Origin of the sequence: Streptomyces sp. NPDC056987 (assembly GCF_042673865.1) — a bacterium.
GTDB lineage: Bacteria > Actinomycetota > Actinomycetes > Streptomycetales > Streptomycetaceae > Streptomyces.
Genome location: NZ_JBHURV010000046.1, coordinates 1 through 56,155 on the forward strand (window position 1 = coordinate 1; position 56,155 = coordinate 56,155).

Sequence of the window (56,155 nt, forward strand, 5' to 3'; positions counted from 1 at the left end):
TTTCCCTTTCCGGCGGTTCCGACTCTATCAGATCCTTTCGGGCCTGATTCCCAGTCAGTGGGGCTTGTCCTCCCGGCCCTGCGGCCGTTCCGACGTTCCGACGTTCCAAACCTTAGCGGATTCCGCAGGCGACTCATAATCGAGCCCTCGAAATGAATTTCGGCATGCCGAAATTCGTCCCGGCCAGGGGATCGTGCTGTGTTTGGGTGCCGCTGCTGCGGCGTGAGTGGTTGCTACCGGGCCGTACCGACCCCGTGACAACTCGGAGCACTTTACGGACCGGCCCGGGGCGTGTCAAACCGGTTGTCGCTCGCCCCGCTCGGCCCTCATCGGCCGTCATCGGCCCCCGTCAGTCCAGGTCGGTCAGGCGTCCGCCGGCGTCCGGCTGGGCGTCCTCCACGCGGCGCAGGAGGCGGATCAACAGCTCTCCGAGTACTCCGCGTTCGTCGCCCGTGAGGTCCTGGAGCAGTTCCTCCTCGAAGTCCGAGGCCATCCGCATCGCCGCCAGCCACTTCGTGCGGCCCTCGTCCGTCAGCTCGACGATCACGCGGACCCGGTTCGTCTCGTCGCGGTCGCGGGTCACCAGGCCCTCGCCCGCCATGCGGTCGATGCGGTGCGTCATCGCCGCCGGGGTGAGGCCGAGGCGCTTCGCGAGTTCGCCGGGGCCCAGGCGGTAGGGGGCTCCCGCGACCACCAGGGTCTTGAGGACCTCCCACTCGGCGTTGCTGATGCCGAGGTCGGCGACGTGTCTGCCGTACGCGACGTTCATCCGGCGGTTCAGCCGGCCGAGGGCCGAAACGATCTGCTCCACCTGAGGGTCGAGGTCGCGGAACTCTCGCTGGTAGGCGGCGATCTGCTCGTCGAGGCTCGGCTCCTGGAGATCCGGCGGGCCGGCTTTCGCGGGGGTGTCGGACATCGGGGCAGTATGCCACGCATCTCTGTTGGCGTTGAAGTCCTTCTCTGTGTACTGTTTAGCTTCTAAGTTTACTTTTGAAGTCTTCAGACTTCGACCCTTGATCTTTGAGGTAGGTGAGTGTGACCAGGGCGATGGGCGCATCCTCGGCGATGCGCCGGATCCAGGCGGGGAACGCGCTGAGCGCGTTCGGGCTGGGATTCACGGTTCCGTATCTCTATGTGTACGTGGCTCAGGTGCGGGAGCTGGGTGCGAGTACGGCCGGTGCCGTGCTGGCGGTCTTCGCGCTGGCCGCGCTCGTCGTGCTGCCCTTCACCGGGCGGGTGATCGACCGGCGCGGGCCGCTGCCCGTCCTGGTGGGCGGCGCGCTCGTCGCCTCCGTCGGGGCGCTCGCCATGGGGCTCGCCGGCACCGTGCCGGCCGCCGTGGCCGCCGCCGCGCTGCTGGGGGCCGGGACCGCCGTCATGCAGCCCGCGCTGGCCACGATGATCGTGCGGTCGTCGACGCCCTCGACCCGTACGCGCGCCTTCGCCACCCAGTTCTTCCTGGCGAACCTCGGGCTCGGCGTCGGCGGGCTGATCGGCGGCCAGCTCGTCGACGAGGACCGGCCCGGCAGCTTCCTCCTGCTCTTCTCCGTCGAGGCCGTGATGTTCCTCGTGCTCGCGGCGATCGCCCTCACCGTCCGGCTGCCCCGGCCCGCCGCCCTCCCCGTCCCTGAACCACCCGGGCGGTCCGCCGCTCCGGAGCGGGGGATGCGGGATCTGCTGAGCCACCGGGCCATGGTGCACCTGTGCCTGCTGGGGTTCGTGCTCTTCTTCGCCTGTTACGGGCAGTTCGAGTCGGGGCTCGCCGCGTACGGCACCGAGGCCGCCGGGATCGGTCCGTCGACCCTCGGGATCGCGCTGGCCGCCAACACCGCGGTGATCGTGGTCGCGCAGTTCGTCGTCCTGCGGCTGGTCGAGCGGCGCAGGCGCAGCCGGGTGATCGCCGCGGTCGGGCTGATCTGGGCGTTCGCCTGGGTCGTGGCAGGGTTCGCGGGGCTGGGGCACGGCGGCCAGGCGGTGGCGACGGCCGCGTTCGTCTCGACGTACGCGCTCTTCGGGCTCGGCGAGGCGATGCTGTCCCCGACCGTCGCGCCGCTGGTGGCAGATCTCGCGCCCGCCGAGTCGGTCGGCCGGTACAACTCCGCCTTCGCGCTGGTCAAGCAGGTCGCCCTGGCGGTGGGGCCGGCGGTGGGCGGGCCGATGGGCGCGGCCCTGCACGGCCCGTACATCGTGACGTTCGTCCTGTTCTCGCTCGGCATCACGGTCCTGGCCCTGCGGCTGGGGCGGCGGCTCACGCCCGTACAGGACCAGCCGTCGCTCGTGACGGCCTCGCGGGTCGTGGCTCAGGGGCTGCCCGAGCCGACCGCCGCCGCCCCTGCTCCTGTCACCGCTCCCGTCGCCGCGTCCGCGCCGGTGACCGGGGCCGTCGGCTGAGCGGACGCCCCGCACGAGGGCCCGTGGTCAGTGCGGCAGGGCGAACTCGCACCAGACGGCCTTGCCGCCCCCGGGGGTGCGGCGTGAGCCCCAGGACGAGGCGATCGTCGCGATGATCGAGATGCCGCGGCCCGCCTCGTCCGCCGGTTCGGCGCGGCGGCGGCGGGGGAGGTGGTCGTCCCCGTCCGTGACCTCGATGATCAGCCGGCGGTCGGTGCGGCGGAGTCTGAGGCGCATGGGCGGGGTGCCGTGCTGGAGGGAGTTCGCGACCAGTTCGCTCGTGGCGAGCACCCCCAGATCGCACAGCTCGACCGGGAAGCGCCAGGAGGCGAGCACGCCCGTCGCGAAGGCCCGGGCGCGCGGGGCGGCCTCGACCCCGCCGAGCAGGTCGAGTGCCGCGTTGTGGAACAGCTCCGCGTCCGCGCCCGTACGGGCAGGGTGCTGGAGGACGAGGACCGCGACGTCGTCGTCGTGGTCGTCGGTCACGCCGAGGGAGCGGATCAGCCGGTCGCAGACGACCTGGGGCGAACCCTGCGCGCCGGACAGGGCGCGCTCCAGGGAGGCGACGCCCTCGTCGATGTCCTCGCCGCGCCGCTCGACCAGTCCGTCGGTGTAGAGGACGGCGGTGGAGCCGGGCGGGAGGGCGATCGAGCCGGAGGTGTGGAGCCAGCCGCCGGTGCCGAGCGGCGGGCCCGTCGGGTCCTCGGCGCGCTCGACCGAGCCGTCCTCGGCGCGGACCAGGATGGGCAGATGGCCGGCCGAGGCGTAGACGAGGCGGCCCTCGTTGGGGTCGTGGACGGCGTAGACGCAGGTGGCGATCTGGCTGGCGTCGATCTCGGCGGCGAGTCCGTCGAGGAGTTGGAGCACCTCGTGCGGCGGCAGATCGAGGCGGGCGTAGGCGCGGACGGCGGTGCGCAACTGCCCCATGACGGCGGCGGCGCGCACCCCGCGGCCCATCACATCGCCGATGACCAGGGCCGTACGGCCGGCGCCGAGCGTGATCACGTCGTACCAGTCGCCGCCGACCGCCGCGTCCTCGCCGCCGGGCCGGTACGTGGCGGCGACGCGCAGGTCGTCGGGCTGCTCCAGCTCCTGCGGGAGCAGCGAGCGCTGGAGGGTGACGACGGTACGGCGGTGGCGGCGCTCGCTGGTGCGCAGCCGCTCGGCCGCCTCGGCGTGGTCGGTGACGTCGGCGGCGTAGATGAGGATGCCCGCCGTGCCCTGGCAGGCGATGGGAGTGCAGGTGACCGTGTAGGAGCCCTCCGCGCCGTCCTGGTGGCGGCGCGCCTTGCGGGACTTGACGGTGCGTGACGTGCCGCTGCGCAGGACCTGGTCGAGCAGGGGGAACAGGCCCAGCTCGGCGAGCTCCGGGCAGCTCTCGGCCGCGGTGGCGCCGAGGGGCCGCGGGCCGAATGTCGTGGCGTACGCGCCGTTCACGTACGCCACGCGGTGGTCGGGGCCGTACACCAGGGCGACCAGGGCGGGCAGTTCGCCGAGGACCTCCCGTACGGACAGCTCCTCGACGGAGGGGAGGGAGGGGACGTCTGCCGGGGGCTCGGGCTTCTGTTCGTACTCACCACGGGCCGCCGGTACCGTGCCGCGGTCCGTCCGCGCGGCGGAGCGGCGCTGTGTACCGGGGAGACGGGCGCTCCAACGCGTGAAGTTCACGGATTCTCTGGCCTCATGGTGTTGTGTGTCGTGCCGTGCGTCTGGGTCGGGTGGCTGGGGCGGGGGCCCGGGGTCCGTGCCGCCGGGTGGCGGCGCGGCGGAGCGGTCGGTCCGGATCACTCTGTGCAGATGTGAGCCCACCTATGGTCACACGTCCAGTGTGACCGATCGCACTGACAGGGGCACCGGGGTCACGGAGGAACCGGGGGCGCGGGGTCGCCGCGTCCCGCGTTCGCCGAGGTCACGGGGGTTTCCGGGGTCAGGAGGGGGCTGCCGGGGTCTGCCGGGGTCAATCGGTCGCAGGGATGGGACGGTCTCAGAGGTCATGCGGTCATGCGGTCGCGGGGTCGCGGGGAGCGATCGGACGGTCTCAGGGATCACGCGGTCGCCGGGGTCGCCGGCCTCACGCCTCCTCGGTCCCCTCGGAACGCTCACCATCCTTGGAACGCCCGGTCCCCCGGGATCGTTCGCCTCCCGCGGCGAGTTCGAACTCGGCGCGCGGGTGCTCCAGCGAGCCGAGGGAGACGATCTCCCGTTTGAAGAGCCCGGACAGGGTCCATTCCGCGAGAACGCGGGCCTTCCTGTTGAAGGTGGGAACACGGCTGAGGTGGTACACGCGGTGCATCAGCCAGGCCGGGTAGCCCTTGATCTTCCGGCCGTAGACGTGCCCCACGCCCTTGTGAAGACCGAGCGACGCGACCGAGCCCGCATAGGCGTGACGGTAGTCCCGGAGGGGTGCGCCGCGCAGGGAAGCGAGGATGTTCTCCGCGAGAACTCTGGCCTGCCGTACGGCGTGCTGCGCGTTGGGCGCGCACTCCTTTCCCGGTTCGTCCGAGGTCAGATCGGGTACGGCGGCGGCGTCACCGGCCGCCCAGGCGTGCTCGGTGTCGGCGACCGCGAGGTGCGCGGTGCAGCGCAGCCGGCCGTGGTCGTTCCGCGGCAGGTCGGTGGCGGCGAGGACGGGGTGCGGTTTGACGCCCGCGGTCCACACGAGCGTACGGGTGGGGAAGCGGGCGCCGTCGCTGAGGACGGCGACGCGGTCCTCGCAGGAGTCCAGGCGGGTGTCGAGCCGTACGTCGATGTTGCGGGCGCGCAGTTCCCGTACGGCGTACTTGCCCATGACGTCGCCGACCTCGGGGAGGATCCGGCCGGTGGCCTCGACGAGGATCCACTTCATGTCCTCGGCCTTGATGTTGTGGTAGTACCGCGAGGCGTAGCGGGCCATGTCCTCCAGTTCGGCGAGCGCCTCGACGCCCGCGTATCCGCCGCCGACAAAGACGAAGGTGAGGGCGGCGTCGCGGATCGCGGGGTCGCGGGTGGAGGAGGCGATGTCCATCTGTTCGATGACGTGGTTGCGCAGCCCGATGGCCTCCTCGACGGTCTTGAAACCGATGCCGTGTTCGGCGAGACCGGGGACGGGGAGCGTACGGGAGATGGAGCCCGGGGCGAGGACGAGTTCGTCGTACGCGAGGTCGACGGTGCCGGTGCCCTCCTCCTCGGAGGCGAGGGTGCGCAGGGTGGCGGTGCGTTTGGCGTGGTCGATGGCGGTGGCCTCGCCGATGAGGATCTGGCACCGGTCGAGTACGCGGCGGAGGGGGACGACGACATGGCGGGGGGAGATGTTGCCCGCGGCGGCCTCGGGGAGGAACGGCTGGTAGGTCATGTACGGGTCGGGTGACACCACGACGATCTCGGCCTCACCGCTCTTCAGCTGCTGCTTCAGTCTGCGCTGGAGCAGGAGCGCGGTGTACATGCCGACGTAGCCGCCGCCGACCACCAGGACACGGACCCTGGGCGGGCGCGCCTCGGGCAGGTCTGCCCCGGGCGGCGTTGCCTCGGGCTCGGATGCGGGGCTCGTTCCCCGGGAGATCTCAGCCGTCACCTTCCCATGACGCACCCGGCTTCGTTGTTTGTCCACAGGCGCGACGCATTGTATGACCGGAGAACGTCCGCGGGTACGGACGGCCGCAGGGCCGGCGGGCGTACGGCGCCGGGGGAGGCGCGCAGGTCAGCGGGGGCGGGGTGGGTGCGGGACGGGGGGTGAATCAGGCACGTTCCGGTCCTTGCTCCGATCGGGGGGCGCTCCGTGCGGAACTACCCTCTTCTGAATTGCCCCGGGCTCAACTATGTTCGTAGTTCGTCGGGGTGTCCGGCCGGTTACCGGACCGGGAACCCGGCAGCCAGGCGGGGAGTCTCCGGGGGGAGACATCATTACCGGGGGAACGCTTATGCACATTCAGGATTCTCATTGGCAGGCCGCCGTCGTCACGGAGGGTGACGGACGTGTGGCCGACGAGGGACGTCTGGGTACGGTGGGGGCCGGCGGGTCAGGCCGTGCCGCGCCCCTCCGTGTGGACGCACAGCGCAATCTGGAGCACGTACTGCGCGCGGCTCGCGAGGTCTTCGGCGAGCTGGGGTACGGGGCTCCGATGGAGGACGTGGCGCGGCGCGCCCGGGTCGGGGTCGGCACGGTGTACCGGCGCTTCCCGAGCAAGGACGTACTGGTCAGGCGAATAGCCGAGGAGGAGACCTCCCGGCTGACGGACCAGGCGCGTTCGGCGCTGGGCCAGGAGGAGGAGCCGTGGTCGGCACTCTCCCGCTTCCTGCGCACGTCGGTGGCGTCGGGCGCGGGACGGCTGCTGCCTCCGCAGGTGCTGCGGGTCGGGGTCGATTCCGACGACGTGGTGGTCGGGCGGAACGGGACGGCGGACGAGGCGCGGGTGCCGCAGCAGCGGCAGGCGGGCCAGCCGGACCTGCGGGTGGTCGGATCGCGGATATCGGCCTCGGCCGACGATCTGGACGACCCGGGCGCGGTCGAACTGCTCGACGTCGTAGGGCAGTTGGTGGACCGGGCGCGGGCGGCGGGTGAGCTGCGCGGTGATGTGACCGTGGCGGACGTCCTGCTGGTGATCGCGACGGCGGCGCCCACGCTGCCGGACGCGGTGCAGCAGGCGGCGGCTTCGGCGCGGCTGCTGGACATCCTGCTGGAGGGGCTGCGGTCCCGGCCGGTGTAGCCGGTGCGGCCTGCGTAGTTCGAGGCGTGTAGTTCGACGGCTGTAGTTCGACGGCTGTAGTTCGACGGCTGTAGTTCGACGCGTGTACTTCGGCATGTGGAGTGCGATGTCCGTACTTCCGTGCCTGTGGTTCCGTGTCTGTGGTTCAGCCTGGAGTTGGGCACCGTGAGGTTCTCGCGGGTGGGGCCGGTGCGTGGATGCGTACCGGCCCTTTCCGGGTGCGAGTCCGGGTCCGGGTGGGGCCGCGCCTCGGGGCGGGCTGCTTTCCCACCGAACTGCTTCCGAACTCACCTGATTTCGAACTGGTTTGCTCATGAACGGCGTTGATCTTTCCCCGAACGGGTGAAGGTTAAAGCCCACTGCGGGGAAAGCCCCCCGGACGAGTGGTGCGGGGCGCCAAGCCCTGGGTCGGCGCGTCGCGCTGTGGCACGCTGGCCCGGTGTTTGGGACAGAAGGGGCGCGCACGGGGCACGTAACAGAGCGCCTGCGGGGACTTCCGCGATGAACGGCAACGGGCGGGACGAGCCGCTGGACGAGCCGCTGGACGGCCGTGACGCCGACCCCGCCGACCGTACCGACGGTACCGCCGGTGGTACTGGCGGCGGTACGGGATCCGGCGATGTGGCGTCCTCTCGCCAACTGCCGCATCAGGTACCGGGGCAGGTGCCGGAACACGGGCCGGAACAGGGGCCGCATCACGGGCCGGGCCAGGTCCCGAACCAGGGCGGGCCCCGGGAGCCCTCCGGCACCCCCGGTGTTCCCGGCCAGGGCGGCCCGGTGGGGCCGATCGGGCCGGTCGGGCCCGTGGTGTCCGTCGGGCCGGTCGTACCGCATCCCGCGTCGGGTACGGGCGGGCCGGACGGCAGCGTCCCGCCGCAGCGCGAACGCGCCGAACGCACCGCAGGGGCCGAACGGGCCGAACGGGAGCCGGCCGCACCGGTCCCGGGAGAGCCGCCTCCCTCGGACGCCGACCTGATCCAGCGGATGCGGGACGGCGACGACAGCGCGTACGAGGAGCTGTTCCGCCGCCACTCGGAGCCGGTGCGCCGGTACGCCCGTAGCTGCTGCCGCGACGCGCACACCGCGGACGACCTGACGGCCGAGGTGTTCGCCCGTACGCTCCAGGCGGTGCGGGGCGGCGCCGGGCCCGAACAGGCGGTGCGCGCCTATCTGCTGACGACCGTACGGCGGGTGGCCGCGTCCTGGACGAAGTCCGCGAAGCGCGAGCAACTGGTCGACGACTTCGCGGTGTTCGCCGCGCAGGCGACCCGTACCTCCGAGGTCTCGGCCGAAGACACCCTCGACCTGGGCGCGGACGTCCTGGCGATGCACGAGGCCGACCGGTCCATGGCCATGCAGGCGTTCCGGAGCCTGCCGGAACGCTGGCAGGCCGTCCTGTGGCACACCACGGTCGAGGAGGAGTCGCCGAGCGAGGTCGCGCCGCTCTTCGGGCTGACCGCCAACGCCACCGCCGTACTGGCCAGCCGGGCGCGCGAGGGACTCAAGCAGGCGTATCTCCAGGCACATGTCAACTCGGCGCTCACCTCGGAGGGCGACTGCTCGCGGTACGCGGACCGGCTCGGCGCCTACGCCCGCGGCGGGCTGCGCATGCGTGCCGAGCGCGGGCTGCGCAAGCATCTGGCGGAGTGCGCGAAGTGCCGCCTCGCGGCAGGTGAGCTGGCGCAGGTCAACGCGGCGATCCCGGCGGTGCTGCCGATCGCGGTGATCGGCTGGTTCGCGGCGGGGTACTCGCTCAAGGCGGCCGGGGTCGTGGCGGGCGGCGCCGTGGGAGCGGCCGGCGCGGGCGCCGCGGCGGCGGCGACGGGCGGGGCAGCGGGGGGCGCCACAGGCGGGGCCGGTGGCGCTTCCGGCGGGTCGGCCGGCGCGGGGGCCGGTGGCGCGGGCGCCGCGTCCGAGGGGCTCGGCGCCCCGGCGAAGGCGGGGATCGCGGGGCTGCTGGTGGTCGCCGCCGCCGGTCTGGTGTACGCGCTGTCGGGCAACAGCCCGGAGCCCGACGCCAAGCCCCGGGAGAAACCGCCGGTCGCACAGCCGCTCGTACCGCGGGTACCGGTCCCGTCGTCCGCGCCGGCCGACCTTCCGGAGCCTCCCCCGGCGCCGTCCGCTCCGGCCCCGACGCCGGCTCCTTCGAAGAAGCCCGTACCGGCGCCGCCCACCCCCACGAAGCCCACGCCGGAACCCGAGCCGAGCCCGAGCCGTACCACCCCCAGCCCCAGCCCCACCCCGTCGCCGACCCCCGAGCCGTCGCCGCCGCCCCTGCCGGAGCCGACCTCCCGCCCGAAACCGCCACCGCCACCCGTCCCGGCCGACTACCAGGTCAACGAGTTGGCGTACGGCGTCCTCGGGGACGGCTCCGAGCCCGAGGTGCGGCTCGTCGGGAGCGGCTGGCTCTGGCAGCGGTCGAACGTGTCGATCGGCGGCACCCGGCACGGCCACGGCGTCACCATGCGCGCCTCGTCCTCGGTGACCATCGACCTCAACCGGAGCTGTTCGTCGTACGCGGCGCTGGTCGGTGTGGACGACCTGACGCTCGGCCAGGGCTCCGTGCGCTTCTCCCTCTACGGCGACGGCACCCGCCTCTGGCACTCCCCCGTACTGCACGGCGGCGACGCGGCCGTGCCCGTCCAGGTGGGCATCTCCGGCCGCGACTCCATCCGCCTGGTCGTGGAACCGCACACCCCGAACGATGTCGTCGCGCTCGCGGACTGGGCGCGGTCCCGCATCAGTTGCCCCTGAGCCCCGGGGCGAGGAGCGCGCGTACACCGGCCCGTACGGCGTCCCAGTCGGTACCCGGTTCGCGGTCCCGCGCCCGTGGCAGCCAGGTCGCCCGGTCCCGGTGCTCACGGCGCAACTGCTCCGTGTCCACCTCGGCGCCGGGTGGCGGACCCGACGCCTCCAGCGCGCCGATGCGCCGGTCCATCGCGGCCAGCAGCTCCCGGTCGAATGCGGTCACCGCCGCGAGGAACTCGCTCGTGGGCATGGTCACCCGTCCCGTCGGCGGGCCGGCGAACTCGATCACCCCCTCCGGGTCCGGCCGGTGCTCCCAGGCCACGGTCACGGTGTCGCCCGCGTCGGTGACATTGTCGGTGACGGTGCGCCAGCAGCGGATGTGCGGGGCGACGCGCAGATAGTCGGTGTACAGGAAACCGGCGCTGTGCCAGTTCAACGCGGCCTCGGCCTCCGGTGTGTCACGCCAGGTCCACTCCGGCGAGAACTCGGCCGCCACGTCCAGCAGGTCCGGCGGCACCGGTTCCATCGCCCCCGACACGAGCGCGATCATGTCCTCCCACAGGCGGACGACGTAGTAGTCCACGTACGGGTGCTGTGGCCTGCCCTCCTCTCCGTTCCGCAGCCGCCGGACGCTGCGCTCGGAGTAGCGCAGCACCTCGTGGCCGCCGAGGTCGACGCAGTACCAGCCGTCGGTCAGGCCGAACCAGTGCAGTACGGGACGCTCGCCGCCCCACGGTCCGACCTGCTCCAACGGGGTCAGACCGAAGCGGATGCGCATCGCGGGGTCGGTGGTCGTCACGGATTCAGTTTCGGATACGGCCGGGCCCTGTTGCACTCTCCGGGGTCACGGACACGTAGGGGCAGACGCCAGGAGAGGAAGTCATGCCCATCCAAACCGAAGCCCAGTTCACCGAGGTGTACCGGGCCCACTACGAGGACCTGCTGCGCTTCGTACGCCGTCGGGCCCACCCGATGAACGTCGACGACATCGTCGGGGAGACGTTCCTCGCCGCGTGGCGCCGCCGGAGCGAGCTGCCCGAGGATCCACGGCCCTGGCTGTTCCGCACGGCACGCAACGCCATGCTGAACGCGAACCGCGGGATGCGCCGCCGGTCGGCGCTGGTGGTGCACATCCAGCAGTCCTCCGAGCCCGGCGCCCGGCACGCCACGCCCGACATGACGGACCAGGTGGAGAACCGGCTGGAACTCGGCGCCGCCTGGCAGCAACTCGCCCCGGCGGACCAGGAAGTCCTCGCCCTGCATGTCTGGGAAGAACTCTCCGCCCGGGACGCCGCACGGGTCCTCGGCTGCACCCGCGCCGCCTATGCCATGCGGCTCACACGGGCGAAGCGCCGCCTGGCGGCACGGCTCACCGCGGGCACCGCCGTATCGCCCGCCCTCGCCATGACGCGCTGACGCTCTGCCCGCAGCCCCTTACCTCTGCTCCCTGACTGGAGACACCATGACCCACGACCTTCTCTCCCGCCTGGCCAAGCTGGACGCCGCCCCCCGCACCGAGCCGACCGCCGCCGAGATCGACCGCGAGGAGACCCTCCTGCGCACCGTGCTGAGCGACACCGAGCGCCCCGCCCGGTCGGTCGGCACCACCTTCCGCCGCCCCCTCGTCCGACGTACGGCGTTCACGCTGGCCGGCGGCCTCGCCGCGGGCCTGGCCTTCGTCGCGGTGACGGGCGGCCTGCCCGGCCTCGGCGGCGGCGGACCGCTGCCGTCGTCCGAACTGGCGAGCTGGACACCCACCCCGAACGCCCTCGACATCTCCGCAGGCAAGGGCTCCGCCGCCGAGAAGGCGTGCCTGGAGGTGGCGGGGCACAGCCCCGACAAGCCGTCCCCCACGATCGCCAACGCCGACGTGCGCGGCAAGGTCGCCTCCATGGTCGTCATCTGGGGGAAGGACGAGGCGTCGTACTGCCTGGCGGCCTCGGACGGCACCGGCCTCATGATGGCCATCGACCCGACGGTCGAGGTCGACGCCGACGCCCTCACCCTGGACACGCTGGGCGCCCGCGGCAGCGACGACGGAGAGTTCAACTACGCGCTCGGCTCGGTGGGCTCCGACGTCAAGGACGTCACCGTGCGCGACTCCGGGAAGACCATCCACGCCACGGTGCAGGACGGCCGGTGGACGGCGTGGTGGCCGGACGGCGACCCGAACGGCCTGATCACCGGCACCGTCACGGTCACCCTCAAGGACGGTACGACCCGGAGCGTCACGGGCGACGAGCTGATGGCCCAGCGCCCCGAGTGATCCGGGCGGTCGGCTCCGGCGTCGACGCACCGCGTGATCGCGTCCGGCGACATGCCGGGCGACCGTGTCGACGCCGGGGCGGTCCGCCCGCTCCGGGGCCGACCATGACCCGGTCGCCGGAGAGGTCGTCCAGACCCGTCGGCACCCGGAGAATCCGCTTGCCCAGGGCATCGACCCCGCCCATGAACAACTGGCCGACGGCCAGGGCGGGTTCCCGGACGCGACGGAGCCTTGCCGAACCGGGTCAGCCGCCCGCTTCGACGTACGACGCCAGGTTGGCCAGCGAGGAGGCGATCCCGGCCTCGTGGGCCGCCTGGTCGATGCCGGGCGGCACGTCCGTGGCGATGACGGTCACCTCGGTCCCCTCACCGGCGGCCGTGAAGTGCCAGGTCATCGTCATGGTGCCCGCGAAGGACGGATCGTCCGCCTCAAATACCCCCCGCTGCACCACGCGCTCCGGTGGCACCAGCTCGGCGAACTCAACCTCGACGACATCCGTCGCGTCCGTCGTCTTGCCGGGGCTGTCGGCGGGATCGAGGTAGGTGAGCGTCATCCGGTACCCGCCACCCGGCCGGGGGTCCCACCCCTCGACGCGCCCACGCATGCCGTCCGGCGGCATCCATGCCTCCAGCGCAGCCCGGTCGAGGAGGGCGCCGTAGACGGCCGCCGGGGGTGCCGCGATCATCCGGGCGGCGCGGTCGGTTCTTCCCATGGCCCGATCCTAGAACCGGGGCTCCGCCGTGCCCGAACCGTCGTCGGTCTTGAGCGCCGCGACGAACGACACCCAGGCACTGGCGCCGAAGGCGAGGCGGGGGCCGCCGGGGGTCTTGCTGTCGCGTACGGGGACGGTGCCGGGCCAAGTATCGGAAACTTCGACGCAGTTACTGTCGGCTCCGCTGTGGCTGGACTTGCGCCACACGGCATCCAACCCGGCGTCTCCGAAGACGTACGACCTCATTGGAGTGCATCCTTCTTGGCGGCAATCAGTGACAGTGACGTGTCGAACGGCAGAGCAGAGGCGGTGAGCCGCTCATACGCTTCGACATACCGCTCCACCCCTGCGAACTGTTCGATATAGAGACTACTTTCAAGGTGCTCCAGCAGCACCACATCAAGCCCTGGCTGACCGAAGCCGAGCACGGTGAAGCCTCCCGCCGTTCCGGGGTGCAATTCGGCGTCGAGTGGCAGCACCTGAATCCTGACGTGCGGATAGACAGCCAGATCCAGGAGCCTCTGCAACTGATCCCGCATGACACCCACGTCCGGGGTGCGCGCCGACAGCGCGGCTTCGTGGATGATCGCCCTGAGCTTCAGAGGTTCGGGGCGGCTGAGTACGGATTGCCGTGCCATACGCACCTCGACCCGTGGCGTGACCTCCTCTGGAGTCGCGTTCATCATGATCGCCCCGACAACAGCCCGCGCGTAGGCGGCGGTTTGCAGCAGACCGGGAATGAGCAACGGCTCGAAGGTGCTCACCGAAGCCGCGTCAGCCTCCAGGCTGATCAAGTCGGCGTACACGGGCGAAAGATCGTACGTCTGCCACCAGCCGCGCTTTCCTCCGTCCTTCGCCAGTATCAGCAGGAACGCGACGACGTCGGAGTCTGCCACCTCATAGATGCCGAGGAGTCGTTCCACATCCGCCGGCCGGGCGCCTCGTGTGGCGCTCTCGATGCGAGAGATCTTCGACGAGCTGAAGCCGGAGCGGGCCACCACATCGTCGAGCGTCAACTTGGCGTTCTCACGCAGGCGCTTCAGTTCCAGACCTAGCCTTCGGCGTCGCACGGTGGGTGCCGTCATGCCCCTGCGCCCCTTCATTGTCCTGGTCAACTGCGGTTTCTCTGCGTCCGCCACGGATCCCTCCATGCTCGCACAGAGGCACTCCCAACCCACCCTCAGTAACTGGCAATATTGCCAATTCACTATCACCTCTTGCCGAGCAACAGGCAATGGCGCATCCTGGGCGTGACGGAGTGCACGCGATCAAGCGCTGTGCGTGATGTCGAGTTGCTGGCTTGCGCATCCGTGCGCGCAGAGCAGCAAGAACCCTCGCGACCGAAGCACCGGTCCGAGGGCATGGTCAACGCTTTGAAGGAGCGTCAACGCATGGACTCTATCGTCCGTTTCGTCGAGCCGCTGCTGCGGCTTTTACTTCCCGGTGCGGGGCGCCATCGCGTGGCCTTGGTGCCGCCGTCGGCGTCCTCGGGACCGTGTCGGCCCTCGGGGCATCGCTCGGCCGTGGTCTTCGTCCACGCCTGCCGCTCGGAGCCGAGTGCCGGGTGCAGCGCGCTGCTACAGCCCCATCCCCGCGTCGAGTTCGAGCGGTGGAGGCGTGCCGAGCGGCGGTTGCGGTACCGGGAGCTGCGGCTCGCCGTTTCCGGTGGGGAGGTGGCCTGATGGGGTGTGCACAGGATCCTGGCGGCGGGGCTGTGGTGCTGCGGTGGAACCGGCATCCCTCGTCGGTGGGGATGGCCCGGCTGGAGTTGCGTAAGGCTCTGGCGGGTTGGGGGTTGAGCGGGCTGGAGGACTCGGCGGTGCTGATCCTCTCGGAGCTGCTGACCAACGCGGCGCGGCATGCCCGTGTCTCGCCGGGGCGGGAGATCGAGACCCGGTATCTCGCCGGGCCGCACGGGCTGCGGATCGAGGTGCACGACGCCTCCCGCGAGCAGCCGCAGCCGAGAACGCCGGACCTGGACGCGTGCGACGGGCGCGGACTCGCCATCGTCGAGGCCCTCGCCGACCAGTGGGGCGTCCACGAACGCGAGCGCGGCGGCGTCGGAAAAGTCGTCTGGGCCACCTTGTCGGAGTAGGGACCGGAGCCGGGCCGCCCGGGCGATGGTTCGGGCGGCCCATCAGCCCACCGGGACGCCGTTCTCCAGGCAGACCGTCACCCCGAGGTGGCGCGCCTCGACACAGGCCCGCACCCGGCGGGCCAGCACCGGGGTCAGGCGCTCGGGCACCCGATCCGGGGCCACGAACGCGAACGCCCGGAGTTCCGCAGCCTGGAGGCGGATCGCCGTGACCTCCTCGGCCGGCAGGACGCCGCCGTCGAAGATGACCGCCATCGCCTCGCTGCGGCCGGGGCGCGGTGGCGTCCAGTCGATGCCGAGCAGCCGGCCCGGCTCCAGGGTGAGCCCGAGTTCCTCCTCGACCTCGCGTGCCGCGCCTCGGCGGGGGGACTCGTCCCGCTCCACCGCGCCGCCGGGGATCTCCCACGGTTCCTTGTACACCGGGTCCACCAACAGCACCCGGCCTTCGAGGTCGAAGAACAGCACCCCGGCCGAGACGCGTTTACGTGCCAGCGAGCGGTCGTAGGCGGTCAGATCGTCGGCAACGGTGTCCATACGCCGAGCCTAGGCGCTTCCACGGACCCCGCGTCCAGACGCCACCACCGGTACCGGTGACGTGAGTTCTGCCGTTGTGAGGGGCGCGCCTCGGCGGCCCCGGCCCTGGTCTTGCCGTCTACGACCGGAGTGTCGGGCGGGGGGCCACGCCGCCTGCTACCGCGCGTTGGCGGGGGGCCGCCGTGCCGGTCCAGCAGGTGCCTCGGCGGGAGAGGAGGCGGCGGAGCCAGAGTTCCGTGGAGACCAGGTCCGCTATGCCGTCCAGCGGGACCGGCTCGCCCTCGGCGGCCGCGCGCAGGGCCTTGCGGACGACGCGGGCCTCGACCAGGCCCGCGTCGGCGAGGAGCGGGGCGTCGAAGAGGGTGATCAGGTCGCCGATGGAGGCGCGCAGGCCGACCCGGGTGGCCGCCGCCGAGCCCGCGCGGGAGGTGGCGCCCCAGCCCGGGGGGAGGTCGTGGATGCCCGTGCCGGCCAGGACCGTACGGAGGATGTCGGCGCGGGCGCCCGGCTGGACCCGTAGCGCCTCGGGGAGTTCGCGGCAGGCCCGTACGACCTGGTTGTCCAGGAACGGCGCGTGCAGCCGCTGGCTGCGGATCTCGCTCGCCTGCTCGAAGACCCGGTGGTCGGCCGCGAAGCGGGCGAGGGCGGCGCGGGCGCGGGCCTCGCCGGGGCGCTGGACGGAGGTGGGGCGGGTCGCGCCCGAGAGAAGGCGAACCGATACTTCGGCCAGCGCCTCGCCGGTCAGCCAGCGGGCCGCCGGGCCCGGCCGTGACCAGGTGAGCGCGGCGAGCGAGGCGCCCAGCGGGCCGTTCGACGCGGCGGACAGGAGCGCCCGGTTCGCCTCGGGGAGCCGGGCCGCGGCCTCTTCGAGTCCGGCGCGGTAGGGCGTACGGGCCAGTCTTCGCGCCGCCCGGTAGACGGTCACCGGGATGAAGAGGGAGGCCGGGGACGGGCCTTCGGCCTTCGCCAGCGCGGTGACCGGCTGGAGCAGGTGGCGTCTGCGGCGGTCGAGCAGCAGGTCGGCCAGGCGCGCCGGATGCGCGTCGAGGACCTCGCGCGCGCCCGCCCCGGTGAGGTGGTCCGCGCTGCCCGCGGCGAGGCGCCGCCGGTGGCGTTCCGCCGCGATCAGGGAGGGGCCCGGCTCGTCGGTGAGCGGGCCCTCCAACTCGGCGTACGGCAGCGCCTCCTCGCCCGCCGCGACGACCACGTGGTGCAGCCGGGGATTGTCGGCGATCGCCCGGGCCCGCTCCAGCTCCGCCTCGTCCCGGCCCGCCGCGGACAGGTCGTTGAAGGTGACGGCGAGCAGCCGCTCCCCCGCGCCCGTGCCGTGCCCGAGGATCGTGCCCGGCGCGCCGGGCAGCCCCGCGGCGAGCAGTGCGAGGGTCCCGGACGCGCTGCCGCCGGAGAGGTCGGCGCCGATGCCGGGGACGGGGCCGCCGCCCCCGCGCGCGGCGCGCCGGTCGGCGGGTCCCATGCCGGGGACGGGCCCGGGGTCGGGCGCCACCACCTCGGGGGCGTGGCGCGGCGCGAGGAGCCGGGCGCGTACGGAGTCGACGAGGGCGTCCCGTACGCCTTCGACGGCGAGCTCCGGGTCGCGCTGGGGGCCGGCCACGGCGAGGGAGGCGACCGGTTCGTACCCGGTGATCTCGCGGGACCCCTCGCGCAGCACGAGCGCGTGCCCGGGCGGGATGCGCTTGACGCCCTCGTACGGGGTGGAGTCGCGCAGCGCCTCCGGGGTTTCGGGGCAGGCGAGCAGCGCGGCCAGGTGCCCGATGTCGAGCTGCGCCTCGATGAGGTCGGCGAGCGGCAGCGCGGCGGTGGCGTACGCCGTACCGCTCGCCCAGGGCGTGTAGAAGACGGGGCGCGCCCCGGCCAGGTCGCCGGCGATGGTGATCCGGCGGCCGATCTGGGCGACGGCGGTGTAACTGCCCGACCAGGCGGTGAGATGGCGCAGCGCGCCGCCGCGCGCGGCGAACAGGCCGACGCGCAGCTCCTCGTCGGTGGCCCCGCAGCAGCCGAGTACGGCGAGCCGGGTGAAGGGGTCGACCGTGACGACTCTCACCTCGTCGGGGCGCCAGTCGCCGACTGCCCAGAGGGGATCGGGGTCGCCCCACAGGAGTTGGGAGCCGACCGGGTGGACGCTGCCGCCCTCGGAGTCGCCGACGGGGCCGACCGCGCCGGCCGTGCCGAAGCGCGCGGCGATACTGCTCCATCCCACCAACCAGCGCATCGCCGCCTCCACGCTTCCACAGCCTGTGGATCAATCGGGCCCGGACCCGGGCACCTTCGGAACCAGGATCGTGCGGTCCCGGGGCCATGATCCCGCGTCGAAGCTCAAGCTGAGAAGCTCGAACCGAAGCCGTTCGGGACCATGCTGCCATGACAACAGCGCACGGGAGGGCCTACGGAAGCGTGTGCGCGAAGGGGAATGCGCCCCTGGCATTGGCCATGTGGCGGAGATACGGCCCCCTGCCCATGGGCAGCATTCAGCCAATCTCCGAACGCGGCGCGGCGCGACGCCTCGGGCCCCGGCGCCGGCAAACGTTCGGTCCGGGAGGCGGGACTCGCCTCCCGGACCGGTCCACCGCCCGCGGGGATTGGGGCGGCGGGATCCCCCAGCCCACTCGTTCCAGTACGCAGTGGGCCGACCCACGCAGGTCTCATGGAAGCGCTCCCCCTCCCCCGGGGCCAAGAGCGCACGGCCGGGCGCACGCTACACAACCGGAGCACGGGACGCCTCTCCGGGGCCCGTTCGGCGGCTTGCGGACGGACAACAATCCCGCCATCCGGAAGTCCGCCCCTTAACGGTCGGGATGTGGCGAACTACGCTGGGTTTACGAATGCCGCGCGCCTATGCCGCAAGTGCGGCGGCCGTCTGTGTGTCGAGGGGTGACGCATGTCCAGGGAGCTACGCGGGCCGAACGAGAAGCTCGGCACCGTTCTCGCCCTCGCGGGAATCAGCAACGCCGGCCTCGCCCGGCGGGTCAACGACCTCGGGGCGCAGCGCGGTCTGACACTTCGCTACGACAAGACCTCCGTGGCGCGATGGGTGTCCAAGGGGATGGTTCCGCAGGGTGCGGCGCCCCATCTCATCGCAGCGGCCATCGGAGCCAAGCTGGGACGTCCTGTCCCGCTCCACGAGATAGGGCTCGCGGACGCGGACCCGGCCCCCGAGGTCGGGCTCGCCTTCCCGCGGGACGTCGGGGAGGCGGTGCGCTCGGCGACGGAGCTGTACCGGCTGGACCTGGCGGGCCGGCGCGCGGGCAGCGGGGGCATCTGGCAGTCGCTGGCCGGATCTTTCGCAGTGAGCGCTTACGCCACACCCGCTTCCCGGTGGCTGATAACACCCGCCGACTCCTCGGTCGCCCGCGATCCGGCGGTCGCGGAGGCGGCGCAGGGAGCGCACGGCGGGGGCGGACCCGCCGCGCAGGGGGCCGCGCAAGGAGCCTCCCAGGGGGCCGACGGGGCCGGGCCGGCCGGGGGCTCCGGCGAGCTGTCGCCGCTGCGTGTGGGCCACAGCGATGTCGCCAAGCTGCGTGAGGCCGCGTCCGACGCGCGCCGCTGGGACTCCAAGTACGGGGGCGGCGACTGGCGTTCCTCCATGGTGCCGGAGTGCCTGCGGGTCGACGCGGCGCCGCTGCTCCTCGGGGCGTACAGCGACGAGGTCGGCCGGGGGCTCTTCGGCGCCACGGCCGAACTGACCAGGCTGGCCGGGTGGATGGCCTTCGACACGGGCCAGCAGGAGGCCGCGCAGCGCTACTACATCCAGGCGCTGCGGCTGGCGCGCGCGGCGGCCGACGTGCCGCTGGGGGGTTATGTCCTGGCGTCCATGTCGCTCCAGGCGACCTACCGGGGCTTCGCCGACGAGGGCGTCGACCTCGCCCAGGCGGCGCTGGAGCGCAATCGGGGGCTGGCCACGGCGCGCACGATGAGCTTCTTCCGGCTGGTGGAGGCGCGCGCGCACGCGAAGGCGGGCGACGCGGTCGCGGCCGGGGCGTCGCTGAAGGCGGCCGAGGGGTGGCTGGAGCGCTCCCGGGACGGTGACGCGGATCCGGGGTGGCTGGGCTTCTACTCGTACGACCGGTTCGCGGCCGACGCCGCCGAGTGCTACCGCGACCTGAAGGCGCCGCGCCAGGTACGGCAGTTCACGGAGCAGGCGCTCTCCCGGCCGACGGAGGAGTTCGTACGCTCGCACGGCCTGCGGCTGGTGGTGAGCGCGGTCGCCGAGCTGGAGTCGGGCAATCTGGACGCGGCGTGCGCGGCCGGTACGCGGGCGGTGGAGGTCGCGGGACGGATCTCGTCGGCCCGTACGACCGAGTACGTACGGGACCTGCTGCACCGCCTGGAGCCGTACGGGGACGAGCCCCGCGTGGTCGAGCTGCGGGAGCGGGCCCGGCCGCTGCTGGTGGCACCCGCGTAGGCCGCTCGGCGCCGGCCGCCGGATCGGGTGCGTTGATCACCTCGCGCGGGTTTAAGCGGACCGCGGGCGGGCCAGTGCACTATCGGGGTGGGAGGTGACGCGCGCGATGGGCGGGCACGTGGGGTTCGACTGCGAGGTGCTGGTGATCGGCGGCGGGATCGTCGGCCTGTCGACGGCGTACGCGATCACGCGCGCGGCGCCGGGGACCCGCGTCGTCGTGCTGGAGAAGGAGTCCGGTCCCGCGCGCCATCAGACGGGCCACAACAGCGGGGTGATCCACAGCGGGGTCTACTACCGTCCGGGATCGCTCAAGGCGCGGTACGCGGTGCGCGGCTCCGCCGAGATGGTCAAGTTCTGCGCGGAGTACGGCATTGCGCACCAGGTCACGGGCAAGCTGATCGTCGCCACCCGCCGCGACGAGCTGCCCCGGCTGCACGCCCTGGTCCAGCGCGGCCGGGAGAACGGCCTGCCGGTCCGGGAGCTGGGCCCGGCCCAGATCATGGAGTACGAGCCGCAGGTGCGCGGCCTCGCGGCGATCCAGGTCGGCACGACGGGCATCTGCGACTTCGCGGCGGTCGCCCGGCAGCTCGCCGCCTCGGCGGAGGCCGCGGGCGCCTGCGTACGGTACGGATCCGAGGTCACCGCCGTCGACCGGCGCCCCTGGGGCGTCGCGGTCCGCACGGCGACGGGGAACGTGGTCAGGGCGCGGGCCCTGGTCAACTGCGCGGGGCTGCAGTGCGACCGGCTGGCCCGGCTCACGGGCGACGAACCGGGGATGCGGATCGTGCCGTTCCGGGGCGAGTACTACGAGCTGGCCAGGCCGGAGCTGGTCCGGGGGCTGGTCTATCCGGTGCCGGACCCGGCGTTCCCGTTCCTCGGGGTGCATCTGACGCGGGCCGTCGACGGCAGCGTGCACGTCGGACCGAACGCGGTCCCCGCGCTGGCCCGCGAGGGGTACACCTGGACCGCCGTACGCCCGGCCGAGCTGGCCGCGACGCTGGCCTGGCCCGGCTCCTGGCACACGGCGCGCAGGCACTGGCGGTACGGCGCGGGCGAGCTGCGCCGCTCGCTCTCGAAGCGGGCCTTCGCGGCGGCCGTACGGCGGCTGCTCCCCGCGGTCAGGGACGCCGACCTGCGCCCGGCGGCGGCGGGCGTACGGGCCCAGGCGATCCTGCGGGACGGCACCCTGGCGGACGACTTCCTGATCCGGCGGGCGCGGCGCACGGTCCACGTCCTGAACGCCCCGTCCCCGGCGGCGACCGCGTCGCTGCCCATCGGGCGCGAGGTGGCACGCCGGGCGCTCGCAGTGCTGGCGGAGGGGTAGGGCCTTCCCCCTTCCCCTCTCCCCTCCCCCTTGGCGCCCTTCGTCCGTCGGCCCCGGAGCGCCGGGAGCGGTCCGTAGAATTGGGGCATCACGGCCGGATCCCGGCCGCACCCCGCCCCGCCTCCGCCCCCACCAGCCCGGATTGCCGAGATGACCGAGAACCCCACAGCGAGCCGCCCCGCGCAGCGCCCCGCGATCCGCCCCGCCGGCCGGATGTTCCCCGACGGCACCGGCCCCGCGGCCGACCCCGCCGGGTCGCACTTCGAGCGGCGGATCCGGAGCTTCCAGCCGCGCCGCAGCCGGGTGACCACCGGGCAGGCCGACGCGCTGCGGCGGCTCTGGCCGGTGTGGGGCATGGACATCGACGGCCGGCGGGTCCTCGATCCGGGCGCGCTCTTCGACGGGCTGCCGGTCGTCCTGGAGATCGGCTTCGGGATGGGCGAGGCGACGGCGCGGATGGCCGCCGCCGATCCCGGGACCGGCATCCTCGCCGTCGACGTGCACACGCCGGGCCAGGGCAATCTGCTCCGGCTCGCCGAGGAGAACGGGCTCTCCAACATACGGGTGGCCAACGGCGACGCGATCATCCTGCTCCGCGAGATGCTGCCCGCCGCGTCGCTCGACGGGATGCGCGTCTACTTCCCGGACCCCTGGCCCAAGAAGCGGCACCACAAGCGCCGGCTGATCCAGCAGGAGTTCCTCACCCTGGCCGCGCCCCGGCTGAAGCCCGGGGCCGTACTGCACTGCGCGACCGACTGGGAACCGTACGCCGAGCAGATGCTCGCCGAGCTCACCGCGCATCCGGACTTCGAGAACACGGCGCCGGACGGCGGCTACGCACCCCGGCCCGCCTTCCGGCCGCTGACCCGGTTCGAGGGCCAGGGGCTCGACAAGGGGCACGTGGTGCACGACCTGCTGTTCCGCCGTACCGGAAGCCGTACCGAGGCTCCCGCCGAGGCTTCCACCGGGACTCCTGCCGGAACTCCCCCCGAGGCTCCTGCCGGAGATCGCGTCTGACATCGGCGTTCGGGCACGGGCCCTCGCCGGGTGTCAGTGCCCCTCGTTAGGGTCATCAGGTGTCAGAACCGTTCCAGCGGAGCCCCGGTCCGTCGCGTCTCGACCCCGAGCGCCCCGATCCGGGGCCGGCCATCCCCGTCTACGAGCAGCAGGAGCTGCGCGGCGACCTGTGGAGCGCCGTGCCCGAGCCCGCCCGCAGGCGTTACCGGCCGACGCGCGCGTTCTGGCGCAGGAGGGCGGTCAGGGCCTGGGCGGTGATCACGGTCCTGGCGCTCTGCGCGCTGGTGATCCTCGCGCTCGTCCGGGAGCAGACCGGGCCGCAGGGCTTCCTGGTGGGCCTCGGGCTCGCCGTCCTGCCCGTACCGCTGCTGGCGGCCGCCTTCCGCTGGCTGGACCGGGTCGAGCCGGGACCATGGCGGAATCTGCTGTTCGCCTTCGCCTGGGGCGCCTTCGCGGCGGCGCTCGTCGCGATCATCGCGAACTCCTTCGCGACGGAGTGGATCGCCACCGCCACCGCGGATCCGGCGGGCGCGGAGTCGCTCGGCGCCACGGTGATAGCGCCGGTCGTCGAGGAGAGCGCGAAGGCGACGGCGATCCTGCTGATCTTCCTCTTCCGCAGACGCAGCTTCACGGGGCTGGTCGACGGCGTCGTGATCGCGGGATTCAGCGCCACCGGATTCGCGTTCACGGAGAACATCCTCTATCTGGGCAACGCGTTCGGCGAGGACCAGAGCCAGGGGTACTCCGGGCTGAACTCGGTCACGGCGGCGACCTTCTTCGTACGGGTCGTGATGTCGCCGTTCGCGCACCCGCTCTTCACCGCGGCGGCGGGCATCGGCTTCGGCCTGGCGGCGGTGGCGGCCCGGCGGCAGAAGATCCGCCGCGTGGCTTTTCCGCTGCTCGGGCTGGTCCTCGCGATGGGCATGCACGCCCTGTGGAACGGCTCGGGGTCGCTCTTCGGCCCCTTCGGCTTCTACGCCGTGTACGGGGCCTTCATGGTCCCGGTCTTCGGGCTGCTGACCTGGCTGGTGATCTGGAGCCGGCAGCGCGAGCTGCGGACGCTCGCGGCCGAGCTGCCCGCGTACGCCGCCGCGGGGTGGCTGGCCGCGGCCGCGCCCCCCGCGCTCTCCTCGATGCGGGCGCGCTCCATGGCGCGCGGGTTCGCGGGGCGCCACCACGGGCCCGCGGCGGCGCGTACGGTCGCGGAGTACGAGGCGTTCGCGACGTCCCTGGCGTTTCTGCGCCACCGGGCCGGACGGGACCCGGTCGGCCCGGACTTCGTGGAGCGCGAGCAGGAGCTGCTGCACCACCTGTGGGAGCGCAAGGAGATAGCCGGGCCCGCGCTGACCTACGCGGCGCGGGCCACGGGCCGGGTACGGGTGCCGCCGCCGTACATCGACTACGACGGCTACAACCCGTACCGCCAGTACTGACACCCGCCAGTACGGACACCCGCCGGTGCCGACGGGTGTCCCGGTGCCTCCTCCGTCAGGCGGAGGCGGCGGTCAGCTCCGCCAGCTCCTCCGCCGTCAGCTCCAGCTCCGTGGCCGCGAGCAGCGTCGGGAGCTGCTCGACCGTGCGCGCGGAGGCGAGGGGCGCGACGACGGTCGGCTGCGCCGCCAGCCAGGCGAGCGCGACGGTGGCGACCTCGGCGCCGCGCGCGGCGGCGATCCGGTCCAGCGCGGCGAGCACCCCGACGCCCCGCTCGGACTCCAGGTACTTGCCCGCGCTCCCGGCCCGCGCGCTCTCCACCTGGGCGCCGGGGCGGTACTTACCGGTCAGGAAGCCGGAGGCGAGGGCGAAGTACGGCACGACGGAGAGGCCGTGACGGACCGCGGCGTCCCGCAGGGGGCCCTCGTACGTGTCGCGCGAGACCAGGTTGTAGTGCGGCTGAAGGGCGACGTACCGGGCCAGCCCCTCGCGCTCCGCGAAGGCGATCGACGCGTCCAGCCGCTCCGCGCTGATGTTGGAGGCGGCGACGGCACGCACCTTGCCCTCCGTGACGAGCTGGTCGAGGGCGGTGACGATCTCCTCGACCGGGACGTCCGGGTCGTCGAAGTGCGTGTAGTACAGGTCGATGTAGTCCGTACGGAGCCGCCGCAGCGACTCCTCGGCCCCGGCCTTGATGGTGGCCGCCTTCAGCCCCTTGAACTCCGGGTGCGCGCCCACCTTCGTCGCGAGGAGCACGTCGGAGCGGTTGCCGCGCGCGGCGAACCACTCGCCGAGGACGGTCTCGGACTCACCACCGGAATGGCCGTCCACCCAGGCCGTGTAGACGTCCGCGGTGTCCACGAAGTTGCCGCCCGCGGCGGCGTACGCGTCGAGGACGGCGAAGGACTCCGTACGGTCCGCGGTCCAGCCGAAGACGTTGCCGCCGAGGGCGAGCGGGAAGACCTTGAGGTCGGAGGAGCCGAGTGTGCGCAAAGTCGTCATGCGTCACTTCAACCCCACCGCAGAGCGCCTTATTCCGTTTCGGGGCGCTCCGCGTGCTCCTGCCGCACCCGTGACCGGGGCGTCGGCCTCAGGGGTTGATTCCCTTGCCGTTCAGCCACGCCATCGGGTCGATGCCCGTGCCGCCCGCCGTGTGGACCTCCAGGTGGAGGTGGGGCCCGGTCACGTTGCCGGTCGCGCCGACGCGGCCGATGACCTCACCGGTGGAGACCTTCTGCCCGGCGCTGACGGAGAGCGAGGACTGGTGCGCGTACCAGACCTCCGTGCCGTCCTCCAGCTCCAGGACCGTGCGGTAGCCGTACGAACCCGACCAGCCGGCCGACTTGACGGTGCCGCTGTGCACGGCCTTGACCGGGGTGCCCGTCGGCGCCGCGAAGTCCAGGCCGGTGTGGTAGCCGGAGGACCAGAGGGAGCCGGACTGGCCGAAGGAGGAGGTGAGGGTGTACGAGGAGGTGGGGAGGGAGAAGCTGGCCGCCAGCTTGGCGAGACGCTCCGCCTCGGCCTTGGCCTTGGCCTCCGCCTCGGCCTTCTTCTTGGCCGCCTCGATCTTCTTCTCCGCGTCGCTCTGCCGCGCCTTGGCCTGGCTCGCGGCCTTCTCGGCGGCCGCGTCCTCCGCCGCCGCCTTCTGCGTCGCGTCGGCCTTCGCCTGCTGCCGCTCGGCCTGCTGGAGGATGCGGGCGCGCAGCGCCTCGCCGGCGTCGGTGGCGCCCTGCTCGCTGTCCGCGGCGGTCAGGCCGGCGGTGCTCAGGGGCGCGCGGGCCAGCACGTCCGACGCGGAGTCCGCGTCGTCCGACCCCAGGGAGCCCATCCCCGGCAGGGACTTGGCGTCGGGAAGGTTGTCCGCGATGGCGTCGGGCAGGGATATGGAGACCGCGGGCTTGTCCTGCGCGGTGGCGATGCCGCCCGCGCCGACGGCGGCGATGACGCCGACACCGAGGACCGTGGAGCTACGGGCGAGCCCGTTGCGCTGCTTGGCGACGCGGTGCCTGCCGCGTACGGGGCGGATGGACTCCTCGGTGGGATTCCACTCCCCCCAGGTCCCGGGAGCCTCGTTCTCACTGCCGCTGCCGAAGGAGTGGGTTTCGAAAGTGGCCGTGGGGGCAGGCTTGTTGGACGCCACTGAGGCGTGCTCCTTTCCTTCCTTCTCGCCTACCGGGTTAGCTGACGGGTTCGGAGCAGGAAGGTCTCCTACGGGTGTCCCCTGCCGCACAAGGCGGCAAGTAACTCCCGATTCACCCCAATTGGTGGTTCCCCGGTTCCCTCGCGGGATTCGGCGCACGCGCACGGTGCCATCTCTGGCGACGGCTGGGACAACCGCGCTGCGTTATCGAACGTTAATAGAGACCAGGGCCTTATTCCAAGCTGTTCCCGATGATCGTTAACGACTTCGCAACGGACGTACCGGGACACAAGAACGCGCATCCGGGCGAGTCGATCGGCGCTCGGAGCATATTGGTCCGCCTCGCATACTTGACGGTATGTCAAACCTTATGCGGAGGGACACTTATCGGTCACCATGAGTGACGCCGCCGGCTCACAACACGATCGGCATCGTCCTGCGCCGCTCCGGCTCCCCCTCCGAGGGCCGGCTGACCGCCAGCAGCGCCATGTCGTCCTGGCTGCCGCCGCCCGTGTGCCGCCGTACGTCGTCGATCAGCGCCTGGAGCATCTCGTCGGGCCCCTGGAAGATCCGCCCGTCGAGCCGCTCGCGCGGAACGTAGAAGATCCCGTGCGCGTCGCGCGCCTCGGTGAGCCCGTCCGTGTAGAAGAGCAGCGTCGCGCCGTCGGGGTACGCGGACTGCTCGGCCCGGTCGGGCCACGCGCCCAGTTCGCTCATGCCGAGCGGCAGCGCGGGGTCGTGCGCCGCCAGCATCCGTACGGCGCCGTCGTGACAGATCAGCGGCTCGGGATGGCCGCGGTTGACGAGCCGTACGACGCCCTCGCCGTGCGGGATCTCCGCCAGGACGGCCGTGGTGAACCCCTCGAAGACGTCGAGCCCGTCCCGCCGCGTCCCCTCGCGCAGGAGTGAGCGCTCCAGCCGCTGCGCGACGCCCTCCAGCGAGCTCTCCTGCTCCGCCGCCTCCCGGAACGACCCGATGATGACGGCGACCGCCTCGACCGCCTCCAGCCCCTTCCCCCGTACGTCGCCGACGACCAGCCGCACCCCGTACGGCGTGTCCTGCACCGCGAACAGGTCGCCGCCGATGAACGCGCCCTCCTGCGCCGCCTCGTACCGCGCCGCGATCCGCAGCCCGCCGATTCGCTCCGCGGGTCTGGGCAGCACGGCGCGCTGGGCGGTCTCGGCGATGACGCGGGCGGAGGCGAGCCGTTCGCCGCTGCGTCTGACGACGCCGTTGATGTAGAGCGCGAGGGCGGAGACGACGAGCACCGTCAGCAGTTCGCTGATCGACACCACCGTGGTGAGCGTGTCCGTGTGGATACGGAGCGCGATCTCGGCGAGGAGCGAGGCCACGGCCACCAGCAGGGTGCCGAGCAGCGGGAAGAACGGGGCGGCGATCAGCGGGGCGGCGGCGAAGAACGGCGCCCCGGTCACACGGGCCGGAGTCGACAGGTCGAGCGCCAACCCGCCGATGATCACCAGGGCCGGCAGGAACCGGACGAGCCGCCGCCCGGCCAGGCGCCGCGCGTACGGTCCGCCCGGCCCGCCCGGCCCGAAGGGCGCCCGGTCCGCCACCCTGCCCAGGCCGTGGCCGGGGTTCCGGCGATGGTCGCGCCCGTACGTGCCGGTCACCCAGAAACCCGCGGCGTCGGCGCCCAGAAGCCCGGCACCGTCGGCGTCCTGTCTGCTTCTGCCGCCGAGGCGTTCCCGGATTCTCCTGAGCTTCCCCACCAGTCGTCTCCTGCCCGTTCCGCCGACGGCTGCGGGCGGCACCGCGCTCCACCCAGGCTGGCCGCCGCCACGGTGGGCGGCGACCCGCGGTCGGCCGACTGGGCTACGGAGACCGATGGCACGGAGGCCGGTGTGGAGACTCAGTCGGTCAGGTGGCGCTCGGCGTACACCTTCATGGCGTCCCGCACGAGCACAGCCGTACCTTTACCGTACTTGTCATACGTCGCGGTGAAACGTGGATCATCGACGTACATGGCCGTGACGCCGATGACATAAGACCTGGTCGGCTCCATGGTCACCGCCAGCCAGTCGCAGTGACGCCGGGCGATCGCCTGCGCCTCCTCACCGGACGCTTCGTGCCCGGCCGCCGCCGCGCGCCCCCAGTCGCGGGCGATCGACTCGTGCCGCTCCTGGAACGCCCGGCGCTCCTCCTCGCCGAGCGAGCGCCACCAGCGGTCGCCCTTCTCGTAGGCGGGTCGGCCCCACCTCTCGGTCACCTCCTGCTCGTACCGTGTGTACGCGAAGCCGTCGAGCACTTCGTCCGCCATGAGTTCCTCTCCCCTCTCGGTCTTGTGGAGAGTGGTCCGCACCGATGCGATGAGCCGTCCGATGCGCTCGCGTTCCTGCTCCAGCAGCCCCAGATGGCCGCGTAGGGCGGCCGCCGTGTCCTGCTGGCCGTCGAGGATCCGGGCGATGTCCGGCAGCCCGAGGCCCAGCCCCCGCAGCAGCAGGATCCGCTGCAGCCGGACCAGGGCCGCCTGGTCGTAGTACCGGTATCCGTTGACGCCGGTCCTGCTGGGCTCCAGCAGCCCCAGCTCGCCGTAGTGCCGGAGCGTACGGCTCGTCGTACCGGCCTTCTTCGCGATGTCCTGGATCGACCACTCCATGACGTTCACGGTAGAAGTTGACGTTACGTAAAGGTCAAGCGCGAGCCGGGAAACGCGAGCCCGGAAATACGACGAAGGCCCGGATTCACCAGGAATCCGGGCCTTCGTTTTCTTCGTAGTAGCGGGGACAGGATTTGAACCTGCGACCTCTGGGTTATGAGCCCAGCGAGCTACCGAGCTGCTCCACCCCGCGCCGCTGAACAAGACTCTACGCCATCCGGAGCAAGATCATTACCAATTCCCGCGGCGGCGTCTGCGGGGGGCGGCCGGAAGGCCGCTAGGCGGCCTCGACGACATCCGCCCGTACGGCGGCGGCCCACTCCACCAGCAGCCGCTGGTAACGCTCCTGCTCGGCCGAGGACAGCGAGCTGCCCGCACGCGCCCACAGCGCGCGGATCTCCGCGTTCACCACAGCGGCGGATCTGACAGGGAACGGGGACGCGGACACGGACGCGGACTCCGGGGTGGCAGAAGAAGCGAACATGAGAGCAAGGCTACGGCCGGCCACTGACAATCGGCGGAGCGTGGCCCCTGCGCCGGACCCGGCACCCGATTCCCGGGCACACGGACACCCGTTGCCCGTTGCCCGGCACCCGTTACCCGGCGCACCGTCCGCCTCACACCACCACGGTGTACTCATGGGCGGGGCCGCCCTGCCACTCCACCCAGGCCGGGTCGTCCAGCAGCTCCCAGGCGTCGGGCAGCCCGGCCAGCCGCAGGAATTCGACCAGGTGGGCGTCGGAGTGGGCGAGTCCCATGATCTGCCCGCGGACCGTGACCCGCCGCCCGCCCGTCCCTGACGCCCGGTGGACGACGATCGGTGCATCACTCATACGGCCAAGAGTGCGACGATCTCGCCCGCTCCGCAGCATCTGGGGCGCGCTATCTTCCGTACCGGCCTGTAGCGTGCGTCACATTCGCCCCTGGAGCCCCTCAGGGCTCCAGGACACCCCAGCCCCCTCGGGCCCCTCGGGCCCCATGGACGCCTCACCCCAGAACGGCGAAAACCTCGTCGATCGCGGCGCAGGTCCGGTCGGTGTCGTCCTCCGTCACGGCGGCCGACACGAACCAGCAGGCCAGGCCGTGCGCGTTGATGTGGATGCCGCGGCGCAGCAACTCGTGGCGGAAGAGGTCGTACCGCCGCTGGTCCAGGTGGAGCGTGTCGCGGTAGTGGCGGGTGGGGGCGCCGCCCGGCGAGAACACCACCTGGAACATCGCGCCGACGCCCTGCACCGCGCACTCCACCCGGTGGTCGGTGGCGGCCCTGCGGATGGTCTCCATGATCCGCTGGCCGGTGTCGTCGATCTTCTTGACGACGGCGGGGTCGGCGAGCGCGGTGAGCGTGACGAGGGCGGCGGTGGCGCAGAGCGGTGAGGCGTTGTACGTACCGCCGTGCTTGACCCGGCCGTTGGCGAGCGCGGCCATCACCTCGCGGCGGCCCGCGAAGGCGGCGATGGGCAGCCCGCCGCCGAGGGCCTTGGAGTAGACGGCCAGGTCGGGCACGACGTCGTACAGGGCCTGCGCGCCGCCCGGCCCGGTCCGGAAGCCGGTGCAGACCTCGTCGAAGACGAGCAGGATGCCGCGGGCCGTGCACTCGTCGCGCAGGAAGCGCAGATAGCCGGGGCCGGGCATGGTGCAGGCGTTGTTGGCGACGATGGGTTCGCAGATGACGGCGGCGAGTTCGCCGCGGTGGGCGTCGAGTACGGCGACGAGGGCGTCCGGGTCGTTCCACGGGCAGACGACGACATCGCCGCTGACGCCGGACGGGATGCCCGGGGAGTGCGGCACGGAGTGCGGGGCGCCGTAGGGTCCCGCCGCCGCCTCGGGGGGCCGGTTGGAGATCGCGAGGGTGTCCGTCCAGCCGTGGTAGTGGCCCTCGAACTTGAGCACCTTCGAGAGCCCGCTGTGGCCGCGCGCGGCCCGTATCGCTCCCTGGACCGCCTCCGAGCCGGAGTTGGCGAAGCGGACGAGATCGGCGCAGGGGACCATCGCGCGGATGAGTTCGGCGAGTTCGACCTCGGGCACGTTGCAGGTGCCGAACATGGTCCCGCCGGCGAGGACCCCGGTGAGGGCGTCGGTGAGCGCCGGGTCGGCGTGCCCGAGGACCGCGCTGCCGTACGCGGCGAGATAGTCGATGTACTCGTTTCCGTCCGCGTCCCGGATGCGGGCGCCGGAGCCGCTGGTGATGTACAGCGGATACGGATGGGGCCCGGTGGAGGTGAGTCGCGCGGAAGAACTGATTCCGCCCGCGAGGGATTTCTTGGCCCGCTCGAACAGTGCGCTGCTGTTCGCGGTTCCGCCGAGCGCGGGAACGCCGGAAACAGGTAAGCCGGATGGATTCATCGGGTTCATGTGTCACTCCTGCCCGGGAGTTTGTTCGAAATTGTCGACGGTCCTGACGGTCCCGACGGCCCGGCCGGCCATGACGAACACGGCAGCCATGACCGTCCCGACGATTCATGATTCGCCTTTCGGAGCCCCGTCTTGACGTCTTGACGAGGATCACGGCCGGTCCCCAGACTCGTCGACTCTCGTCTCCGTCTTCGCGGAGATCCAGAATGCGGTGAAAGGAAGTCGGGCATGACTGAATCCGCTGAATTGGCCGAAAAGATCGCGATCGCCGTCGTCACCGGCGCCGGGAGCGGTATCGGCCGCGCCTGTTCGCTGGGACTGCTGGCGGACGGCTGGACGGTGGTGCTGACCGGGCGGCGCGAGGAGGCCCTGAGGGAGACGGCTGCGCTCGCGGGCCCGGCGGCGGAGCGCGCGATTCCGGTGCCGGCGGACATCACGGACGCCGATGCCGTGGCCCGGCTGTTCCACGAGGTGGACACGCGTTTCGGACGGCTGGACCTGTTGTTCAACAACGCGGCGGACACCATGCCGTACACCCCGACGGAGGATGTCTCCGTCGGGGACTGGCACCGCGTCATGGACTCCATCGCCACCGGCACCTTCCTCTGCGCGCGGGCGGCGTACCGGATGATGAAGGACCAGACGCCGCGCGGTGGCCGGATCATCAACAACGGCGCCCCCTCCGCCCAGGTGCCGCGACCGGATTCGATCGCTTTCACCGCGGCGAAGCACGCCGTGGCCGGGCTGACGCGCTCGCTGTCGCTGGACGGCCGCCGTTACGACATCGCGTGCGGGCAGATCGACATCGGCAATGTGACCCCGGTGGGCCGGGAGCAGCCGGCGGTCCGGCAGGCGGACGGCACGCTGCGCGTGGAACCGACGATGGACATCCGCCATGTGGTGGAGATGGTGCTCTTCATGGCGAATCTGCCGAGGGGCGTGAACGTCCAGTCAGTCGCCGTCCTGCCCAGCGCTATGCCGTACGTCGGCCGCGGCTGACGCGGCCGGGACCGCGAGGAACGCCTCGATCCGGGTGCCGGGGGTGAGCCGGCCCGCGCGCTCCCACGCGAGCGCGCGGTGCAGCCCGTCGAGGTGGATCAGCCCCTCCCGTACCACCAGTCCCGCGTAGTCGACCCCGGGCACCGCGCGGGCGCTGAGGAAGAGCGCGGAGAAGGGCGCGGTGGTCATCCGGTCGAGTTTGCGGGCGCAGACCGGGTTCGTACGGGCGTAGGTGTCGCCCAACTCCCGTAACCGTGCAGCCGCTTGCCCGACGGTCAGCCCCGACGCGGGGACGAGTTCCCGCTCGCCGCCCTCGCCCAGGTGCCACGGCAGCACGATCCGCAGCAGATCGTCCCGGTCGAGCACCACACGCTGCCACGCCCCGAGCGTGCGCTGGGCGTGCAGGATGTGCTCCTCGGCCTCGTCATTGGTGTTGGCCTCATGGGTGAGTTCGAGCGGATGCGCCCGCGCGAACCGGCGCCGAACGGTCTCGAACGGAACGGAGGCGACCACTCTCATCCGACGGACCACCCCCCTCCGGCTTCCGCGCCCACGCCGGCTCCCCGCCCACCGCTCGGCTGCCCTTTCACCCCGCGTACTCGCTGAAGTGGCGCTCGTCGAACAGATCGGGCCACCGCCCCCGGTCGAGCCCCAGCTCCCGTGCGGTGGCGAGCACATGACGCCAGTACGGCTTGACGGGCGGCCAGCGCGTACCGGTCTGGCAGTACGACGCGTCGATCATGTAGCGGGGCCCGCCGGTGGCACCGGGGGCCGAGCGGCGGGCGTGGAACAGCGCGGAGTGCAGCACCACCGTCGACCCGGCGGGCAGGTCGTCGATCAGCGCCTCGGAGGGCAGCCTCCGGGTCCCGAGATGGGCCCGGGCGGTCTTCTCGGCGACCTCCCGGTGCGACCCGGGCAGTACGGCGAGCCCGCCCATCTCCGGCCGCAGCCCCCGTAAGTAGTGCAGCGCGTGCACCATCACCCGGTCCCGCCCGCGCTGCGGGATCTGCTCGTAGTCGTGGTGCCACGCCTTGCCGGGAGCACCGGGCGGGCGCCGGTCGCAGTGCAGATGGTGAAAGACGAACGAGGGCCCCATCACCTCGGAGAGCAGCGCCAGCAGCGGCGGATGCACGGCCAGTTCGCCATGGGCCGCCAGTTGTATCTCCACCATGTCCGGCGTCCCGTACACCTCGGGCTCCCGGCACGCGTCGATGGAGCGCTGCCGTAATCCGCTGTCCACCCAGAGATCGACTTCCCGCTCCAGCGATTCCAGCGAACCGGACGGAATGAATCCGGGAAGAACGAGATACCCCCGTTCCTCGAATTGCTCCAGCAGACTCCCGTCGAGTTCCGGTACCGGGGGAAGCTGTTCACGCATGGTGCGACACCCCTCTCTTCCGATCTCCACGAATTCCGTCGGCAACCAGTCATGGCATATGCACGGACGCGTGCGCCGAGGGATCCCAGGCGACTGCAATGTTCCGGACTTCCCCGGAACAGCGCTCAAAGGTAGCCAACAATTCATCGGGGCAGACCGGAAGCGGAGGACAATGGCCGAAGCGCGCCACGCTGGCAAGAACCGCACGAATGCCGGGACATCACCCCGCCCATGCGTTCCACGCGCACCGCGCCACGTTCCGCGGGGCGCCCCGAGCCGATGCCCTTTTCCGGGCCGTCGGCGGGGCTCTTCGCGCATCCGGCGGCGGCCGGACACCGGAGGCCGCCCCCGCCCTGTGAGACGTCAGGGGCACGCGAGGGATCACGTCACGGAGGCCGCGCCCCGCCCGCGGGTGCCGCGCGGCGGCAAGCGGCATACAACAGCCCTGGTCATGTGGTGCATGACCAGGGCTTTCGCGGTAGGCCGTGTGGGACTCGAACCCACAACCAACGGATTAAAAGTCCGCTGCTCTGCCAATTGAGCTAACGGCCCTCGACACAACACACACGAGCATAGCCCGCCCGGGAGCGTGCGCCGATCGGGTATCCCCTGTGGGGATGTCGCGCGGCGCGGAGCAGGCGCGGGGAGAGGGTGCCGGGGCAGGGTGCCGGGGCAGCGGTCGGAGAACGGGCCAGGGCCCGTGCCGGCCACCCTGAGGGTGGGGCGCGGGCCCTGGTGGAGGGTCAGGAGCGGCGGCGGTCAGCCGTTGCGCTTCCAGCGGGGCTTTTCGTCGCGGCGGCCGAAGGAGCCGGTGCCGGTGCCCGTCGTGCCGCCGCGGTGGTCGTCGCGGCGGGTGGCCGGGCGGTCGTGGCCGCCGGAGCGGAAGCCGCCGGAGGGGCGGTCGTCGCGGCGGTCGCGGTTGAACGGGCGGTCGCTGCCGCCCCGGTGGTCACGGCGCTCGAAGGGACGGGCGCCGCGGTCGTCCCGGCGGTCACCGCCCCGGTCGTCGCGCCGGTCGCGGTTGAAGCCGCCGCGCTGCTCGCCGCCCCGGTCGTCCCGGCGGAAGCCTCCACGGTCGTCGCGGCGGTCGCCGCCCCGGTCGTCACGGCGCTGGAAGCCACCGCGGTCGCCGCCCCGCTCGTCCCGGCGGTCGTCGCGGCGGAAGCCGCCCGCGGGACGGTCGTCACGGCGCTGGAAGCCACCGCGGTCACCACCCCGGTCACGGTCGCCACCGCGGTCGTCGCGCGGCGTGTAGCCCCGCGCGCCGCCCCGGCCGCTGCGCTCGCCCCGGTCGTCCCGGCGGCCGAAGTTGCCGCGCTCGTCGCGCGGCGTCGCCTGCTGCGGTACGGACGCCGCCGCGGCGGCCTCCTCGACCGCGCGCTCGGCCTCGGCCGTCACCGCGGCGACCGCGGCCTCCGGGTCCTCGCCCCGCTCGCGCGCGGCGCGGGCGACCAGCCGGCCGGCCTCCTCGCGCAGCTCGACGGCGCGCCGCTGGGCGCGCTCCAGCTGCTTGGTCAGGTCGGCGGCCTCGCGCTCGGCCTGCTTGGCCGCGTTGTTCGCGGAGTCCGCCTGGACCTCGGTGAGCGAACGGGCGCCGGTGATCTCGGCGACCTCCGGGTCGAACGCGCCGGCGCCGCCGACCATGTGGCGCGAGGCGTCGACGCCCGCGTCCTCCATCAGCCGGAAGATCTGCCGGCGCTGGTGCGGCAGCGCCAGCGAGACGACGACACCGGACTTGCCGGCCCGCGCCGTACGGCCCGAGCGGTGCAGGTAGTCCTTGTGGTCCCCGGCCGGGTCCACGTTGAGCACCAGGTCGATGCCGTCCACGTGGATACCGCGGGCGGCGACGTCGGTGGCGACGAGGGCGTTGACGTAACCGTCCTTGAAGTCGGCCAGTGTCCGCGTCCGCGCGCCCTGCGTCATGCCGCCGTGCAGCGCGTCGGCCTTCACGCCCGAGTCGCGGAGCTGCTCGGCGATCCGGTCCGCGCCGAGCTGCGTCCGTACGAAGATGATCGTGCGGCCCTTGCGGGCGGCGATCGCCGCGGTGACCGGGGCCTTGTCCTTCGGCTTCACGACGAGGACGTGGTGCGTCATCGTCGTGACGTTGCCCTGGGCGCTGTCGACCTCGTGGCTGACCGGGTCGGTCAGGTAGCGCTTGACCAGCGCGCTGATCTCGTTCTCCATCGTGGCGGAGAAGAGCATGCGCTGGCCGCCGGCCGGCACCAGGTCGAGCAGCTCGGTGACCTCGGGCATGAAGCCCAGGTCCGACATCTGGTCTGCCTCGTCGAGGATCGCGATCTGGATCTGCTCCAGCGAGCAGGCGCGGCGGTTGATCAGGTCGCGCAGCCGGCCCGGGGTGGCGACGAGGATGTCGACGCCTCGCTCCAGGGCGTAGATCTGGTTGCTCATCGACGTACCGCCGCAGACGACCTTCATCTTGAGGCCGAGCACGTCGCCGTACGGCTGGAGCGCGTCCGCGACCTGCATCGCCAGCTCACGCGTCGGCGTGAGGATGACGCCGCGGGGCTTCTTCTTCTCGGTGTGGCCGCCCGCCAGCGTGGCGAGCAGCGGCAGGCCGAAGGAGAGGGTCTTGCCGGAGCCGGTACGGCCGCGGCCCAGGATGTCCTTGCCGGCCAGGGCGTCCGGGATGGTCGCGGCCTGGATCGGGAAGGGGGCGGTGACACCGTTCTGCGCGAGCTTGCGGACGATGCCGTCGGGCAGGCCCAGGTCGCCGAAGGTGATGCCGGGAGCCTTCTCCGACGCCTCGTCAGACTCGGTCGTCCCGGGGGCCTCTGCGGCCTCGATCGCCTCTGCGGCCTCGGCCGCCTCGGGCGTCTCGGTGAGCTCCGCCGCATCGGCGGAGACAGCGGCCTCTTCGGCCTCGGCGCTCTCGGGCATGACAGCGCGGTCAGTACTGGAAATGGACATGCGAAATGCGAAACCTTCCGGAGTCTCGGCACGCGCCCAAACTCCGTGAAATTCGCAAATCGACCGCCTCAATGCGGTCAGCCACGGCAAGGGAGAGTACGCGCCACGCGGCGCTCTTCTGTGTCGGCGCCGGGCAATGATCAAACGATCTACTACCATACGCACCCACCCCCCACTTAGGCAAACCAGGTCCCCGCCGCCGAGGTGCGCAAACGTGGAAAGAGACGCGCCTCACACCGGCCCCGGCCGGGCCGACGCCGACGGCTCCTTCAGCATCCCCGCCCCGTCCGCCGGCGACAGCGCACCCGTCCGCATGCCCGCCGCCGGCGAGGCAGACGGCGGCTCCTGCGGTTTCGTCGGCTCCGGCTCGGGGTCCGGGTCCTCCGGCACGGGGGACGGCGTGGGCTGCTGTACGGGCGGCGGCGCGGAGCGCGTGGGCTCCCTGGTCGGTACGGGCTCGTTCCCCGGCGCGGTCGGCTTCCCCTCCCCCGGCTCAGGACCGGGCCCGGTGGACGGCCTCGGCGAGGGGGCGTCCGACGAACCGGCCGCGGGCGAGGCCCCCTTGCCCGGCTCGGCCGCCGGGGCCCCGTCCCCCGCACCGCCCTTGCCGTCCGGCCCCGCGTCGCCGCCCGCCTCGGCGTGCCCCGTACCGCCGCCGCTCTTCTCCGTATGGCCCGGCCAGGCGTCGGACCCGCCGGCTCCGGCGGCGGCTCCCGTACCGCCGTCGGGTTCCGCGGCGGCGGCGCCGGTACGGTCCGGCGAGCGCGACGGGGCCGGGCTCCCGCCGTCCTCGCCGACGCTCATACAGCCCGCGGAGGACAGGGCCGCCAGGGACGTGACGATCCAGACGGCGAGACGGCCAGGGGCGGACAACTGGCGCACGGGCGGCACCTCCGGGGCACGGGAACGGCTCTCCCCGCCGTCGGCGGGGGAAAGGTCGACCTGCCCAACTCCCTTTTCGCCGCCAGGGACACGCCCGGGCCGCACGGAGCCGCCGACGATCTTGCCGGGGCGCGGATCTGCCGGACAATGGCCCTGTGCTGGAGATGACACGCGAGACCTTCGAAGAACTGGTGAGCCAGGCCCTCGACCGGATCCCCCCGGAGCTGACCAGGGTCATGGACAACGTCGCCGTCTTCGTCGAGGACGAGCCCGACCCCTCCGACCCCGAACTCCTCGGGCTGTACGAGGGGACGCCCCTCACCGACCGGGGCGAGTGGTACGCCGGTGTCCTGCCCGACCGCATCTCCATCTACATGGGCCCCACCCTGCGGTACTGCGAGAGCACCGAGGACGTCGTCCACGAGGTCTCGGTGACCGTCGTCCACGAGATCGCCCACCACTTCGGCATCGACGACGAGCGGCTCCACGAACTCGGCTGGGGCTGAGCCCGTACGGGGCCCACGCCTCGGCCCGTACGGGGCGCGCGCCCGATCCCGTACGGGCCGGAGCGCGGGCCCCGGCCCGCCCCCGTAAGCGGACTACTCCTGTTGGCGGCGGCCAGGCATGCCGGACCGGCGCTCCGGGCATACGCGCCCAATGGACCGTGATGTCCCGCGCCTCCCTTCGCGCATCCTCCGAGCCCTCCGCACCCTGCGCTCCGCACTCCCCGCGCTCCCGCGCATCACGGGCCGTCTCCGTCCCCGCCGCCCCGCCGGCCTCACCACTTCCCTCGTCGAGGTCCACCCGCCGCGCCCCCTCGCCCGCGCGCTCGGCATGGTCGCCGTCGTCCTGTTCGGCGCCTGGCTCGGGCTGCTGATCGTCGGCAGCGTGCTGACGCCGGTCGGCCCCATGGACACCCGGATGACGCTCCGCCCCTCCCTCACCGGCGGCACGAAGATCAATGTCTCACCACTGGGCGCGCTGGAGCTGGCCACGCACACCGGGCCCGTCCGGCTGGACGTGGACGTGGACCAGCTCGACCCGGTCCGCTCCACCGCCCTCGTGGAGCACCCCGAGCGGCTCTCCGGGCTGCAGAGCGAGATCAGCCGCGACGTCAAGAGCGGCACCACCGAACTGGCCGTACGCTCCGTCGTCGCCGTCGTCTCGGGCGCGACCGCCCTCGGTCTCGCCGTCTACCGCCGGCCCCGCCGCGCCCTCGCCGCCGGCGGCCTCGCGTTCACACTGCTGGGCGCCTCCGCCGCCGGCGCGTACGCCACCTGGAACCCGCAGTCGGTGCTGGAGCCGAAGTTCTCCGGGCTGCTCTCCTCCGCGCCCCAGGTCGTCGGCAACGCCCGCTCGATCGTCTCCGACTTCGACGTCTACCAGAAGGAGCTGGCCCGGCTGGTCACCAACGTGACCAAGCTGTACGACGCCACGTCCTCGCTCCCCACCTTCCAGCCCGACCCGGCCACCCTCCGCGTCCTGCACGTCTCCGACATCCATCTCAACCCGGCGGCGTGGCACATCATCGGCTCGCTCGTGGAGCAGTACGGGATCGACGTGATCATCGACTCGGGCGACACGATGGACCACGGCACCTCGGCCGAGAACACCTTCCTCGACCCGATCGAGGACCTCGGTGTCCCCTATGTCTGGGTACGCGGCAACCACGACTCGGACCGTACGCAGGAGTACCTGGAGCGCACCCGGAACGTGCATGTCCTGGACGACGGCCGGGCCGTCTCCGTCGGCGGGATCCGGATCGCCGGCACGGGCGACCCGCAGTTCACCCCGGACCGCTCCAGGGAGGTCCAGGGCGATCCGGCCGAGCGCATGGCGGGCATCCGGCTCGCGTCGGCCCTGCGCGACCAGGAGCGGGCCGGCACCCCGGTGGACATCGCGGTCGCCCACGACCCGCTGGCCGCGGAGCAGACGGACGGGGTGGTCCCGCTCGCCCTGGCCGGACACGTGCACCACCGCGAGACGCGGATACTGCCGTACGGCACCCGGCTGAAGATCGAGGGCTCGACGGGCGGCGGCGGACTGCGCGCGCTGCAGAACCAGAAGCCGGAGAAGGTCCGCGCCTCCGTGCTCTACCTGGACCGGACGAGCAAGCGGCTCCAGGCGTGGGACGAGATCACGCTCGGCGGCCTCGGGCTGACGACGGCCGAGGTCAGCCGTCACCTCCCGGAGGAGGCGGGGAAACCCGGCGCGGAGTCCGGTACGGACCCCGGCACCGACGCGAGCACGGGTCCCGGCGGGGGCCCCGGTACGGGGCAGGCCACGGGGCGCGGCACCGGCACCCCTTCCGGCCCTCCCGGCACCGGCACCCCTTCCGGTCCTCCCGGCACCGGCACCCCTTCCGGTCCTCCCGGCACCGGCACCCCTTCCGGTCCTCCCGGCACCGGCACCCCTTCCGGTCCTCCCGGTACCGGCGCCCCTTCCGGTCCTCCCGGCAGCGCGTCGCCCTCGCGCTCCGGGCCGGGTCTCCCCGTCCCCGAGCCGTGACCGGGCTCGCCCCCGGCCCGGGGAACTCCCCGCGCAAACGCCCTGCGAGAGGGCCCCGTAAACCGTTTTGGCGATAGCTCCCCGCATCACATATGCTTCGGACGTCCCCGACGCGCTGGAAAGCGCCCAGGCGGGCCCTTAGCCCTCATCGTCTAGTGGCCCAGGACGCCGCCCTTTCAAGGCGGTAGCACGGGTTCGAATCCCGTTGGGGGCACGCAACACCATGTGCGAGACTGGTGCTCGCACATTGCTTGGTCCTGTGGAGCAGTTTGGAGTGCTCGCCACCCTGTCAAGGTGGAGGCCGCGGGTTCAAATCCCGTCAGGACCGCTTGCAGCCGCGAGGCTGCGTGGCTGGGTAGCTCAGTTGGTACGAGCGATCGCCTGAAAAGCGATAGGTCGCCGGTTCGATCCCGGCCCCAGCCACCACCGCCCGCAAGGGTGTCAAGCCCCCGCCCGGGGAATCCGGCGGGGGTTTCTGCGTACCGCGCCTCCTGCCGCGCACCCGTGGGTACACCCCCGCTCCCCTCCGGCCGCCCGCCCCGCGACGAAATCGTTCGCCACCCCGTCGGCGCGGGTGAGATCCTGGTTTCGGTATGTCTACTTCCTTCGCCGACCTCCAGACCCTGCTGGCCGACGTATCGCTGCGTGACGCGCAGCGGCTCGGCCGCCGTCTCGAAGGCGCCCGGCGCATCCGTAAACCCGAAGCGCGCCAGGCCGTGCTCGACGAGATCGCAGGTCAGGCCGGGAAGGCCGCCGAGCGGACGCGGCTGCGCGCCGGGCGGGTGCCCGAGGTCTCGTACCCCGAGCAGCTGCCCGTCAGCCAGAAGAAGGACACGATCCTGGAGGCGATACGCGACCACCAGGTCGTGATCGTCGCCGGTGAGACCGGGTCGGGCAAGACGACCCAGATCCCCAAGATCTGTCTGGAGCTGGGCCGCGGCGTCCGCGGGATGATCGGGCACACCCAGCCGCGCCGGATCGCCGCCCGTACGGTCGCGGAGCGCGTCGCGCAGGAGCTGGACACCCCGTTGGGGGAGGCCGTCGGCTGGAAGGTCCGCTTCACCGACCAGGTCGACCAGGACGCGACCTTCGTCAAGCTGATGACGGACGGCATCCTGCTCGCGGAGATCCAGACGGACCGCGAACTGCTCGCGTACGACACCCTCATCATCGACGAGGCCCACGAACGCAGCCTCAACATCGACTTCCTGCTCGGCTATCTCGCCCAGCTGCTGCCCAGACGCCCCGACCTCAAGGTCGTCATCACCTCCGCGACCATCGACCCGGAACGTTTCTCCCGGCACTTCGGGGACGCGCCCATCGTCGAGGTCTCGGGCCGTACGTACCCGGTCGAGGTCCGCTACCGCCCGCTCCTGGAGGACGACACCGCGGAGCGCGACCGGGACCAGATCACCGCGATCGCCGACGCCGTCGAGGAACTCCAGCGCGAGGCCGCGGGCGACATCCTGGTCTTCCTCTCCGGCGAGCGGGAGATCCGCGACACCGCGGAGGCGCTCCAGAAGCTCTCGCACCGCGACACCGAGGTCCTCCCTCTCTACGCCCGGCTCTCGCACGCCGAGCAGAACCGGGTGTTCCAGCGCCACAGCGGACGACGGATCGTCCTCGCGACGAATGTCGCCGAGACCTCGCTGACCGTCCCCGGCATCAAGTACGTGATCGACCCGGGCAACGCCCGGATCTCCCGCTACAGCCACCGCACCAAGGTCCAGCGCCTGCCGATCGAGAAGATCTCCCAGGCCAGCGCCAACCAGCGCAAGGGCCGCTGCGGCCGTACCTCCGACGGCATCTGCGTCCGGCTCTACTCCGAGGAGGACTTCGTCTCCCGCCCGGAGTTCACGGACGCGGAGATCCTGCGGACGAACCTGGCGTCCGTCATCCTCCAGATGACCGCGGCCGGCCTCGGCGACATCGAGAAGTTCCCTTTCATCGATCCGCCGGACCACCGCAATATCCGCGACGGTGTGCAGCTCCTCCAGGAGCTGGGCGCCTTCGACATGGCGGAGAAGGACCTGAAGAAGCGGCTCACCCCGCTCGGCCGCAAACTCTCCCAGCTCCCGGTGGACCCGCGGCTCGCCCGGATGGTCATCGAGGCCGACCGCAACGGCTGCGTACGGGAGGTGATGGTGATCGCCGCCGCGCTCTCCATCCAGGACCCGCGCGAGCGCCCCTCCGAGAAACAGGCGCAGGCCGACCAGCAGCACGCCCGCTTCAAGGACGAGACCTCCGACTTCCTCGCCTTCCTCAACCTCTGGCGGTACGTACGGGAGCAGCAGAAGACGCTGTCGTCCTCCGCGTTCCGCCGGATGTGCAAGACGGAGTACCTGAACTTCCTGCGGATCCGCGAGTGGCAGGACATCTACTCCCAGCTCCGCACGGTCGCCCGGCAGATGGGCATCCACCTCAACGAGGAGGACGCCGCGGAGCAGTCCGTCCATGTCTCGCTCCTCGCCGGACTGCTGTCGCACATCGGCATGAAGGACGTGAAGGAGAAGGACGCCTCGAAGAAGGACGGCGGGCGGGACGGGAAGGACGGCGCGCGGAAGGAGGGCGGCAGGAACGAGTATCTGGGCGCCCGCAGCGCGAAGTTCGCGGTCTTCCCCGGCTCCGCCCTCTTCAGGAAGCCGCCGCGCTTCCTCATGTCCGCCGAGCTGGTGGAGACCTCCCGGCTCTGGGCGCGGGTCAACGCGCGGATCGAGCCCGAGTGGATCGAGCCGCTGGCCGGCCATCTCCTCAAGCGCACGTACAGCGAGCCGCACTGGGAGAAGGACGCGGCGGCCGTCATGGCGTACGAGAAGGTCACGCTGTACGGGGTACCGATCGTCGCCCAGCGCAAGGTGAATTTCGGCCGAATCGACGCCGAGGCGTCGCGGGAGCTGTTCATCCGTAACGCGCTGGTCGAGGGCGACTGGCGCACGCACCACCAGTTCTTCCATGACAATCGCAAACTGCTCGGCGAGGTCGAGGAGCTGGAGCACCGCGCCCGGCGCCGCGACATCCTCGTGGACGACGAGACGCTCTACGACTTCTACGACCGCCGCGTGCCGGAGGACGTGGTCTCCGGGGCGCACTTCGACTCCTGGTGGAAGGCGAAGCGGCGCGAGGAGCCGGAGCTGCTCGACTTCGAGCGGTCGATGCTCATCAACGAGAAGGCCGGCTCGGTCACCAAGGACGACTACCCGGACTCCTGGCGCCAGGGCGCGCTCAAGTTCCGGGTGACGTACCAGTTCGAGCCGGGCGCCGACGCGGACGGCGTCACCGTCCACGTCCCGCTCCAGGTGCTCAACCAGGTCACCGCCGAGGGCTTCGACTGGCAGATCCCGGGGCTGCGCGAGGAGGTGGTCGTGGAGCTGATCCGGTCACTGCCCAAGCCCGTACGGCGCCACTACGTGCCCGCGCCGAACTACGCGGCCGCCTTCCTGGACCGCGCCGTGCCCCTCCAGGAGCCGCTGCCGGTCACGCTGGCGCGGGAACTCCAGCGGATGGTCGGCGTGCCCGTCGCCGCCGAGGACTTCGACCTGAGCCGGATCCCGGACCATCTCAAGATCACCTTCCGGATCGTGGACGAGCGGCGCCGCAAGGTCGCCGAGGCGAAGGACCTGGAGGAGCTGCGGCTCCAGCTGCGCCCCAAGGCCCGCAAGGCCCTCTCCCAGGCCGCCGCGGCCACCGCGGAGCGTGCGGGCGGGGAGGCGATCGAGCGGACGGGGCTGACGGAGTGGACCATCGGCCCGCTGGTACGGATCTTCGAGACCCGGCGAGCCGGCCAGCCGGTGAAGGCGTACCCGGCCCTGGTCGACCAGGGGGCGACCGTGGCCGTACGGCTCTTCGACACGGAGGCCGAGCAGCGGCAGGCGATGTGGGCGGGCACCCGGCGGCTGATCATGCTGAACATCCCGGTCAACCCGGCGAAGTTCGCCTCGGACAAGCTCACCAACCAGCAGAAGCTGGCGCTCTCCCGCAATCCGCACGGCTCGGTGCAGGCGCTCTTCGAGGACTGCGCGACGGCCGCCGCGGACAAACTGATCGCGGACCACGGGGGCCCGGCGTGGGACGAGGAGTCGTTCCGGAAGCTGTACGACTCGGTGCGCGCCGACCTCGTCGACGCGACGGTGCGGACCGTCGGCCAGGTCCAGCAGATCCTGGCCGCCTGGCAGTCCTGTGAGCGCCGTCTGAAGGCCACGAACAGCCTGGTGCTGGTCAACAACGTCCAGGACGTCAGGAACCAGCTCGCGGCCCTCGTGCCGACCGGCTTCGTCACCCTCACGGGGCTGCGCAGGCTGCCGGACCTGATGCGCTACCTGGTGGCGGTGGACCGCAGGCTCCAGCAGATGCCGACGGCCGTCCAGCGCGACACCACGCGCATGGAGAAGGTCCACGAGATGCAGGACGAGTACGCGTGGCTGCTCGAACAGCTGCCGCGGGGGCGGCCGGTGCCGCGCGAGGTGCTGGAGATCCGCTGGATGATCGAGGAGCTGCGGGTGAGCTACTTCGCGCACGCGCTGGGCACCGCGTACCCGGTCTCGGACAAGCGGATCGTGAAGGCGATCGACGCGGCGGCCCCGTGATGCCGGGACCGCCGGCATCCGGTTCGACCGCACCCTCCGAGCTGCTGTAGAGTCTCGTTTCGCAGCCGCCACTACGGGGCCGCGAAACCTGGTCCTGTGGAGCAGTTTGGAGTGCTCGCCACCCTGTCAAGGTGGAGGCCGCGGGTTCAAATCCCGTCAGGACCGCATATGAGAGGCCCGCGTCCGATGTCGGATGCGGGCCTTTCACCGTACGCGCGCTCTCCGAGGGGAGTTCCGCCGCCCGGAGGCCGCGCCCGCGGCGCAGGCCGCCGTCGGACACAGCAAATCCCGTCAGGACCGCACATGAAGGGCCCGCATCCGATCACCGGATGCGGGCCCTTCGCCGTGCGCGGCCGCGCGCCGTGGGGACCTACCGGGGCATGCGTGCGCGGCCCCGGGACGTGCGCGGGCGGGTGCGTGCCGGTGCGCGGGCGTACGGAACCTGGTCGTTTTGCCGTACGCCGCGCTCGCCCGTCCCCGGCGCCGGACTCCATTGCATACGGCAAGCGCGGTCGACGCAGCGGTAACGCCGCAGTAATGGCGTGCCCAAATCCGGCGGGGCGGGGGCGATGCGTCTTGACGGGGTTCACGGCCCGGGGTACCTAAGCAGAAGGCCCCATGTCCGTCGCATCCCGGGGCCGCACCGGGGGTGGTGTGCGTGACCGCATCAACAGCGAGGCCGGCGAATCGGACCCGGCCCGTGAGGCAGACGAAACATGAGACGGGCGCGCTGCTGCGCGCCCACCTGGCGGCCGCTTCGGGCCGTCCCCACGCCACCGGGTACTGCCCGGTCTGCCATCGCCTCCAGCGGCTCGTCGACGAGTCCGTGACGGCTCCCGGCGCCGCTCCGGAGGGCGGCGGTTTCCTCATGGTGAAGTTACCCGGCGGCCAACCCCCTCCCGCAGCCTGACGTTTGACTGGTGTTCGGCTGCCGGCCGGCGGTCGTGCCGCCGTCGTCGCGCCTCCGTCCCGCGTGGCGGAGTGCGTTCCGGGTCCCTGGCGACCATGATCTGACAAGTGCCCACGAGCGGTTCGCGCGCCGTTGGCAAGAGTTGAAGGATGTGACGGGAGTCACGCAGTAACTTCCTGCAAAGGCAGGACTTACACCCTGCCTACAAGGCATCAATTTCATATGTGCAATTGCACTCCCCGTCCGAGCCTTCCCCACCCGTTCCCCGTCACCACCGGAACCACTCGTTCCACACCGTTTCCGCGCACAAAAAAATCGCGCCGGACTCGGCGGAGTCCGGCGCGATCGGCGACTTACCCGTCTTGCGTGGGCATGGCACCTGTTGGGGCAGGTGCCCGTCGTGTGGAGCCATGGGTCGGGACGACCGGATATGGGGGACCCGGCTGTGCCCTGCTTGGTTTGAGCCCTAAATGAGCCTTACTGGGGTGTTCAGGCCTCGCTGCGCTGCTGCGGAATACCCGCAAGCAGTGCGCGGACCTCTGCCTCGCGATACCGGCGATGCCCACCGAGCGTGCGGATGGACGTGAGCTTGCCGGCCTTTGCCCAGCGTGTGACCGTCTTCGGGTCCACACGGAACATCGTGGCAACCTCAGCCGGGGTCAGCAGCGGCTCGGCATCAGGGGTGCGAGCGGTCATGAGCGGCCTCCTCGGGAGAACCGAACCTTCTCGGTTCTTTCCTCTAAATTCTGCACCTTGACCCGCGTTGCCCGAAATGGCGGACGCGGGTCGAGTCGGTTATAGGACGAACGGCTTGTCCTCGGCACTACAACTACACCATCCGTCCAGCCACGTAGGCCAAACCGATGGAATTGCCCTCTGAGGTGTTCATCAGCGGCGGAAGCCGATGGACCATGCCATAGCGGACAGTCACGTCACAGATACGATCAGTCACAGAATGATCAGGAGTCACTGGCCCCCCTACAAAGAGTGCAATGCCGAGCATTCCGCCCATACTTGGACGGATGGAGCCCTCCCCGGACTCCTTGTCCTATTTTGACACGAGGAGGGGCGATGGGCGCAAGAGCCCCGTTAGTGCGGTCCGTCACCCTTGAGGCATTGGCCCGGATCGGGACCTCTGCCCCGGTGCCCGGTTCAAGGTCCGGCCAAGCCCGTTCCATGGCTTCCCCATGACCGTTTGACCGAGCGGGCGGGCCGGGTAGGAGTGAGCGCCTCCCGGCGGAATACGGCGCACCCGGCCCGCACGCTCAGCTGGCGTGCTGCCGGTCCCGCACCGCGCGCCAGCGCTCCATGAGCCGGGCGTACGCCTCCCCCGCCGCCTCGCCGTCCCCGTCCCGCAGCGCCGCGACCGCCGCCGCCACATCGGCGGCCGAGCGGTCGTCCGCCAGCTGCTCGCGGGACATCACGTGGACGAGACCGCCGTAGTCCAGTTCGACCAGTGAACGCGGGTGGAACTCCTCCAGCCACCGCCCCACCTCGACCAGACCTTCGACCACGGGCCCGTCGTCCAGCGTCTCCCGCAGCGTCTTCAGCGCGCGGGCCAGCCGCCGCCTGGCCTGCACCATCGGGGTCCGGTAGCGCAGCACGGGCGCCGGGTCGCCGGCCTCCGGCGACGCGTCCGTGACGGGGCTCTCCTTCTCGTACAGCCGCTCCTCGTCGGAGAAGAGCGCGAACCAGCCCACCGGGACCTGCCAGCGGGCCGTCCTGATCCACGGCCGCGCGTCCGGATTCCGGTCCCGCCAGTGCTCGTAGTCCGAGGTGGCCTGAAATCGCACCACCGGCGGGAGCACCGCGTCCAGCAGCGGGGCGGGCAGCGTCCGGCTCAGCTCCTCCAGCGCCAGCCAGCCGCGCAGCCGCGTCCGCCACGGACAGACGCACACCACGCCGTCCACCTCGGTGACGAACGCCTCCCCGCTCTCGTGCACCGGCACGGGCACCGGCGGGGTGGGCAGCAGGTCCGCGAGGGAGCGCCGCAGCTCGTCCTGGGCGCCGGGCGTACGGTCCCGCTTGGCGTAGCGCGCCCAGTGACTCCTCTCCGGTTCGGGGAAGGCCCCCAGCGGCTCGTACACCCGCAGGTAGGACGCGTAAGGGACATGGACAGAAGACACCGCCGGCATGGGCCGCATCGTCCCATGTCCGTCACCCCCGAGGGGGTGATCCTCGGCACTGCGGCTGATCCACGACCGCAAAGGACTTACTCTCTTGCTTGCCCGACGGTCGCTCCACCACCCACCGGAGGGACCGACGCCGTTTCTTACTGGGGAGTCACCACCGTGACCGATGTTTCCGGCGCGCACAACGACGTACTGCACACCCTGTTCCGCTCGGAGCAGGGGGGCCATGAGCAGGTCGTGCTCTGCCAGGACCGCGCCAGCGGCCTCAAGGCCGTCATCGCGATCCACTCGACCGCCCTGGGCCCGGCCCTCGGCGGCACCCGCTTCTACCCGTACGCCTCCGAGGAGGAGGCCGTCGCCGACGCGCTGAACCTCTCCCGGGGCATGTCGTACAAGAACGCCCTCGCCGGGCTCGACCACGGCGGCGGCAAGGCGGTGATCATCGGGGACCCCGAGCAGATCAAGAGCGAAGAGCTCCTGCTGGCCTACGGCCGGTTCGTGGCCTCGCTCGGCGGCCGGTACGTCACGGCGTGCGACGTCGGTACGTACGTGGCGGACATGGACGTCGTCGCACGCACCTGCGCCTGGACCACCGGGCGCTCCCCCGAGAACGGCGGCGCGGGCGACTCCTCCGTCCTGACCGCCTTCGGCGTCTTCCAGGGCATGCGGGCGAGCGCCCAGCACCAGTGGGGCGACCCGTCGCTGCGCGGGCGCCGGGTCGGCATCGCGGGTGTCGGGAAGGTGGGGCACCACCTGGTGGAGCACCTGCTCAAGGACGGTGCCGAGGTCGTGGTCACGGATGTGCGCGAGGCGTCGGTACGCCGGGTGACGGAGGCGCACCCGCAGGTCACCGCCGTGGCCGACACGGAGACGCTGATCCGTACCGAGGGCCTGGACATCTACGCGCCCTGCGCGCTCGGCGGTGCGCTGGACGACGCGTCCGTGCCCGTGCTCACCGCGGCGATCGTCTGCGGGGCGGCCAACAACCAGCTCGCCCACCCGGGCGTCGAGAAGGACCTCGCCGACCGCCGGATCCTGTACGCGCCCGACTACGTGGTGAACTCGGGCGGCGTCATCCAGGTCGCCGACGAGCTGCACGGCTTCGACTTCGAGCGGTGCCGCGCCAATGCCGCGAAGATCTTCGACACGACTCTTTCGATCTTCGCACGTGCGAAGGAGGACGGGATTCCGCCGGCCGCCGCGGCCGACCGGATCGCCGAGCACAGGATGGCCGAAGCGCGTCATCCCCGAGGATGATCACCCAGCAGGCCCGAGGAGTCACCGAGCGTGTTCACCGGCGTACGGGCGGGGCGGGGAGCGGGCCGGGGGCGGGCGGGGAGACCAGACTCACGCCGGTCGGCGGGTCGCCCCTCCAGAAGAGGTTAAAATCGCTGCTGACCAGCGAGGACGGGGCGTCTCGCCGGCCCTGCACCGGGGCGCGTCATGCGGGCGGCGTACCGTATGGCCGCGGAAGCAGGTACCGTTGAAGCCCTACGGACGGGTGTCTCCGCGGAGAGCTCGTTCTGATTCATGAACGCGTGTCAAGACTCTGGGGCCGTCGAGCCCCGTCACCGAGGGGGTCGAGCCATGGGGCGCGGCCGGGCCAAGGCCAAGCAGACGAAGGTCGCCCGCCAGCTGAAGTACAACAGCGGCGGGACAGACCTGTCGCGTCTGGCCAACGAGCTGGGCGCATCGCCTTCAAGTCAACCGCCGAACGGCGAGCCGTTCGAGGATGACGACGAGGAAGATGACCCGTACGCAAAGTACGCGGACCGCTACAACGCGGATCGGTACAACGACGACGAGGACGAGGACGGCGAGTCCGGCCCCTCGGCCCGGCGCCGCGGCGCTTGACGTCGTACATCCCGAGCGTCAGCTCGTCATCAGCATCAGCCCGGTCCGGGGCGCGCAGCCCTGGACCGGGTTCTGTGCTGTCCGCACCGGGCTCCCTGCCGGGTTCCGTGCCGGCCGCGCACTCCCGCGCCGGCCGTGGAGTCCGGTAGTCGGCGGCGCGGGTCGGCACGTCAGCTCGCGTAGTCGCCGGTCAGCGCAGCTCCGGTGGTGTGGTCCGCGCGCTCGGTGATCTCGCCGGCGATCCACGCCTCCACACCGCGGTCGGCGAGGGTGGTGAGGGCGGCGTCGGCGGACTCCGCCGGGACGACCGCCATCATGCCCACGCCCATGTTCAGCGTCTTCTCCAGCTCCAGGCGCTCCACCTGGCCCGCCGTGCCGATCACGTCGAAGACGGCGCCGGGCGTCCACGTCGAGCGGTCCACCGTGGCGTGCAGCCCGTCCGGGATCACCCGGGCGAGGTTGGCCGCCAGGCCGCCGCCGGTGATGTGGCTGAACGCGTGCACCTCGGTCGTCCTGGTGAGGGCCAGGCAGTCCAGCGAGTAGATCTTGGTGGGCTCCAGCAGCTCCTCGCCGAGCGTCCGGCCGAACTCGGGGACCTCGCGCTCCAGCGACCAGCCGGCCCGGTCGAAGACCACGTGGCGGACGAGCGAGTACCCGTTCGAGTGAAGTCCTGAGGACGCCATCGCGATGACCGCGTCCCCCGTACGGATGCGATCAGCGCCGAGCAGCCGGTCCGCCTCGACCACGCCGGTGCCGGCGCCGGCAACGTCGAAGTCGTCCTCGCCGAGGAGTCCGGGGTGCTCGGCGGTCTCGCCGCCGACCAGGGCGCAGCCGGCCAGCACACAGCCTTCGGCGATGCCCTTGACGATGGCGGCGACCCGCTCGGGGTGGACCTTGCCGACGCAGATGTAGTCGGTCATGAAGAGCGGCTCGGCGCCGCAGACGACGAGGTCGTCGACGACCATGCCGACGAGGTCGCGGCCGATCGTGTCGTACACGCCCATCTTGCGGGCGAGGTCGACCTTCGTGCCGACGCCGTCGGTGGCGGAGGCGAGCAGCGGGCGTTCGTAGCGCTTGAGGGCGGAGGCGTCGAAGAGGCCGGCGAACCCGCCGAGGCCGCCGAGGACCTCGGGGCGCTTCGTCTTCCTCACCCACTCCTTCATCAGCTCGACCGCGCGGTCACCGGCTTCGATGTCGACGCCCGCGGCGGCATAGCTGGCACCAGTAGTCGTTTCGGACATGGCTGGGTACTTTCCTGTCGTCGTGAGGTCGTCGAACATCATGCGGAGGGCCCGGGACGGTGCGGCGCGGGCGGCGCTACGGCCTGCGCAGCGCGTCGGACGCGGCGGTGGCGGCCGGTCCCGCCGCCAGCTCGGTCTCCAGGAGCTGCTTGCCGAGCAGCTCGGGGTCGGGGAGCTCCATCGGGTACTCGCCGTCGAAGCAGGCGCGGCAGAGGTTGGGCTTGGCGATCGTGGTCGCCTCGATCATCCCGTCGATGGAGATGTACGAGAGCGAGTCGGCGCCCAGGGAGACGCCGATCTCCTCGACCGTCATGCCGTTGGCGATCAGCTCCGCGCGGGTGGCGAAGTCGATGCCGAAGAAGCACGGCCACTTGACCGGCGGGGACGAGATCCGGATGTGGACCTCGGCGGCGCCCGCCTCCCGGAGCATCTTGACGAGGGCGCGCTGGGTGTTGCCGCGGACGATCGAGTCGTCGACGACCACCAGGCGCTTGCCGCGGATGACTTCCTTCAGCGGGTTCAGCTTCAGCCGGATGCCCAGCTGGCGGATGGTCTGGGACGGCTGGATGAAGGTCCGGCCGACGTAGGCGTTCTTGACGAGACCGGATCCGTACGGGATACCGCTGGCCTCCGCGTACCCGATGGCGGCGGGGGTGCCGGACTCGGGCGTGGCTATGACCAGATCTGCCTCGACCGGGGCCTCCTGGGCCAGTTTCCGGCCCATCTCGACCCGGGAGAGATAGACGTTCCGACCGGCGATGTCCGTATCCGGGCGGGCCAGGTAGACGTACTCGAAGACGCAGCCCTTGGGCTTCGCTTCCGCGAATCGCTGCGTACGCAGACCGTTCTCGTCGATGGCGATCAGCTCGCCGGGCTCGATCTCGCGGACGAAGGAGGCGCCGCAGATGTCGAGGGCCGCGCCCTCGGAGGCGACGACCCAGCCGCGCTCCAGCCGGCCGAGGACGAGCGGGCGGATGCCCTGCGGGTCGCGGGCGGCGTAGAGGGTGTGCTCGTCCATGAAGACGAACGAGAAGGCGCCCTGGACGTCGGGCAGGATCCTGGCGGCGGCTTCCTCGACCGTGAGGGACTTGCCGTCGGCGTCCGACTGGCTGGCCAGCAGGGCCGTGACCAGGTCGGTGTCGTTGGTGGCGGCGACCCGGGTCGTCCGGCCGTTCTCCTTGGGCAGGTCCGCGACCATCTCGGCGAGCTGGGCGGTGTTGACCAGATTGCCGTTGTGGCCGAGCGCGATGGAGCCGTGGGCCGTGGCCCGGAAGGTCGGCTGCGCGTTCTCCCACACCGAGGCTCCGGTGGTGGAGTAGCGGGCATGGCCCACCGCGATATGCCCCACGAGGGAGCTGAGGGAGGTTTCGTCGAAGACCTGTGAGACGAGGCCCATGTCCTTGAAAACCAGGATCTTGGACCCGTTGCTCACTGCGATGCCCGCGGACTCCTGTCCACGGTGCTGTAGGGCATACAGTCCGAAATAGGTGAGCTTGGCGACCTCTTCACCCGGGGCCCAGACTCCGAAGACGCCGCAAGCGTCCTGGGGGCCTTTCTCTCCGGGGAGCAGGTCGTGGTTGAGTCGTCCATCACCACGAGGCACGCCACCGAGTGTAGGCGAGATCGACCACTGGTCCGAATTGGGGATGCGGACCAGGGCCCCCGCGGACCCTTCCGGCTACTTCTCCGGGGTGGCAGCGAGGGCTCCGATCCCCTCCCCCTCGGCGGTCTTGAGGTTGAGGTCCCGGTGGCGCAGCTCATATGTGACCTTGCCCTCCAGCACCTTCTGCACCTGGCGTTCCAGGGTCATCCCGGGTCCGGGGCAGAGCTTGCGGGTGGCGGTGATCCGGCCGAGGGTGAGGGTCGTGTCCGTGACGGTGGCGGGCGCCTTGAAGCGGTTGCAGCCGAGGCTGCCCTCGACGGAGCCGGTGCGCTCCCCGTCCTTGCCGGCCTGAGCTTCCTTACCCAGAGTGATCGTGAAGAACGCCTTGCCCTCGGCGCCCTGCGGCACGGAGGTCGCCGTCTCGTTCTCGGTGAGCGAGCCGACCGTCCACCTGGTCCCGGCGAGGGGCGCGGCGTCCTCGGGCTCCTCGGAGGTCAGCGCGATCGTGTCGCCGTCCGCCGTGGTGAGGGTGAGCTTCTTGTCCTGGACCTTGGCGGTGAGCTTCCCGGCGAACGCGCCGTCGAGCGCCTTCTCGAAGCCCTCCATCTCCTTGTCGCAGCCGACCAGGGTGGTGTCCTTCTCACCGATGGTGACGGTGTCGCCCTCGACGGTGACATCCGCGCTGATGCGGTTGCAGCCGGTCTGCGCGCTGGCCCGGCCCTGGGGGCTGATCTCGACGCCGGCGCCGGCGGGCGCGGCGGTCTTCCTGCCGTCCACCGTCACGCTGTCGACGCTCCAGCGGACGCCGGTGAGCGGCAGATCGGTCTGTACGGACCCGCCGCCGGCCCGGTTCCCGGTGCCGGATCCGGCACCGGACCCGTCCTTCGTCTCGGTGCCGCAGGCGGTCAGCGCGAGCAGCGCGGCCGTGGTGACGGCGGCGATGTGAGTGACGCGAGGGCCATGGATGATCTTCTGTTTCCGCATACCCGTGGGACGAGGCGGGTCACGGTACGGTTCCGCCTCGCCCGTGCGTCTCCCGGCCCGTCACCCCATCAGCGGGAGCAGACCACCGAGATCCGCCCGCTCCCCGCTCGCGCCGACCCGCGCCGCGTCGATCTCGGTGCGCCAGTCCGTACGGCCGGTGGCCAGCCGGATCCATGTCAGCGGATCGGTCTCCACCACGTTGGGCGGGGTCCCCCGGGTGTGCCGCGGCCCGGCCACGCACTGCACGACGGCGTACGGCGGCACCCGTACCTCGGTGGCCGAACCGGGCGCCTTGACGGCGAGCGCGTCGGCGAGCACCCGGGTACAGGCGGCGAGCGCCTGCCGGTCGAAGGGCACGGCGAGCCCGGCGGCGCGGTTGAGGTCGTCGGTGTGGACGATCAACTCGACGGTCCGGGTGACGAGATAGTCCCCGAGCCGCATCGCCCCGAGCCGCATCGCCACCACCCGGTCGTCGTCGGCGCCGGGCAGCAGTGCCTCGATCCGGGCGGCGGTACGGGCGAACAACTCGTCCGGGGCGGCCGACGCGGCGTACTCGGTGACGCTCCCGGAGATGGCACCGGCGTGCGCGGCTGTGGCGAAGGGCCAGGTGGCGAGGGTGACGGGCTCCCCCCGCCGGTCCCGGTCCCGGTCCCGGGTCCGCCCCTCCTGCTCGATCTGCTCGATCTGCTCGATCTGCTCGATGTAGAGGTTGACGGACTCGACCGCCATGCACAGATGCGCGGCCAGTTCCCGCACTCTCCACTCCCCGAGCCCGCTGGGCGACGCGAGCTGCTCGGGGGTGAGGCGTCCGACCGCCGCGCGGACATTCCCGAACTGGGCCAGCACGGCGGCCCGGATCTTGGCGGAGTCGTAGCTGCGGGCACGCTTCTTGGCAGGTGGCATGGGGCGAGGTTAACGAGGTCGACAGGGTCAGGAGAGCCAGTCGGCGTAGTGGGTGGGGGCGAGGTGGGCGTCCTTGTCAGTGAGGACGTCGCCCTTGACGGCGGCGAACATGCCGGCCGTGGGGTCGGTGACGACCGTACGGCTGCCGCCCTTGCGGGACAGGGTGATACGGCCCACCTCGTCGAGGGAGAAGATCTCCGGGCCGGCGATGTTGCGGATGCCGTTCAGCGGGGCGCCCGCGGCGACCTCGGCCACCGCGGCGGCCACGTCCTTGGCGGCGATCGGCTGGATCGGGGTGGCGGGCAGCCGGACGGTGTCGCCGTCGGTGGTCCAGGACATGGTGGCGTCCATGAACTCCATGAACTGTGTCGCCCGGACGATCGAGTACGGGACCGGCCCGGCGGCGAGGAGGTTCTCCTGGAGCACCTTGGCGCGGTAGTAGTCCAGCTCCGGCACCTGCTCCGCGCCGACGATCGAGAGGATGACGAAGTGGCCGACGCCGCCCCTGCCGGCCGCGGCCAGCAGGTTGTCCATGGAGGTCTGGAAGAAGGCCAGGGAGGCCTCGTCGAACGTCGGGGAGTTCGTCAGGTTGACGACGACGTCGGCGCCCGCCAACGCAGCGTCCAGCCCCTGGCCGCTGATGACGTCCACCCCGCTGGACAGCGAGTGCGGTACCGCCTCGTGTCCGGCGGCGTTCAGATTCTTGACGACCTGCGATCCGATGAGCCCGGTACCGCCGATGACTGCGACCTTCATGACATGCCTTTCATTCGTCTTTGCGCTTATTCGTCTTTGTGTGAAATATGACACTTGGGTAGTTATGTGGGCAGGGCAATGACCGGCGCTCGCCGCCGACCGCGGGTGACGTCAGCGGCCGTCGACGAACGTGACTGTCTCGTCGAGCGGCGCGCGGCCCGTACGGACGTCGCCGCCCGCCGTGACGCACTCGAATCCGATCGACATGCCGCAGAAGAGGATGAGCTCCTCCGGGGGTGACAGGACCGCCGCGACGGTCCTGTGGAACTTCGCCCACGCCATCTGCGTACAGCTGTGCAGTCCTTCGGCACGGAGCAGCAGCATGACGGTCTGCAGATACATGCCGACGTCGGACCACTGGGGCCGGCCCATGCCGCGGTCGATGTAGCAGAACAGGGCGGCGGGCGCGCCGAAACAGTCCCAGTTCGCGGAGGCGGCGCGCTGGCGCGCCTCGGTGTCCTCCCGCGGAATGCCGAGCGCTCCGTAACGCTGCTCACCGAAAGCGGACCGGCGCTCGTGGTACGGGGACTTCAGCGCGGGCGGGTACATCTCGTACTCCGCCTCGTCCCAGGAGTCGCCCGCGGCCAGGCGCCCGACGGCGCGCTTCTTGATCTCGGCCAACGGCTCACCGGTCACGACATAGGCGCGCCACGGCTGGAGGTTCGAGCCGGACGGCGCCCGGGCCGCGGCGGACAGCACGCGCTCCAGCGCCTCCCTCGGGACGGGCCGGTCGGTGAATCCGCGCACCGCTCGCCGGCTCGTGACCGCCTGGTAGACGTCCATGATCACCCCGCCTCCATCCGCTTCAACGGGTTCGTGGGTTCGTCGTCATCCATCTTCATTACACTCACGACCGTATCATTCGATACCGTATCGTGTGCAACTATCGTCGGGCCCACGAAAGCCCCGGCCCCGGCTTCCCGCCGGGGACACCATTCCTTGGAGAAAACCCATGACCACACTGCTGCACATCGACTCGTCCGTGCTCCCGGGCGCGGCGTCCTCGTCCCGTTCGGTCTCGGCCGCCTTCCGCAGGACCTGGGAGGAGCAGCACCCGGAGGGCACGGTGATCTACCGCGACCTGGCCGCCGACCCCGTCCCGCACATCACCGCCGCGGCCTGGACCGCCGGTTTCACCGCCCCCGCCGAGCGCACCCCGGAGCAGTCCGCCGCGTTCGCCGCGCGCGTGCAGCTCATCGAGGAACTGGAGGCGGCGGACGCCATCCTGATCGGCGCCCCCATGTACAACTTCTCGATCCCGTCGACCCTGAAGGCATGGCTGGACAGCGTGTTCCTGCTCGGGCGCACCGCGGGCGGGGCCCCCTCGGCCCAGGGCACTCCGGTGATCGTCATCGCCAGCCGCGGCGGCTCCTACGCGCCGGGCACCCCGCGCGAGGGCTACGAGTTCGTACAGAACTATCTGGAGGCAGTCCTGAAGGAAACGCTCGGCCTGGACCTCGACTTCATCGTCCCGGAACTCACCCTGGCCCCCCGCAACCCGGCCATGTCGGAACTGGTCCCCCTCTACGAGGTGTCCCGCAAGCGCGCCTTCGAGGAAGCGGCCACCAAGGCCAAGGAACTCGCGGAACGGCTCGCCGCGGAAGCCGCCGGGAGGGACGCGCGTTAAGCCTCGGGACCCGCGGGGTGGGCCAACCGGGTCAGCAAGTCCGTCAGCTGCTCGGGCCCGCCGGGTCCCAGTTCGGCGGCCAGGTGCTCGGCCAGCGGCTCCGCCGCCGCATGGGCCGCGTCGAAGAGTTCGCGTCC

Annotated in this window: 47 protein-coding genes, 6 tRNA genes and 1 riboswitch (1 of these 54 cut by a window edge); of the genes, 22 read left to right on the forward strand and 31 right to left on the reverse strand. The window is 71.7% G+C overall.

From position 1 onward, the window contains the following. Positions 1-349: 349 nt before the first annotated feature. Positions 350-916 (reverse strand): MarR family winged helix-turn-helix transcriptional regulator, encoded by a 567-nt coding sequence (locus tag ACFTZC_RS35630; protein WP_382897156.1) that lies wholly within the window; start codon positions 914-916, stop codon positions 350-352. A gap of 131 nt (positions 917-1,047) precedes the next feature. Between ACFTZC_RS35630 and ACFTZC_RS35635 the strand changes: the two genes are divergently transcribed. After that, a complete protein-coding gene (locus tag ACFTZC_RS35635; protein ID WP_382897287.1) occupies positions 1,048-2,391 on the forward strand; it encodes an MFS transporter in 1,344 nt (447 codons plus the stop codon). A 27-nt stretch (positions 2,392-2,418) separates the two neighbouring features. Here the strand turns inward: ACFTZC_RS35635 and ACFTZC_RS35640 are convergent, their stop codons facing one another. Both ACFTZC_RS35640 and ACFTZC_RS35645 read right to left on the reverse strand, forming a co-directional pair. After that, on the reverse strand, positions 2,419-4,059 hold the full coding sequence (locus ACFTZC_RS35640; RefSeq protein WP_382897158.1) for a SpoIIE family protein phosphatase: 1,641 nt from the start codon (positions 4,057-4,059) through the stop codon (positions 2,419-2,421). A gap of 403 nt (positions 4,060-4,462) precedes the next feature. Beyond that, entirely contained in the window at positions 4,463-5,812 is a 1,350-nt protein-coding gene (locus ACFTZC_RS35645; RefSeq protein WP_382897290.1) for an NAD(P)/FAD-dependent oxidoreductase, read from the reverse strand. A gap of 475 nt (positions 5,813-6,287) precedes the next feature. On the opposite strand from ACFTZC_RS35645, the gene ACFTZC_RS35650 reads away from it, so the two are divergent. Together ACFTZC_RS35650 and ACFTZC_RS35655 are read left to right on the forward strand one after the other, a co-directional pair. Then, complete coding sequence (locus ACFTZC_RS35650; RefSeq protein WP_382897160.1) at positions 6,288-7,073, forward strand: TetR/AcrR family transcriptional regulator; 786 nt, start codon at positions 6,288-6,290, stop codon at positions 7,071-7,073. A 501-nt stretch (positions 7,074-7,574) separates the two neighbouring features. Next, the gene (locus ACFTZC_RS35655; RefSeq protein ID WP_382897163.1) at positions 7,575-9,827 is read left to right on the forward strand and encodes a sigma-70 family RNA polymerase sigma factor; all 2,253 of its coding nucleotides are present in this window, start codon (positions 7,575-7,577) and stop codon (positions 9,825-9,827) included. On the opposite strand, the gene ACFTZC_RS35660 is transcribed toward ACFTZC_RS35655, so the two are convergent. After that, positions 9,814-10,620 (reverse strand): DUF5984 family protein, encoded by an 807-nt coding sequence (locus tag ACFTZC_RS35660; RefSeq protein WP_382897164.1) that lies wholly within the window; start codon positions 10,618-10,620, stop codon positions 9,814-9,816. The two genes, ACFTZC_RS35655 and ACFTZC_RS35660, sit on opposite strands and share 14 nt — an antisense overlap. 83 nt (positions 10,621-10,703) lie before the next feature. On the opposite strand from ACFTZC_RS35660, the gene ACFTZC_RS35665 reads away from it, so the two are divergent. Both ACFTZC_RS35665 and ACFTZC_RS35670 read left to right on the forward strand, forming a co-directional pair. Continuing rightward, complete coding sequence (locus tag ACFTZC_RS35665; RefSeq protein ID WP_382897167.1) at positions 10,704-11,237, forward strand: RNA polymerase sigma factor; 534 nt, start codon at positions 10,704-10,706, stop codon at positions 11,235-11,237. Positions 11,238-11,283: 46 nt separating this feature from the next. After that, a complete protein-coding gene (locus ACFTZC_RS35670) occupies positions 11,284-12,087 on the forward strand; it encodes a hypothetical protein (protein WP_382897170.1) in 804 nt (267 codons plus the stop codon). A gap of 244 nt (positions 12,088-12,331) precedes the next feature. On the opposite strand, the gene ACFTZC_RS35675 is transcribed toward ACFTZC_RS35670, so the two are convergent. Genes ACFTZC_RS35675 through ACFTZC_RS35685 form a run of 3 tightly spaced genes read right to left on the reverse strand, consistent with a single transcriptional unit; the run spans position 12,332 to position 13,884 of the window. Next, the gene (locus tag ACFTZC_RS35675) at positions 12,332-12,799 is read right to left on the reverse strand and encodes an SRPBCC family protein (protein ID WP_382897173.1); all 468 of its coding nucleotides are present in this window, start codon (positions 12,797-12,799) and stop codon (positions 12,332-12,334) included. Positions 12,800-12,808: 9 nt separating this feature from the next. Further along, a complete protein-coding gene (locus ACFTZC_RS35680; RefSeq protein ID WP_382897176.1) occupies positions 12,809-13,045 on the reverse strand; it encodes a DUF397 domain-containing protein in 237 nt (78 codons plus the stop codon). Then, positions 13,042-13,884: a helix-turn-helix domain-containing protein gene (locus ACFTZC_RS35685; protein ID WP_382897177.1), complete on the reverse strand. Its 843-nt coding sequence runs from the start codon at positions 13,882-13,884 to the stop codon at positions 13,042-13,044. The genes ACFTZC_RS35680 and ACFTZC_RS35685 overlap by 4 nt, the downstream gene beginning before the upstream one ends. A gap of 596 nt (positions 13,885-14,480) precedes the next feature. Here ACFTZC_RS35685 and ACFTZC_RS35690 point away from each other — a divergent pair. Next, the gene (locus ACFTZC_RS35690; RefSeq protein WP_382897179.1) at positions 14,481-14,894 is read left to right on the forward strand and encodes an ATP-binding protein; all 414 of its coding nucleotides are present in this window, start codon (positions 14,481-14,483) and stop codon (positions 14,892-14,894) included. 42 nt (positions 14,895-14,936) lie between these two features. Here ACFTZC_RS35690 and ACFTZC_RS35695 read toward each other — a convergent pair whose 3' ends face one another. After that, a complete protein-coding gene (locus ACFTZC_RS35695) occupies positions 14,937-15,428 on the reverse strand; it encodes an NUDIX domain-containing protein (protein WP_382897181.1) in 492 nt (163 codons plus the stop codon). 118 nt (positions 15,429-15,546) lie between these two features. Continuing rightward, complete coding sequence (locus ACFTZC_RS35700) at positions 15,547-17,658, reverse strand: asparagine synthase-related protein (RefSeq protein WP_382897183.1); 2,112 nt, start codon at positions 17,656-17,658, stop codon at positions 15,547-15,549. Positions 17,659-18,324: 666 nt separating this feature from the next. Between ACFTZC_RS35700 and ACFTZC_RS35705 the strand changes: the two genes are divergently transcribed. From ACFTZC_RS35705 to ACFTZC_RS35720, 4 genes are all read left to right on the forward strand, one after another. After that, complete coding sequence (locus ACFTZC_RS35705) at positions 18,325-19,848, forward strand: sporulation protein (protein WP_365810551.1); 1,524 nt, start codon at positions 18,325-18,327, stop codon at positions 19,846-19,848. 106 nt (positions 19,849-19,954) lie between these two features. Further along, complete coding sequence (gene lhgO, locus ACFTZC_RS35710; protein WP_382897186.1) at positions 19,955-21,172, forward strand: L-2-hydroxyglutarate oxidase; 1,218 nt, start codon at positions 19,955-19,957, stop codon at positions 21,170-21,172. 213 nt (positions 21,173-21,385) lie between these two features. After that, a complete protein-coding gene (trmB, locus tag ACFTZC_RS35715) occupies positions 21,386-22,189 on the forward strand; it encodes a tRNA (guanosine(46)-N7)-methyltransferase TrmB (RefSeq protein ID WP_382897292.1) in 804 nt (267 codons plus the stop codon). 131 nt (positions 22,190-22,320) lie between these two features. After that, positions 22,321-23,622: a PrsW family intramembrane metalloprotease gene (locus ACFTZC_RS35720; RefSeq protein WP_382897295.1), complete on the forward strand. Its 1,302-nt coding sequence runs from the start codon at positions 22,321-22,323 to the stop codon at positions 23,620-23,622. A 55-nt stretch (positions 23,623-23,677) separates the two neighbouring features. Here ACFTZC_RS35720 and ACFTZC_RS35725 read toward each other — a convergent pair whose 3' ends face one another. The 8 genes from ACFTZC_RS35725 to ACFTZC_RS35760 form a co-directional block, all read right to left on the reverse strand. After that, entirely contained in the window at positions 23,678-24,622 is a 945-nt protein-coding gene (locus tag ACFTZC_RS35725) for an aldo/keto reductase (protein ID WP_382897189.1), read from the reverse strand. 88 nt (positions 24,623-24,710) lie between these two features. After that, positions 24,711-25,760, reverse strand: a complete 1,050-nt coding sequence (locus ACFTZC_RS35730) for a M23 family metallopeptidase (protein ID WP_382897192.1) — start codon at positions 25,758-25,760, stop codon at positions 24,711-24,713. A gap of 11 nt (positions 25,761-25,771) precedes the next feature. Then, a riboswitch (cyclic di-AMP (ydaO/yuaA leader) is annotated at positions 25,772-25,926 on the reverse strand. A 248-nt stretch (positions 25,927-26,174) separates the two neighbouring features. Next, positions 26,175-27,335 carry a PP2C family protein-serine/threonine phosphatase gene (locus tag ACFTZC_RS35735; protein WP_382897297.1) on the reverse strand — a complete coding sequence of 387 codons (1,161 nt, stop codon included), beginning with the start codon at positions 27,333-27,335 and terminating at the stop codon, positions 26,175-26,177. Between the two features lie 296 nt (positions 27,336-27,631). Next, positions 27,632-28,378, reverse strand: a complete 747-nt coding sequence (locus ACFTZC_RS35740) for a MerR family transcriptional regulator (RefSeq protein ID WP_382897194.1) — start codon at positions 28,376-28,378, stop codon at positions 27,632-27,634. A 119-nt stretch (positions 28,379-28,497) separates the two neighbouring features. Continuing rightward, positions 28,498-28,571, reverse strand: a tRNA-Met gene (locus ACFTZC_RS35745). 84 nt (positions 28,572-28,655) lie between these two features. Continuing rightward, on the reverse strand, positions 28,656-28,862 hold the full coding sequence (locus tag ACFTZC_RS35750) for a hypothetical protein (protein WP_382897196.1): 207 nt from the start codon (positions 28,860-28,862) through the stop codon (positions 28,656-28,658). A 133-nt stretch (positions 28,863-28,995) separates the two neighbouring features. Next, positions 28,996-29,211, reverse strand: coding sequence for a hypothetical protein (locus tag ACFTZC_RS35755; RefSeq protein WP_382897198.1), 216 nt, complete (start codon positions 29,209-29,211; stop codon positions 28,996-28,998). Between the two features lie 154 nt (positions 29,212-29,365). Further along, entirely contained in the window at positions 29,366-30,730 is a 1,365-nt protein-coding gene (locus tag ACFTZC_RS35760; protein ID WP_382897200.1) for an aspartate aminotransferase family protein, read from the reverse strand. Positions 30,731-30,958: 228 nt separating this feature from the next. Here ACFTZC_RS35760 and ACFTZC_RS35765 point away from each other — a divergent pair, with 228 nt between their 5' ends. After that, entirely contained in the window at positions 30,959-31,729 is a 771-nt protein-coding gene (locus ACFTZC_RS35765; protein WP_382897203.1) for an SDR family oxidoreductase, read from the forward strand. On the opposite strand, the gene ACFTZC_RS35770 is transcribed toward ACFTZC_RS35765, so the two are convergent. The 5 genes from ACFTZC_RS35770 to ACFTZC_RS35790 all read right to left on the reverse strand — a co-directional run bounded on the left by ACFTZC_RS35770 (position 31,682) and on the right by ACFTZC_RS35790 (position 36,917). After that, complete coding sequence (locus ACFTZC_RS35770) at positions 31,682-32,248, reverse strand: DUF6309 family protein (protein WP_382897204.1); 567 nt, start codon at positions 32,246-32,248, stop codon at positions 31,682-31,684. The two genes, ACFTZC_RS35765 and ACFTZC_RS35770, sit on opposite strands and share 48 nt — an antisense overlap. Positions 32,249-32,315: 67 nt before the next feature. After that, on the reverse strand, positions 32,316-33,107 hold the full coding sequence (locus tag ACFTZC_RS35775) for a phytanoyl-CoA dioxygenase family protein (protein ID WP_382897207.1): 792 nt from the start codon (positions 33,105-33,107) through the stop codon (positions 32,316-32,318). A gap of 479 nt (positions 33,108-33,586) precedes the next feature. After that, positions 33,587-33,659: transfer RNA gene (locus ACFTZC_RS35780), tRNA-Lys, on the reverse strand. Between the two features lie 207 nt (positions 33,660-33,866). Next, a complete protein-coding gene (locus ACFTZC_RS35785; protein ID WP_382897210.1) occupies positions 33,867-36,035 on the reverse strand; it encodes a DEAD/DEAH box helicase in 2,169 nt (722 codons plus the stop codon). Between the two features lie 231 nt (positions 36,036-36,266). Next, a complete protein-coding gene (locus tag ACFTZC_RS35790; protein WP_382897212.1) occupies positions 36,267-36,917 on the reverse strand; it encodes a hypothetical protein in 651 nt (216 codons plus the stop codon). Between the two features lie 155 nt (positions 36,918-37,072). Here ACFTZC_RS35790 and ACFTZC_RS35795 point away from each other — a divergent pair, with 155 nt between their 5' ends. The 8 genes from ACFTZC_RS35795 (at position 37,073) to ACFTZC_RS35830 (ending at position 44,918) form a co-directional block, all read left to right on the forward strand. Beyond that, the gene (locus tag ACFTZC_RS35795) at positions 37,073-37,423 is read left to right on the forward strand and encodes a metallopeptidase family protein (protein WP_382897215.1); all 351 of its coding nucleotides are present in this window, start codon (positions 37,073-37,075) and stop codon (positions 37,421-37,423) included. 151 nt (positions 37,424-37,574) lie between these two features. Beyond that, positions 37,575-39,425, forward strand: a complete 1,851-nt coding sequence (locus ACFTZC_RS35800; RefSeq protein WP_382897217.1) for a metallophosphoesterase — start codon at positions 37,575-37,577, stop codon at positions 39,423-39,425. 141 nt (positions 39,426-39,566) lie between these two features. Continuing rightward, positions 39,567-39,639 (forward strand) — tRNA-Glu (locus tag ACFTZC_RS35805). A gap of 39 nt (positions 39,640-39,678) precedes the next feature. Further along, positions 39,679-39,753, forward strand: a tRNA-Asp gene (locus tag ACFTZC_RS35810). A gap of 21 nt (positions 39,754-39,774) precedes the next feature. Continuing rightward, positions 39,775-39,851: transfer RNA gene (locus ACFTZC_RS35815), tRNA-Phe, on the forward strand. A 167-nt stretch (positions 39,852-40,018) separates the two neighbouring features. Then, positions 40,019-44,008, forward strand: a complete 3,990-nt coding sequence (gene hrpA / locus ACFTZC_RS35820) for an ATP-dependent RNA helicase HrpA (RefSeq protein ID WP_382897220.1) — start codon at positions 40,019-40,021, stop codon at positions 44,006-44,008. A 90-nt stretch (positions 44,009-44,098) separates the two neighbouring features. Further along, a tRNA-Asp gene (locus ACFTZC_RS35825) sits at positions 44,099-44,173 on the forward strand. Between the two features lie 535 nt (positions 44,174-44,708). Continuing rightward, entirely contained in the window at positions 44,709-44,918 is a 210-nt protein-coding gene (locus ACFTZC_RS35830) for a DUF6274 family protein (protein WP_382897222.1), read from the forward strand. Between the two features lie 489 nt (positions 44,919-45,407). On the opposite strand, the gene bldC is transcribed toward ACFTZC_RS35830, so the two are convergent. Next, on the reverse strand, positions 45,408-45,614 hold the full coding sequence (bldC, locus tag ACFTZC_RS35835; RefSeq protein ID WP_003949541.1) for a developmental transcriptional regulator BldC: 207 nt from the start codon (positions 45,612-45,614) through the stop codon (positions 45,408-45,410). A 569-nt stretch (positions 45,615-46,183) separates the two neighbouring features. Beyond that, positions 46,184-47,053 carry a hypothetical protein gene (locus ACFTZC_RS35840; protein ID WP_382897225.1) on the reverse strand — a complete coding sequence of 290 codons (870 nt, stop codon included), beginning with the start codon at positions 47,051-47,053 and terminating at the stop codon, positions 46,184-46,186. Between the two features lie 156 nt (positions 47,054-47,209). Here ACFTZC_RS35840 and ACFTZC_RS35845 point away from each other — a divergent pair, with 156 nt between their 5' ends. Together ACFTZC_RS35845 and ACFTZC_RS35850 are read left to right on the forward strand one after the other, a co-directional pair. After that, entirely contained in the window at positions 47,210-48,307 is a 1,098-nt protein-coding gene (locus tag ACFTZC_RS35845) for a Leu/Phe/Val dehydrogenase (protein ID WP_382897227.1), read from the forward strand. A gap of 330 nt (positions 48,308-48,637) precedes the next feature. After that, entirely contained in the window at positions 48,638-48,904 is a 267-nt protein-coding gene (locus ACFTZC_RS35850) for a DUF3073 domain-containing protein (protein ID WP_365810575.1), read from the forward strand. A gap of 170 nt (positions 48,905-49,074) precedes the next feature. Here ACFTZC_RS35850 and purM read toward each other — a convergent pair whose 3' ends face one another. The 6 genes from purM to ACFTZC_RS35880 all read right to left on the reverse strand — a co-directional run bounded on the left by purM (position 49,075) and on the right by ACFTZC_RS35880 (position 55,174). Beyond that, a complete protein-coding gene (gene purM / locus ACFTZC_RS35855) occupies positions 49,075-50,145 on the reverse strand; it encodes a phosphoribosylformylglycinamidine cyclo-ligase (protein WP_382897230.1) in 1,071 nt (356 codons plus the stop codon). Between the two features lie 76 nt (positions 50,146-50,221). Beyond that, on the reverse strand, positions 50,222-51,748 hold the full coding sequence (gene purF / locus ACFTZC_RS35860) for an amidophosphoribosyltransferase (protein WP_382897233.1): 1,527 nt from the start codon (positions 51,746-51,748) through the stop codon (positions 50,222-50,224). A 75-nt stretch (positions 51,749-51,823) separates the two neighbouring features. Continuing rightward, positions 51,824-52,732 (reverse strand): META domain-containing protein, encoded by a 909-nt coding sequence (locus ACFTZC_RS35865; RefSeq protein WP_382897235.1) that lies wholly within the window; start codon positions 52,730-52,732, stop codon positions 51,824-51,826. A gap of 60 nt (positions 52,733-52,792) precedes the next feature. Further along, complete coding sequence (locus ACFTZC_RS35870) at positions 52,793-53,635, reverse strand: sterol carrier family protein (RefSeq protein WP_382897238.1); 843 nt, start codon at positions 53,633-53,635, stop codon at positions 52,793-52,795. Positions 53,636-53,662: 27 nt separating this feature from the next. Beyond that, positions 53,663-54,391 (reverse strand): SDR family oxidoreductase, encoded by a 729-nt coding sequence (locus ACFTZC_RS35875; RefSeq protein WP_382897240.1) that lies wholly within the window; start codon positions 54,389-54,391, stop codon positions 53,663-53,665. A gap of 111 nt (positions 54,392-54,502) precedes the next feature. Continuing rightward, on the reverse strand, positions 54,503-55,174 hold the full coding sequence (locus ACFTZC_RS35880; RefSeq protein WP_382897243.1) for a nitroreductase: 672 nt from the start codon (positions 55,172-55,174) through the stop codon (positions 54,503-54,505). Positions 55,175-55,343: 169 nt separating this feature from the next. Between ACFTZC_RS35880 and ACFTZC_RS35885 the strand changes: the two genes are divergently transcribed. Continuing rightward, positions 55,344-56,018, forward strand: coding sequence for an FMN-dependent NADH-azoreductase (locus ACFTZC_RS35885; RefSeq protein ID WP_382897246.1), 675 nt, complete (start codon positions 55,344-55,346; stop codon positions 56,016-56,018). Here the strand turns inward: ACFTZC_RS35885 and ACFTZC_RS35890 are convergent. Further along, positions 56,015-56,155 carry the 3' end of a MarR family winged helix-turn-helix transcriptional regulator gene (locus ACFTZC_RS35890; protein ID WP_382897248.1) on the reverse strand. The gene runs 345 nt beyond the window's last position, so 141 of the gene's 486 nt are visible here — the last part of the coding sequence; the start codon falls outside the window, past its right edge; its stop codon occupies positions 56,015-56,017. The two genes, ACFTZC_RS35885 and ACFTZC_RS35890, sit on opposite strands and share 4 nt — an antisense overlap.

Excerpts from the sequence above, each read along its gene's own strand:
- ACFTZC_RS35630 (WP_382897156.1), bottom strand. The coding sequence starts at position 916 with ATGTCCGACACCCCCGCGAAAGCCGGCCCGCCGGATCTCCAGGAGCCG.
- ACFTZC_RS35635 (WP_382897287.1), top strand. The coding sequence starts at position 1,048 with ATGGGCGCATCCTCGGCGATGCGCCGGATCCAGGCGGGGAACGCGCTG.
- ACFTZC_RS35645 (WP_382897290.1), bottom strand. The coding sequence starts at position 5,812 with ATGTACACCGCGCTCCTGCTCCAGCGCAGACTGAAGCAGCAGCTGAAG.
- ACFTZC_RS35650 (WP_382897160.1), top strand. The coding sequence starts at position 6,288 with ATGCACATTCAGGATTCTCATTGGCAGGCCGCCGTCGTCACGGAGGGT.
- ACFTZC_RS35655 (WP_382897163.1), top strand. The coding sequence starts at position 7,575 with ATGAACGGCAACGGGCGGGACGAGCCGCTGGACGAGCCGCTGGACGGC.
- ACFTZC_RS35665 (WP_382897167.1), top strand. The coding sequence starts at position 10,704 with ATGCCCATCCAAACCGAAGCCCAGTTCACCGAGGTGTACCGGGCCCAC.
- ACFTZC_RS35670 (WP_382897170.1), top strand. The coding sequence starts at position 11,284 with ATGACCCACGACCTTCTCTCCCGCCTGGCCAAGCTGGACGCCGCCCCC.
- ACFTZC_RS35675 (WP_382897173.1), bottom strand. The coding sequence starts at position 12,799 with ATGGGAAGAACCGACCGCGCCGCCCGGATGATCGCGGCACCCCCGGCG.
- ACFTZC_RS35680 (WP_382897176.1), bottom strand. The coding sequence starts at position 13,045 with ATGAGGTCGTACGTCTTCGGAGACGCCGGGTTGGATGCCGTGTGGCGC.
- ACFTZC_RS35685 (WP_382897177.1), bottom strand. The coding sequence starts at position 13,884 with ATGACGGCACCCACCGTGCGACGCCGAAGGCTAGGTCTGGAACTGAAG.
- ACFTZC_RS35690 (WP_382897179.1), top strand. The coding sequence starts at position 14,481 with ATGGGGTGTGCACAGGATCCTGGCGGCGGGGCTGTGGTGCTGCGGTGG.
- ACFTZC_RS35695 (WP_382897181.1), bottom strand. The coding sequence starts at position 15,428 with ATGGACACCGTTGCCGACGATCTGACCGCCTACGACCGCTCGCTGGCA.
- ACFTZC_RS35700 (WP_382897183.1), bottom strand. The coding sequence starts at position 17,658 with ATGCGCTGGTTGGTGGGATGGAGCAGTATCGCCGCGCGCTTCGGCACG.
- ACFTZC_RS35705 (WP_365810551.1), top strand. The coding sequence starts at position 18,325 with ATGTCCAGGGAGCTACGCGGGCCGAACGAGAAGCTCGGCACCGTTCTC.
- lhgO (WP_382897186.1), top strand. The coding sequence starts at position 19,955 with ATGGGCGGGCACGTGGGGTTCGACTGCGAGGTGCTGGTGATCGGCGGC.
- trmB (WP_382897292.1), top strand. The coding sequence starts at position 21,386 with ATGTTCCCCGACGGCACCGGCCCCGCGGCCGACCCCGCCGGGTCGCAC.
- ACFTZC_RS35725 (WP_382897189.1), bottom strand. The coding sequence starts at position 24,622 with ATGACGACTTTGCGCACACTCGGCTCCTCCGACCTCAAGGTCTTCCCG.
- ACFTZC_RS35740 (WP_382897194.1), bottom strand. The coding sequence starts at position 28,378 with ATGGAGTGGTCGATCCAGGACATCGCGAAGAAGGCCGGTACGACGAGC.
- ACFTZC_RS35750 (WP_382897196.1), bottom strand. The coding sequence starts at position 28,862 with ATGTTCGCTTCTTCTGCCACCCCGGAGTCCGCGTCCGTGTCCGCGTCC.
- ACFTZC_RS35755 (WP_382897198.1), bottom strand. The coding sequence starts at position 29,211 with ATGAGTGATGCACCGATCGTCGTCCACCGGGCGTCAGGGACGGGCGGG.
- ACFTZC_RS35760 (WP_382897200.1), bottom strand. The coding sequence starts at position 30,730 with ATGAACCCGATGAATCCATCCGGCTTACCTGTTTCCGGCGTTCCCGCG.
- ACFTZC_RS35765 (WP_382897203.1), top strand. The coding sequence starts at position 30,959 with ATGACTGAATCCGCTGAATTGGCCGAAAAGATCGCGATCGCCGTCGTC.
- ACFTZC_RS35770 (WP_382897204.1), bottom strand. The coding sequence starts at position 32,248 with ATGAGAGTGGTCGCCTCCGTTCCGTTCGAGACCGTTCGGCGCCGGTTC.
- ACFTZC_RS35775 (WP_382897207.1), bottom strand. The coding sequence starts at position 33,107 with ATGCGTGAACAGCTTCCCCCGGTACCGGAACTCGACGGGAGTCTGCTG.
- ACFTZC_RS35785 (WP_382897210.1), bottom strand. The coding sequence starts at position 36,035 with ATGTCCATTTCCAGTACTGACCGCGCTGTCATGCCCGAGAGCGCCGAG.
- ACFTZC_RS35800 (WP_382897217.1), top strand. The coding sequence starts at position 37,575 with ATGGACCGTGATGTCCCGCGCCTCCCTTCGCGCATCCTCCGAGCCCTC.
- hrpA (WP_382897220.1), top strand. The coding sequence starts at position 40,019 with ATGTCTACTTCCTTCGCCGACCTCCAGACCCTGCTGGCCGACGTATCG.
- bldC (WP_003949541.1), bottom strand. The coding sequence starts at position 45,614 with ATGACCGCTCGCACCCCTGATGCCGAGCCGCTGCTGACCCCGGCTGAG.
- ACFTZC_RS35840 (WP_382897225.1), bottom strand. The coding sequence starts at position 47,053 with ATGCCGGCGGTGTCTTCTGTCCATGTCCCTTACGCGTCCTACCTGCGG.
- ACFTZC_RS35850 (WP_365810575.1), top strand. The coding sequence starts at position 48,638 with ATGGGGCGCGGCCGGGCCAAGGCCAAGCAGACGAAGGTCGCCCGCCAG.
- purM (WP_382897230.1), bottom strand. The coding sequence starts at position 50,145 with ATGTCCGAAACGACTACTGGTGCCAGCTATGCCGCCGCGGGCGTCGAC.
- ACFTZC_RS35865 (WP_382897235.1), bottom strand. The coding sequence starts at position 52,732 with ATGCGGAAACAGAAGATCATCCATGGCCCTCGCGTCACTCACATCGCC.
- ACFTZC_RS35870 (WP_382897238.1), bottom strand. The coding sequence starts at position 53,635 with ATGCCACCTGCCAAGAAGCGTGCCCGCAGCTACGACTCCGCCAAGATC.
- ACFTZC_RS35875 (WP_382897240.1), bottom strand. The coding sequence starts at position 54,391 with ATGAAGGTCGCAGTCATCGGCGGTACCGGGCTCATCGGATCGCAGGTC.
- ACFTZC_RS35880 (WP_382897243.1), bottom strand. The coding sequence starts at position 55,174 with ATGGACGTCTACCAGGCGGTCACGAGCCGGCGAGCGGTGCGCGGATTC.
- ACFTZC_RS35885 (WP_382897246.1), top strand. The coding sequence starts at position 55,344 with ATGACCACACTGCTGCACATCGACTCGTCCGTGCTCCCGGGCGCGGCG.